A 56544-nucleotide genomic window follows, 5' to 3' on the forward strand; every position below is an offset into this window, starting at 1 on the left:
GCGCTCAGGCTGCTCGTGCCCCCCTCCCTACCTCCCCCCTGAAGGGGGGAGGAGTGAGACCGAGCGCCTTCGTTAGCCAACCCCTTCCCCCTTCAGGGGGAAGGTCGGGATGGGGGTACGTGCAGCGGTGATGCCACAAAGAAAAAGCGCGCTGGAAGATCCAGCGCGCTCATACCGAAATCGAGCTGAGTTGGGATCAAGCCACCTTGGCGCTGGCTTCGATCGCCTGGCCGATGGTCTTCTCCAGGATGTCGAAGCCGGCTTCCAGCTGCTTCTCCGGGATGGTGAGCGGCATCAGGAAGCGGAGCACGTTGGCGTTGACGCCGCAGGAGAGCAGGACCAACCCGTTCTCCGCCGCCTTCGAGACCACCGCCTTGGTGAGGTCTGCGTCCGGCGCGCCGTCGCTTTTCACCATGTCGCAGGCGACCATGGCGCCGAGGCCCCGGATATCGCCGATCCGGTTGCCGAAGCTGTTCTTGCGCTTCATCTCGTTCAAGCGCTCCAGCATGCGCTTGCCGATCACATTGGCGCGCTCGACCAGGTTCTCTTCTTCCATCACGTCGATGACCGCGTTGGCCGCGGCGCAGCCGATCGGCGAGCCGGCATAGGTGCCGCCCAAGCCGCCCGGCGCCGGCGCGTCCATGATCTCGGCCTTGCCGCAGACCGCAGAGATCGGGAAACCGCCGGCCATCGACTTCGCCATGGTGACGAGGTCGGGCTCGATGCCGGAATGCTCGACCGCGAACATCTTGCCGGTGCGCGCGAACCCGGACTGGATCTCATCGACGATGAAGACGATCCCGTGCTTGGTGCAGATATCGCGGAGCGCCTTCATGAACTCGAACGGGACGATGTTGAAGCCGCCTTCGCCCTGCACCGGCTCGATGATGATGGCGGCGACGTTGTCCGGGCCGATATCGGCCTTGAAGATCGTCTCCAGATGCTTCAGCGCTGCGGCCCCGCCGTCCTTCAGGGTCGGGTCGGGGAAGGGCACGTGATAGACGTCGGTCGGGAAGGGGCCGAAGCCGATCTTGTAGGGCGCATATTTGCCGGTCAGTGCCATGCCCATGAGCGTCCGGCCGTGGAACGCGCCCGAGAAGGCGATGACACCGGCGCGCTTGGTATAGGCACGGGCGATCTTCACCGCGTTCTCGACGGCTTCCGCGCCGGTGGTCAAGAAGATGGTCTTCTTCGGCGTGCTGCCCGGGACCATCTTGTTGATGCGCTCGGCGAGGCGGATATAGGGCTCGTAGGGAGTGACCTGGAAGCAGGCATGGGTCAGCTGCTCGACCTGGGCCTTCACCGCGGCGATCACCTTGGGGTGGCAATGGCCGGTGTTCACGACCGCGATGCCGCCGGCGAAGTCGATGTATTTCTTGCCCTCTTCGTCGACGATCTCGGAATTGTTGGCGGACTTCGCATAGACCGCGAAGGCGTTCCCGACGCCGCGCGGCACGGCGGCGCCGCGCCGCTGATGCAGGCTGGCATTGGCTGACATGATGGATGGCCTCGTCTTGCTGTTGGGGTTGGAAGGGCGGGGGCTGCGGCCCCTTCTGCTCGGCGGCGACTATAGCAGCTTGGACCTGGGCTGCCATGGGGCCAGCCCGAAAAGCAAAGGGCCGCCCGGAGGTCAGCCCATCGACCTTTTTTCCCTCCGCAACACCGGAAGGTCACCGAGACCTTACATCATTGTGTGATTAATATCAAGTGGGCGCCAAGTCCCTGTAATTCTTGCGCCTGTTGAGCGAGCCGGGTCCTCGCTGCGCTGCAGCGATTCTTCTCGACCTTGCCCCATCGCCTTGATTGATTATATTTCCGATAAATAATCGATTGGATCGATCGCCATGTTTCTGCCCACCCTGAAGCAGCTGCGCTATCTGACCGCGCTCGACGAGCACAAGCATTTCGGCCGGGCAGCGGCCGCCTGCTTCGTCTCGCAATCGACCCTCTCCGCCGGCCTGCAGGAGTTGGAAACCCTGCTCGGCGCCAGCCTGGTCGAGCGCAGCAACCGCTCGGTGGTGTTCACCGCGCTCGGCCGCGACATCGCCGCCCGGGCGCGGATCGTGCTGCGCGAGGCCCAGGAACTGGCCGAGCTCGCCGCCGCCGCCAAGGAGCCGCTCTCGGGCGCGCTCCGGCTCGGTGTTATCCCGACCGTCAGCCCCTTCCTGCTGCCGAAGGTGCTGCCAAAGCTGCGCAAGATGCATCCGAAGCTGAAGCTCTATTTGACCGAGGACATGACCCAGCGGCTGGTCGACGACCTCCATGCCGGTGCGCTGGATTGCGTGCTGCTGGCGCTGCCGGTCGAAACCGGCGAGACCGAGGAGATGGTGCTGTTCGACGACCCGTTCGAGCTGGTCTGCCGCAAGGACGATCCCTTGGCGGCGAAGGCCAAGCTCACCACCGCAGACATCCAGCAGGCCCCGCTGCTGCTGCTGACCGACGGCCACTGCCTGCGCGACCACGCGCTCGATGCCTGCCACCTCGGGCGCCGCCCCGCCGGCACCGACGTCACCGCCACCAGCCTGCACACGCTGGTCGAAATGGCCGCCAACGGGCTGGGCGTGACCTTGCTGCCGGAGATGGCGCTGCAGGCCAAGCTCTTGAAAGGCTCAGAGCTGGTCGCGCGCCCCTTCGCCGGCGGCAAGCCCGGCCGCCGCATCGGCCTCATCTGGCGCAAGACCAGCGCCCGCGAGAAGGAGTTCCGCCTGCTCGGCCAGACGGTGAAGGACGCCTACCTGGCGGCGACGAAATGACGGCTTTGGCCGTCCCCCGTCGGCTCCGTCCGCGGCTTGTCAGCGAAATGACAGGTCGCACGGCTCTATTCGAGCGGCGGACGCTGTTGCTGCGGGAGGTAGTTGAGCGAGACAAATGGATCTCATCCGCGATCCGTTGCGCGCGATACAGGCGATCCTAATCACCTTGGTGCCGCTTACTTTCGTAGCTTTCATGGTCCTGGTCGCTGCGGCGCCTTTCAAGGACCACTGGGTGAACAATGTCTCCGGCGCAGTGGCGATGATAGGCTCGGCATTGGCGCATTGCCGCTTCTGGTCCAGCGGCACCAATCAACGGGCCGGCCTTTTCTGGCTTGCCGCGACGATTGGTTTCGCGGTTCTCGCGATCTCGCAATGGTATGAGTGGCGGATCGAGGCGGTCGAGCATGCCCTGCACATCGAGGACTTGGATGACGTCCTCCTCCTACTCATGATGCCGCCCACCATTCTGATCGGCCTTCGTGCCAAAGGGGTCGGGCTTATCGTCAAGGCGCTTCTCGTCATCGGGTTTGCCGCTCATGTGGTCTCAACCGGGATGGATATCCTCGACGATTGGGCAGCGTCCTATCTGCAGGGCGGGAGCCGGACGATGGAGATCGCCGTCGATTATTCGGAGCTGGCCTTCCTGCAGCTCTATCTCGCCGCGTTGACCTTGTTCGCGGCAACCGAGGTATTCAGCACCGGCTCAAGACCCGCGGATTCAAGGCCGCCGACCATAAGTGAAGCCAACTGACCCGAAACCTCTAACTGTGTCTCCGGAGCGATCAAGATCATGTACGTAGGGAATCTTCGCTGGGGCGTACCGTGCTTTCTCGGCGCCGCGATGCTCACGGCGCTCTACCTCGTGTTGAGCCCGGGCACGATGAAAGACTGGGTGCTGGATCCGCTGACCGGGCTGGTTTCCCTGGTGACGGTCCTGGCGGCCTGCTCGCAGGTGGCAAACGCAGCCTATGACCGCCGATCCAATCGAATCTGGCAGGCCGTCGTTTCGATCCTCCTCCTGATTGTCATCGCGCAGTTCTTCGATGTCCTCAGTGATACGCTGCAGAGGTTCGTGGGCACGGACGATTGCGACGACCTTCTGATTTTGGGCATTGCACCGCTCATGCTGGCGGTCACCGGCCGATTCAACCCGGCGCTCAGGCGCGCCAGGGCGGCGGTTTGGGCCGGCTTCCTCGTCCAGGTCGTGTCTGCAAGCGTCGATCTGTCGGGCGCTGACACGGACGGCGTCAGCAACACGGTCTTGGGTTGGGCCGTTCTGACCGACTTCACCGAGTTCGTCTCGGTGTCCTTCTATCTCATAGCGATCTCTCTCATTGTCATCGACACCGGTCGTGCGATCGGCGCGATCGAGATCTCGGCCGAGACGAAAGCCGCCGGAACCTACGCAGAGGGCCGGTCGATCAAGGCGCACGCCTACCCGCCGCCGTTTGTCTTCGGATGGTCGTTGCCGCCTGCGGACACCGCTGCGGGTCGTATCCATCGCCTTTGCAACCAGGCGCTCTGGCCCGCGGGAGACATGGTGGCCAGTGCCCGAAACCTTTGGCTGATCGTCACCTGGCCCGTGGTGGCGCTGGCGCGAGCGCTGAAGGAGACGAGCAAGCAGGGCGGCGAGATCGCCCTCAGGCATGGGAAGTCGACCCGGCAGCAGTTCTTCGAACAACTCGGGCTCGCACTGCGGCACCGCATTTCGCCCGGAAGCTATTACACCAACGAGTTGTTCCGCCCGGCACGCCAGCGTGATGCCGCGCACTATCTGCTGTGCTGGGAAGCGAATGAGGCCGTCTACAAGCTGCTTTCCCCGACTGGCGGCGACGTTCGAAGTGAGCCGGCGCCGCTCGGCAACAAGGTCGACTTCGCGAGACATTGCGAACGGCACAGGTTGCGCCATGTTCCGGTTCTGGCGATCTTCGAAGACGGATCATGCGTCGCGGGCGCCGAGCAGCTTCCTCCGCAAAGCCTGCTCCTGGAGGCCGTGGGGGGCGAGGCCGGCAACGGCAGCGAGCGGTGGCGCTACGCCGGCAATCATCGATATGTGAGCGATGACGCTATCGAAATGAGCGCGGACCAACTCCTTGAATACGTCAAGATGTTGTCGCACTCGATTCCCTATCTCGTGCGGCTGCTGCAGCACAATCACATTCTGATCAGCAGCATCTCCGCCTCGCCGCTGGCGACGATCCGCATCCTCACGGCGCGCACCGAGTCTGGCGGGTTCGAAGTGACCAATGCGGTCTTCCGCATGCCCGTCACGCCGGGGTCTGAGATCGACAATCGCCGCGTCGGCGACATCACGGCCTTGATCGATGTGCAGACCGGTCGGCTCGGCCCTGCGGCAGATCTTAGCGGGAACAGCGTGGCGATCTGGCACCTAGAACATCCCCTCGCCGGTGGGCGCATTGAAGGCTATCAACTGCCGATGTGGCCGGAGGCAAGAGATCTGGTGCTGCGGGCGCATCGCACCTACGGCGATCAGGCACTTATCGGGTGGGACGTCGCCCTGCTGCCGCAAGGGCCGACCCTGATCGCTGCAACCCGCGGGCCCGACGTCGACATCATCCAGCAGGCGAGCCGCACCGCGCTGGGCAAGACCAAACTCGGCGATCTCCTCGCGCATAACCTGGAGCGGCGCCTTCGCACCGGCCGTTAGTCCGACAGCAGCGCCCCCTTGCGATGCGCGAGGCTTTCCTTGCCGGCGATCATGGTGATGCCTTCGCCGGGCGCCACCAGCTTCTTCGAGCAGCGCGAGACCACGAGACCGTCGGCGACCGAGCGCATCTCGGTGCGGGCCTTGGCCTGGTCCTCGGCCAGGGGATCGATGATCTCGGCGATGAGGTCGCCCTTGCGCACCATGTCGCCGAGCTTCACGTGGTAGGCCAGGATGCCGGCCTTCGGCGCCCGCATGTAGTCGGCGCCGTCGAGCGGCGTCCCCTCGCAGAGCATCGTCGGCATCGGCCCGGGGTCGCCGGCGACGATCTTGCGGCGCTGCAGGAAGCGGTAAAGCGCCTTGCCGTCATGGGCGCCGAGGTCGTCGAACACGTCGAACTGGCCGCGGAACTCGACGGTGGAGGTGAGGACCGCGATCGGGATCGGGAATTTGTCGCCGAACTGGACCCGCAGCTTGTGGAAGGCGAGGTAGATCTGCTCCTCGAAGCTCTGGCCGCCGGAATCGGTCGCCAGGAACACCGCGCGCGAGCCGGTCTCGGCCGCGAGATCCTTGGCGCCCGGCCAATAGTCGTTGGTGGTGTAGATATGCATCAGCGCTTCGTCGTCGCAATGCATGTCGAGGATAATGTCGGCGTCGAAAGCCAGCCGGTAGAGCTCCAGCCGGAGCTTCGAGAACTCGGCTTCGGCCCGCATGTTGGCGAGGCGCCGGCCCATGGCTTCGCGGATCACCGCGACATTGCGGTCGGCGTCGCTGCCGAGCTTCGATTCCACCGCCTCGGTCAGCCCGTCGAACATGTCGGGCCAGTTGCGATTGAAGTTGCCGCCGCCGCGCAGCTCGGAGCGGCCGATATGGGTGCCGGCCACGTTCTGCGCCAGGCCGATCGGGTTGGCGACCGGCACGACGATGATTTCGCCGGTGATCTCGCCACGCTTCTCGGCTTCGTCGAGCAGGCGGATGAGGTGATGCGCCGCCATCATCGCCGGGATCTCGTCGGCATGGATCGAGGCCTGCAGATAGGCCTTGGGCCGAGCGCCGATCTTGCCGTAGCGGTGCACCAGGAGATGGCGTTCGGTGCCCGGGCTCATCGAGCCCAGGGAAATGCGTTCGATCTTCTTGGCCATCTTAACCCTGACAACAGTGTTCTTGTTTCGCGCCCAGCCCCGCGGCAGGCCGCATTTCACCGTGCGAAATATCGGAATTTCGGGATGCCGGAGGGAGCCGAAGTAGAGCCGAAGCGCGCTTTTGCTGTCAAGCCGAGCCGGGTGGCGCCAGCGGTGTTTGAGGGCGGCGGTGCACGCTGCTATAAGGCCCGGAATGAGCGATAGCAACGACTCCACCGAATCTTCCGCACCCTACCTGACCGGCTTGAACGCGCCGCAGCGCGACGCGGTGCTGACGACCGAGGGTCCCGTCCTCGTGCTCTCCGGCGCCGGCACCGGCAAGACCCGGGTCCTGACCACGCGGCTCTCGCACATCCTGATGACGCGCCTCGCCTGGCCGAGCCAGATCCTCGCCGTCACCTTCACCAACAAGGCGGCGAACGAGATGAAGGGCCGCATCAGTGCCATCCTCGGCCGTCCGGTCGAAGGCTGGTGGCTCGGCACCTTCCATTCGCTCGCCGCACGTATCCTGCGCATCCATGCCGAGCAGGTGGGCTTGAAGTCGAACTTCACCATCCTCGACACCGACGACCAGCTCCGCCTGGTGAAGCAGCTCATCCAGGCCGAGAATCTCGACAGCCAGAAATGGCCCTCGCGCGTGGTGCTCGGCATCATCGAGCGCTGGAAGGACCGTGGCCTCACCCCCGAGCGCGTGACGCGGGCCGAGCAGGCGGAGGTGGCGTCCGGCCGGATCCTCGACATCTATCGCGACTACCAGGCCCGGCTGGCGACCCTGAACGCCTGCGATTTCGGCGACCTGCTGCTGCACAACATCGAGCTCTTTCAGAAGCACCCTGAAGTGCTGGAGAAATATCAGCAGCAGTTCAAATACATCCTGGTCGACGAATACCAGGACACCAACGTCGCGCAGTATCTCTGGCTGCGCCTGCTGGCGCAGGGCCACCGCAATCTCTGCGTGGTTGGCGACGACGACCAGTCGGTCTATGGCTGGCGCGGCGCCGAGGTCGAGAACATCCTGAAGTTCGAACAGGACTTTGCGGGCGCCAAGGTGATCCGGCTCGAGCAGAACTACCGCTCGACCCCGCATATCCTCGCCGCCGCCTCCGGCCTCATCGCCAAGAACGCCGGGCGGCTCGGCAAGACGCTCTGGACCGAGCGCGCCGAGGGCGAGAAGGTGCGCCTCACCTCCGCCTGGGACGGCGAGGAGGAGGCGCGGCAGATCGGCGAGGAGATCGAGGCGCTGCAGCGTAAGGGCCACAGCCTGCGCGAGGTCGCGATCCTGGTCCGTGCCGGCTTCCAGACCCGCGAGTTCGAGGAGCGCTTCATCACCCTCGGCATTCCCTACCGGGTGATCGGCGGCCCGCGCTTCTACGAGCGGCTGGAGATCCGCGATGCGCTCGCCTATCTGCGCATCGTGAACCAGCCGGATGACGGCCTTGCCTTCGAGCGCATCGTCAACACGCCGCGCCGCGGCATCGGCGACAGCACCGTGCGCCGGCTGCACGACCTCGCCCGCGCGCAGAACATCTCGATCACCGAAGCCGCGCGCCGCATCGTCGAGACGGACGAGCTCAAGCCCGCGGCGCGCCGGTCGCTGGCCGGGCTGATGCAGGACCTCGCGCGCTGGCGCGGCCTCGCCGAGACCATGGACCACGGCGAGCTGGCCGAGATCGTGCTCGATGAATCCGGCTATACCGAGATGTGGAAACAGGACAAGTCGATCGAGGCGCCGGGCCGGCTCGAGAACCTCAAAGAGCTGATCCACGCCATGGAGGAGTTCGAGAATCTGGGCGGCTTCCTGGAGCATGTCTCGCTGGTGATGGAGAATGTGGAAGCGGGAGACCGCGACCAGCTCACCATCATGACCTTGCACGGCGCCAAGGGCCTGGAGTTCGACATCGTGTTTCTTCCCGGCTGGGAGGAGGGGCTGTTTCCCTCACAGCGGACGCTGGACGAGAACGGTCTCAAAGGGCTGGAGGAGGAGCGCCGTCTTGCCTATGTCGGCCTGACGCGGGCGCGCAAGATCGCCTATGTGAGCTTTGCCGCGAACCGCCGGGTGCATAATCAGTGGCAGAACGCCTTGCCCTCGCGCTTCCTCGCCGAGCTGCCGCCGGAGCATATCGAGCGCCGCGAGGACCAGACCTTCCACCGCGGCCAGAGCCGGATGTTCAGCACCGGCCTCTCCGAGGGCCGCTGGAGCGGCGCCTCCTACATGCAGCGCGCGGCGCGACGCGCGCCGCCGACCATCGAAGGCACGGCGGTGGTCGCCGCCGAAAGCCCCGGCCGCTATGCGAGCGGCGCCAAGGTGTTTCACCAGAAGTTCGGCTACGGCGCCGTGGTCAGCGCCGAGGGCGACAAGCTGGAGATCGACTTCGACAAGGCCGGCCGCAAGAAAGTCATGGCCGGCTTCGTCGTGCCCGCCCACGAGGCGGGATAAGAAACTCTCTCCCGTCTTCGGGGGAGTCGCCCTATCTAATCCCTCCCCCGTCTTCGGGGGAGGGTTGGGGAGGGGGTGCCGCAGACCGGCTGCCTTCCGATCCTAGAGTTCAATCTTCGGCGCCTTCGGCGCCCGCACGATCGTCTCCAGGACGCCATCGATATTGTCGAAGACTGCGTTGTTCCAAAAGCGGAGTACCCGGTAACCGTTCGCTTCAAGCCAAGCGCGGCGCTTCAGTTCGTACTCCGTGATTTCGGCATGCTGGCCGCCATCGAGTTCGATGACGAGACGTTCCTTCAGGCAGCAGAAGTCAGCGATGTATGATTTAAGCTCGACCTGCTTGCGGAACTGATGCTCGGAGAGCTGGCGGCGACGGATGCGGTACCAGAGGCGCTTCTCGGCCTCGGTCATGTTCTTGCGGAGGCGTCGCGCCGCTTCGCGCGTCGCCGGGCCGGTTCTTATCTGGAAAGGCTTGTCTTGCCTCACGTGTGTCTCCCACCGAGTCTGGGGCACCCCCACCCCAACCCTCCCCCGAAGACGGGGGAGGGAGTAGTCTAGCGGCGTCACATCGACTCAATCAAATCGGGAAGAATGAAGCTACGCTCCTTCGAGAAGATCTTCGAGCTTGCTGCCGAACGCAAGGGCGGCGCCGCGAGCCTCAGCCGCATCCTGGCCGAGACCAGGCCCCGCCCGCCGCGCGCCGTTGCCGGGCTCGGCGACGACCGCGTGCTCGCGGCGATGACCCGCACGGTCTTTGCCGGCGGGTTCGGCTGGCACATCATCGACGGCAAATGGCCGGGCTTCGAGGCGGCGTTCGGTGGTTTCGACCCGCATACCTGCGCCTTCCTGAACGACGATCAGCTCGACGCCCTGATGCGCGACCGCCGCATCATCCGCAGCCCGCAGAAGATCACCGGCGTGCCGAAGAACGCACGCTTCGTGCTCGACCTCGCCGCCGAGCATGGCAGCGCGGCGCGCTTTTTCGCGCCCTGGCCCGACGAGAGCGTGATCGATCTCATCGCCATCATCCGCCAGCGCGGGGTCGGCTTCGGCTTCGAGAATGCGGCGCGCTTCCTGCGCGCGATCGGCAAGCCCGCCTTCATCAACTCGCCCGACGTGCTGGCGGCGCTGGTGCGCGAAGGCGTGCTGGAGCGGCCCTCATCCGGCAAGAAAGCGCTGGCGCAGATCCAGGCCGCGCTCAACCACTGGTCGAGGGAGAGCGGCCACGACCTCACCACGCTGAGCCGTGTGCTGGCGATGAGCGGCGGCCGCTTGCCGCCGCCGCAGCGCGGCTACTTGAGCAGGATGTAGACCTTGCGCACGGTCTCCTGGATGTCCCAGATGCCCATGCTCATGGCCGGGAAGTAGAGCGTGTCGCCGGCCGCGATCTCGATGCGCTGGCCGTCGTCGGCGGTGAAGGTGCAGCGGCCGGCGAGGATATGGGTGAACTCGGCCTCCTTGACCTGCCGCCGCCAGCGCCCGGGCGAGCATTCCCAGATGCCGCAATCCGGCTCGCCTTCGCGGGTGCCGGCCTTGCCGCGCAGCCTGGCGATCACCTCGCCGAAGGGCTCCTTCACCGGCCCCCAGTCTTCGAGATTGGCGGACGGAATCTGCGCCGGCTGCTTGATGTGATGGATCATGATGCTCAGAACTCGGGAACGGGATCGACGGGATCGACGGGATCGGCGGGCGGCACGACGGGCGGCGGGATGGGCGATGGTTCCACCTGCGTCGGCGCGGCCGACGGCGTGGTCGCCGGCATCGTGGTCGTGGGCAGCTTCGGCTTCGTCGCTGTCGGCAAGGTCGAAGTCGGGGTGGTCGTCGCCGGCAGGGTCGTCACCGGCCGGGGTGCCGCCGGCAGGGAGGGTTGCAGCTCCATTTCCGGCAGTTTCGGCGCGCTGCTCGCCGGCGCCGTGGTGACCGGCGGGCTGGTTGGTGGCGCCGTCATCAGCGGCACCGAAGTGATCGGCGCGGTGTCCGGCGGGACGTTCTGCAGCGGATCTACCGCGTCGGTCGATGCCGGCGCGGTGATCGAGACGCTGTCCGGCAGGTGATCGATCGATTCCGCCTCGTTGGGCTGCACCGACGCGCTCTCCGGCTGCAGCAGCAGGCTCTCGGCCTTGGCGAAGGCGATGTCGTCCTTGGTCAGCGTCTTTCCGATCTCGTCGCGGACCTGCTTCACCTTTGCCAGGGCCTGCTTGTCGCTCATGTACTGGGCGGCGAGGTTCAGCCAGACGAAGGCCTCGCGCCGGTCCTTGGCGACGCCCTGGCCGCCGAGATACATGACCGAGAGTCCGACCATGGAATCCGCGTAGCCCTGCCGCGCCGAGGCGCGATACCACTTCAACGCCTTGGCGTAGTCGTTCGCGCCGACATAGCCGTAGTGATAAAAGCCGGCCAATTCGTATTGGGCTTGCGGGTCGCCCTCGGTGGCGAGCGGGATCAGGATCTTCAGCGCGTCGAACTGCCGGTCTTCGGCGACCAGCTTCTTCACCGTGTTCATGTCCGGCGGCGGGTCCGAAGAGCAGGCGGCGAGGTTGAAGGCGAGGAGCAGCGCCGCCAGAACCGGCAGGCATCTGCCGAGGCGGGAGCTCGCTGGAAGCGGGAGCGATCGAATCATATGACGCCGAATCCGTTGCGCGACTGCAAAAGCCCACCGATCCCCGGATCCGCTGGGAATCCCGGGTCGCGACAGGTCGCGCACTATCCCCTTGCCCACCCCGCGGCGTCAATCCACGGTGGGCCTGAAATCCAGAAAAGCGTTAGAAATCAGACAGGTCGGTGAGACCGGTCACGATCTCAGTTCTTCTGGTCCCGGAAATTGAACTCGCCGTTCCGAACGCTCTTGGCGAGGTCGTCGACGAACTCCGCGGTGGTATCCGCGCCGTGTTTGCGGACCAGGGCGAACAGGGCGGCCGAAATCGACATCGTGCCGACCACGTCGAACTCGATGCCGCGGCTGCCCGCGTCTTCCCAGAACTTGTTGAACATGTCGAAGCACAGCTTGCGCTGCTCTTCGTTGCTGAGCGGCTCATCCTCGATGTCGAGCCGCCGCGCGAGGGCGGTGTCCATAGCCATCTCCTTCGGTTCTTTGGCCATGTATCCCTCCGCAATGCCCGTGCCAGCGCCGACCCACTACGGATGGGGGCGTGACTCGGATTCAGCGCCCGAAAAGGTAAAATTCAGTTAAGGAGTCCGGCGCTTTTGGCCGCGGCAAACTGTCAGTCGGAATCTTTTGCCGCCTCAGCCACCAACCTCAGGCCAGAAAGGCCGAATCCTCGCGCACCTCGATCAGGGTCGGGCCCTTGGCGATGAAAGCCTCGCGCAGGACCGCCTCGACCCCCTTGAGGCTGTCCGGCCGGACATGGCCGATGCCATAGGCTCGGGCGAGGGTCTGGAAATCCGGGTTCTTCTGCTTCACCGCGATCTCGGGAATGCCGACATCGCGCATGTTCTGGGCGATCTGGCCGAAGGCATCGTTGTTCCAGATCAGGATCGGCAGCGGCAGGCCGAGTTCCGCGGCGGTGCCGAGCTCCTGCACCGTGAACAGGAAGCCGCCGTCGCCGCAGACCGCGACCACGGCGCGGTCGGGGCAGGCGATCTTGGCGCCGATCGCCGCCGGCATGGCATAGCCCAATGTGCCGAAGCCGCAGGGGTGGAACCAGCAACGCGGTTCCTCGCAGGCGAAATAGGGATTGGCGGTATAGGCGATCTGGGTCATGTCGCTGACCACGATGCCGTCCTTGGGCAGCGCGGCGCGCAAGGCGGCCAGCACCTTCATATGCTTGCGCTGGAGTGGCGTCAGGCCGTCCTGCACCGCCCGGCGCACGGCGGCGATCCTGTCGCTGTCTGGCTTGCGGCCCGGCTTGATCAGGCCGGTCAGCGCTTCCAGCGTCGCGCCGGCATCGGCCTCGATGGCGACGGTGGGCTTATAGTCGCGGGTCAGGGTGAAGGGGTCGAGATCGATGCGGATGATCTTCCCCGGGATCTCCAGGCGATCGACCCAACTGTCGGTCTCGGAAAGCTCGGTGCCGACCGCGACCACGACATCCGCCTCCTTCAGTACCTGCTGGACCGGCTCGGCCAGCAAGGCGGAGGGCAAGGCCTGCGGATGCGAGGCGGCGATGACGCCCTTACCCGCGGTCGTGGTGACTCCCAGGGCACCGGACTTCTCCAGGAAGGCGCGCACCGCCGGCGCGCAATCGACCGTGCCGCCACCGACCAGCAGCAGCGGCTGCGTGGCACCGTCGATCAGCTTGGCGGCGGCTGCGAGATCGGCCGGCTTCGCTTGCGGCCGCGGCGCCCGCACCCGCTGTGGATGGCCGACATCGGCCGGGGCGCTCAGCACGTCCAGTGGAAATTCCAGCACCACCGGGCGCGGCCGCTTGGCGTCGAAGACCGCGAAGGCATCGGCGACCGCCTTGGCCATCTCCTGGTCGGTCATGACCGTGCGGGTGAAGGCGGTCATTGGCGCGATCGCGGCGCGCTGGTCGGTGATCTCGTGCAGCCGTCCGCGGCCCTTGCCGAGGTCGGGCTTGGCGTTGACGCTGCAGAGCACCAGGACCGGCACGGAATCCGAGAAGGCCTGGCCAAGCGGGGTCGCCGCGTTCAGCAGGCCGGGCCCGGTGATCAGGCAGCAGACCCCGGGCTTGCCGGAGGCGCGGGCATAGCCGTCGGCGATGAACCCGGCGCCCTGCTCATGGCGCACGCCGACATGGCGCATCCGCCGGTCGGCGATGCCGCGGTAGAACTCCAGCGTATGGACGCCGGGGATGCCGAACACGGTATCGACGCCGTAGGTCTCCAGCAGGCTGATGATGGCGTGGCCGCCCAGCTGGTTGACCAGGGTGTGTTGTGCAGTCATGTGCGATTTCCAACCCGAAGATTCTTGTTGCGGCGCCCGAAAAAGCGCGCGATTTGAGGCTGCATCTTAGCCCGGCCGGTTCAGCCCGGGCAAGGCGAGGGGGAATGCTCGGACAGCTTGCCGCGGTCATCCTGCCGGTCGTGGTCATTGCCGGGATCGGCTACACCTGGTCGCGGCTGAAGCGGCCGTTCGACAATGCGCTGGTGACCCAGCTGGTCTCGATGATCGGCTCGCCCTGCCTGGTAGCGAGTTCGCTCACCAGCCTGCATGTCGAGCCGGAATCCCTCGGCATCATGGCGCTGGCGACGATCCTGGTCTTCTCCGGCATGTTCGTGCTGGGCTTCGCCGTGCTGCGGTACATGAACCTGCCCATGCATTCCTATCTGCCGGCGGTGGTCTTCTCCAATGCCGGCAACATGGGACTGCCGCTCGCGCTGTTCGCCTTCGGGGATTCCGGCCTGGCGCTGGCGGTGGTCTACTTCGCCTTCTCCGCCACCCTGCAATTCACCGCGGGGATGTCGATCGCCGCCGGCACCGCGAGCGTCAAGCACCTGGTGAAGATGCCGGTGATCTATGCCGTCGGCGCATCCTTCCTGGTGATCGTGACCGGGATCCAGGTGCCGGACTTCATCGCCAACACCCTCGAGATCCTGGGCGGGCTCACCATTCCGCTGATGCTGCTGGCACTCGGCGTCTCGTTGGGCAGCCTCCGGGTGCGCTCGCTGCCGCGCAACCTCTTCCTTTCGCTGGTGCGCATGCTCGGCGGCTTCGCCATCTCCTTCCTGGTCGCCTGGGCGCTCGATCTTTCACCGATGGCGCGCGGCGTGCTGCTGATCCAGGCCTCGATGCCGGTCGCGGTGTTCAACTATCTCTTCGCGCAGTATTACAACCGCCGGCCCGAGGACGTGGCGGCGATGGTGATCATCTCGACCTTGCTGTCATTCGGAACGCTGCCGTTCCTGATCTACTACGTGCTCGCGACGGCGCACTAACTATTGCGGCTCAGTTTTTAAGGCTGGGCCGGCGTCACCGTCTTGCCGACAGCGCCGATCAGGGCGCCGATCATCTCGTTGCCGGCCTGGGTGACATCGAGATTGGGGTCGCTGCGCATCGCCGAGCCGCGCCAGACATAGAGCCCGGTGCTGCGGTCGTAGATCGAAATATTGATCCGGTAGGCGCGGTCGGCGGAGCCGATCGGCTGTTGCGGATTGAGGAGGCTGTTCTGGCTGGTCGAGAACAGCCGGGCGCGAACCTCGGCCTCGTCGTTGTCGGCATGAACCTGCCCGAAGGGATCGTCCTGCTTCTGGCCGCGGATCAGGTCGCTTTCGATCACCATCACCAGCGAGGCCTGGTCCTGCGCGGCGTAACCCTGGTTGGCAAGTTCGGACCGCACGCGCTCGATCGCATCTTGGCTGAGCTCGTCATCGGCCTGCAGCTCGAAGGTCGAGCCGGCGGGAATAGGCGCGTAGTCCACCGCCTGGATGCTCGGGCCGGGCTCGGGCTGAGATGCCGCGGCCTGCGCCCAGGCCTGGCTTGCGGCGAGGCTGAGACCGGCGGCGAGCGCCAGGGCGCCGGCGCTGCGAAAACGGCGTTGTATCAGGATCATGGAATAATCCGGGGAGCGCGACATGGGCCACCTACGCATTTCGCGATGACCGCGGGTTCAGCGGACGCTACAGTGATCAATATGGAGTGGCGGCGGCGGTTCCACAACGGCCCTTTCGGCCACCATACCATTGTATAGGGAGTCCGACATGGCGGATTCAACGCTTCTCGAGCGCGACACGGCCACGCGACCGGCCCAAGACGGACCTTTGGGTGATGGTTTGCTGGTCAATCGTCAAAACCTTCCCTTCACGATGGATAAGGGCATCGCGCATCGCGCCGCGATCGGTGCGATCGTGCTGGCGACGGACCAGACCATCGAGCATGAGTTTCGCAAGATCTTCCAGATCGACGGCGTCGCGCTCTATCAGAGCCGCATCGCCAATGCCAAGGAGATCAACCCGACCACCCTCGCCGAGATGGAAGCCGGCATCGCCGGCGCTGCGGCGGTGATCCGCCCGGGCGTGCCGATGGATGTCGTCGGCTACGGCTGCACCTCGGGCACCGTGGTGATCGGCGAGGAGAATGTCTTCCGACGCATCCACGAAGCCTGGCCGCAGGCCAAATGCACCACGCCGATCACCGGCGCCATCGCCGGCTTCAAGGCGATGGGCGTGAAGCGCATCGCCTTGCTCACGCCCTATATCGATTCGGTCAACCGCCTGTTCCGCAAGTTCGTGCAGGATCGCGGCATTGAAGTGCCGGTGATCGGCTCGTTCAATCACGAGAACGACAACGAGGTGGCCAGGATCAGCGGCGATTCCATCCGCCGCGCCGCGCTGGAGCTGGGCCGGCATCCTTCGGTCGATGCGGTCTTCGTCTCCTGCACCAGCATCCGCCTGGCCGAGACCGCGCGGGAGCTGGAAGCCGAGCTCGGCAAGCCGGTGACCTCGTCCAACCACGCCATGGCCTGGCATTCCTTGCGCCTCGCCGGAATCAGCGAGCCGATGCCGCAATGGGGCCGGCTCTACACGGTCTAGTACCGCGACAGCAGGAACGGGGTGTCGTCGATCTCGGGCTGCTTGCCGAGCATGCGGTCGACCACCAGGCGGCTGGAGCCGCAGGCCATGGTCCAGCCGATATGGCCATGGCCGGTGTTGAGCCAGAGATTGGCGATACCGCTCGGCCCCATGATCGGCGGGCCGTCGGGTGTCATCGGCCGCAAGCAGGCCCAGTAGTCCGGACGGTCGAAGGCGGCGGCGCGCGGGAAGAGCTCGCGGGCGACCTTCAACATGTGGACGAAATCGCCCGGGCCGAAGCTGGTGTCGTAGCCGGCGAAATCCGCGGTCGCGGTCAGGCGCAGCCGATCGCCAAGCCGCGCGAAGGCGACGAGGTTGGCTTCATCGACACCGAAATGCGCCGGCGCGCTCTCGGGATCGGCGATCGGCAGGGTGACGGAATAGCCCTTCACCGGGTAGATCGGCATCTTCAAGCCGATGGGTTTGGTGAGCAGCGGGCTGTAGCTGCCGAGCGCCAGCACGTAGGCATCGCCGGTGATCCGGCCGTGATCGGTCTCGACCCCGGTGATGCGGTCGCCCTTGCGCTCGATCTTGGTGATGGCCGCGCCGAGCTTGAAGACGACGCCGCGCTTCTTGCAGGACTCGGCGAGGGCGACGGTGAATTTGCGCGCATCGCCGGATTCGTCGTAGGGCGTGTGGATGGCGCCGGCGAAGCGGCCCTTCACATGCGCCAGCGACGGCTCGAAGCCCGTCAGCTCCTCGGCCTCTAGCGTTTTCGCCTCGACCCCTTCATCGGCCAGCAGCTTGAAGTTCGCCTTGCCGGCGCGGAAGTGATCGGGATCGCGGTAGAGATAGAGCGCACCGGATTGCGAGCGGTCCCAGGCGATGCCGGTCTCCGCCGTCACCGCGGCGGTCTCGGCCAGGCTGTAGGAGCAAAGCCGGACCTTGATCACGGTGTTGGCGCGGTTCTTCTCCGCCCTGCAGTTGGCCAGGAACTTCAGGCCCCAGGCCCACATGCCGGGATCGAATTTGAGCCGCCAGCGGAGCGCAGTGTCGCTGCGCCAGAGCGACTTCAGCAGGATCATCGGCGCCCGCGGGCTGGCCCAGGCATAGGCATGGCCCGGCGTCAGCAGGCCGGCATTGGCGAAAGAGGTCTCGCGGGCCGGCTCCTTCTGCCGGTCGATCACCGTGACCTGATGGCCTTCGCGCGCGAGGTAATGGGCGGTGGTGACGCCGAGCAGGCCGGCACCGAGGACGACGACATGCATGCTGAGACCTTGGGGGACTTCCGGGAACCAATGGACTTGTTGACGGCTTCATAAGCTTGCCATAATTCGGGGCGATTGAATATGCGGGGCAGGCCATTGGAGCGTTCGACGATGAACATGAAACTTCCGACTGCAACCGCGATTCTGCTGGCGACGCTGTTCCTATCGGGCGAGGCGGCGCTGGCGCAGTCCGCGAGCACGCCGCTCTCGGTGCCGGAGATCCAGCAATGCCTCTGCCTGCAGCCCAAGCTGCAGCCGTTGCAGGATGCATGGCTGGAGAAGCAGCGTGCCTATGACGAGCAGCAGGCGCAGCTCGCCACGGTGGACAAGGAGGTGCTCGCCCAGCGCCAGAAGCTCGACCCCAACGACCTGGTCGGGCAGCAGGTCTTGAAGGATCTGCTGGCCCAGCAGCAAGGGCTGCGCGATGCGATCAGCGCGCGCTATCTGCCGGAGGTCAACCAGGCGCGCGGGGCCTATAACGCGGCGGTGTCGCAGTATAATGGGCTCTGCACCCGGCCGCGCTACTCCGGCGATGAAGCCGCGGCGCGGGCGACGCCCTTGGCCTGCCCGGCGCCGTAGTTCAGGCCTCTTTAGACCACTGGCATTTGAGGTTCATCTGGCCGGCGGTGTTCGCCACCGTGGCGAGGCAGGCCTCGGCCTTCTCTGCCGGCACGAAGATCGCCATGCGCAGCAGGAAGCGGGCGCCGCTGGCACCCTCGAGGCTCTCGGAATTGAGCCAGACGATGTTGGCGCCGAAGCCCGAGAATGCTTCCGAGAGGCGCGCAATCAAACCGGGACTGTCGTCGCCGGTGATCTCGATGCGATGGGTGATCCGGGCGCGCTCGTCATGGCTGCCGCGATAGCCGAACGGCGTCACGGTGAGCTTCGCGTCCTTCAGCTCGGGCAGCGACTTCAATTCGCGCTCGAGCTCCGCCAGCGACAGCCGGTCCGGCAGCTTTGCCAGCAAGGTGAGCTCCGCGCCGCCGCCCAGCACCGCGAAGGCGGTGTCGCCGAGATTGATCTCCAGGTCGTAGAGACGGCCGGTGACGCCGGCGACCAAACCCGGCCGGTCCTCGCAATGGATCGAGATCAGCGCGATCGACAAGGACGATGCGACCTTATGCTCAGACGACATTGGCTTCCTTGATCAGCGCGCCGTTGAGCACGCGATTGTAGGAAAGCCGGCTCAAGTCCAGCGTCCGGTACTGGCCGAACACGATCAGCTCGCTCAACGCGCGGCCGATCGCCGGGCTCTGCTGCAACCCATGCCCGGAAAAGCCGTTGGCGAAGAAGAAGTTCGGGACCTGCGGCGCCGGCCCGATCAGCACGTTCTGATCGAGCACGTTGTAGTCATAATGTCCGGCCCAGGCCCGGATCAGCTTGATCGCCTCGAACATCGGGACTCTGTGCGCAAGCGTCGGCCAGATCAATTCTTCAAAAGGACGATAATCGAGCTCGAAATCCAGGCAATCCGGGTCGTCCCAGTCCTCCGGCGAGACGCCGCAGATGAAGTTCGAGCCCTCGGGGCGGAACCAGACGCCGGAAGGATCGATGGTCAGCGGCATGGTCTCGTTCTCGACCTCTTCGCGGCAGTCGAAGACATAGACGTAACGCTTCCTGGGATGCACCGGCAGGTCGATCCCGGCATATCCGGCGATGGTGCGGGCATGGTAGCCGGCGGCGTTTACCACGGCGGCGCAGTCGATCCGGCCGCCTTCCTTCAGCTTCACCGCGGTGATCTTGGCGCCGGAGAAATCGAAGCCGACCGCCTCGTCCTGGATATAGGTGACGTCGAGCGACCGGGCTTTGCGCTTGAAAGCCTGCAGCAGCGAGTAGGGATCGATCCAGCCCTCGTTGGACGGGCCGAAGGTGGCGCCGGCGAGGTCGGCGGTGTTTATCCAGGGGAAGCGGCTCTCCAGCTCCTTCGGGGTCCAGAGCAGGGTGCCGGCGCCCTGCTCGTGCTGCAGGCGGTGGTTTGCGACCAGGGTCTTCAACCCGGCATGGGTCGCCAGGAACAGATAGCCGTTCTCATGGAAATTGATCGCCGGCTTGTCGTTGCCGACCGCGAGATGCTGCTCGATCGACTTGTAGAAAGAAGCGGCGAAGGCGGAGATCTGCACGTTCTCCGGGGTGGAGAATTGCTGGCGCACGCCGCCGGCCGAACGCGGCGTCGCCGCGTCGGTATAGGTGGAATCCTTCTCGATGACCGCGATCCTGCCGTCGAAGTCCGGCTGGCTCGCCAGGAAATAGGCGGTCGAGGATCCGATCACGCCGCCGCCGACGATGACGACGTCAAATGTGCCTTCAGTCATGGTCTAACCGTTATACTCCGCATCGAGCAGGCCTTTGACGCCCGGCTCGCAGACAAACAGGCTGCCCGAGAGCGGGGCCTCGCGCAGGACGTCCTCCGAGAGGCCGTCGCTGGCGCTGGTGATGAACAGCTGGTCCATGCGCGGGCCGCCGAAGCAGACCGAGGTCGGCCGCGGCACCGGCACCTTCAGCACCCGGTCGATGTCGCCGTTCTGGGCATAGCGCGTGACGCTCCAGCCATCCCAGTTGCAGCACCAGAGATAGCCCTCGGAATCGACCGTCATGCCGTCGGGGTATCCCGCATCCGGGCTGCAGCGCACGAAGCTCTTGCGCTCGCCGATCAGGCCGGTGTCGAGGTCGACGTTGTAGCAGTAAATCTCCTGGGCGAAGCTGTCGGTGAAGTAGGCGGTGCGCCCGTCGGGCGAGAAGGCGGGCCCGTTGGAGCAGATGATGCCGCTGTCGATCCGGCGGATCCGGCGCTGGCCCTGGCCCTCGATCACATAGAGGCTGCCGCTCTGGCGGGTCTCGCCGATATCCGCGGTGCCGCTCCAGAGCCGGCCCTTGGGATCGCATTTCGCATCGTTGAAAGCGTTGCCGGCATCCGATTCCGGCTGGACCAGCAGGTTGCGGTGCCCTGTGTTGCTGAGGTCATGCACGCCCTCGGCATCCACCACGATCATGCGGCCGTCTCTCGCGAACACCATGCCGCCGATGGTCTTGCCGAGCGCCGCCGGGACCTGCCGGTTTTGTCGGGTGATGACGTCGAAGCAGTAGATCGCCGGCGCCTTCAGATCGATCCAATAGAGGGAGTTCTCCCGCGGCCGCCAGATCGGCCCCTCGCCCAGGACCGCCCGCTTCTCCAATAGACATCGCACTTCGGTCATGGGAGCCCCCTCCGTCCCCGAAAAAATGATGCCTTTTCAAGGATTTGGTCTCGGGCGGATAACCTTTGACCTTGTCCTGGAATAAGGCAACTCTAAATAACAGAGGGAGGGAGTGAGCAGGATGAGCAGAGCTTTCGTCAAGGAAAACGAAGATCAGGTCCCGGAATTGCCGGAGCGGCCGCAAAGCCCGCATCCGAACTTCGTGACCCCCCGCGGCTTGGCGCTGCTGAAACAGCAGCTGGCCGAGCTCGAGGATTCCAAGCATCGCCACCAGACCGAGCGGGACCTGCTCGACAAGGAGGCGCTGCAGGTGATCGAGCGCGACCTGCGTTATGTACAGGAGCGCCTGACCCGCGCCATTCCCGTCGACTACGACCAGCAGCCGAAGGACCAGGTCGATTTCGGCGCCATCGTCGAGACCGAGGACGAGAACGGCAAGAAGCGCAAGTTCGAGATCGTCGGCGAGGACGAGGCCGATCCCACGGTCGGGAAGCTCTCCTGGGTCTCGCCGCTCGCCTTGGCGCTCAAGGACGCCAAGACCGGCGACAGCGTGATCTGGAAACGCCCGGCCGGCGACCTGGAGTTGGAGATTCTCTCGATTCGCTATCCGGCCGGATAGTCGCGACACCCGGAGCGTCGGTACGGCGCAACCCGACGGCGCCGGTCGGATTGATGCCGAGTGTGAATCGCCACAAACTGCAGCCATGGCGAAGGCCCAGAAGAAAACCAAGGTGAAGAAGGCCGGTTCGGCCAGGAAGAAGGTTGCGAAGCGGCCGGTCGCGCGCGGCGCGGCTGCGCGCCTGCCGCGACATCGCCAATACGGCGCCCTGGCGCTGCGCGTCGGCTCGCGGGACCAGCTCGAGGTGCTGCTGCTGACCTCGCGCGGGACCGGACGATGGGTCATCCCGAAGGGCTGGCCGATGCGCAACCGCACCCCGGCCGGCACCGCGCGGCGCGAAGCCTTCGAGGAAGCCGGCGTCAAGGGCGAGCTCTGGTCCAAGAAGCCGATCGGCAGCTTCCGCTACATGAAGCGCGACGAGAATTTCACCGGCGAGATCCTGGTCCAGGTCTTCGTGCTGGGGGTCGAGCAGCAGAAGAAGAACTGGCCGGAGAAGGACCAGCGGCGAGCCCGCTGGTATTCGCTCCGGCAAGCGGCGGCGCTGGTCAAGGAGCGCGAGCTGGCGCGGTTGCTGCGGAACATCCCCAGGCTGCTGTTCGGCCCGAAGGCGGTGCGCGCCCGCCGGAAGAAGTGACGCCCGCCAATTTCCAGGTTGTGAACCACTCGCCAATAGCGGTATGGTTTTGGCCTGGAAATGGTTCCGCCAAGGGGTTGCCCCAGTGACGGTTCTGCTGCCGAAACCACGCTTCCGCGAGCCTGGACTGCCGCGCCTCGATCCCGGCGTGGAACGCTATCGCCTGGCCGGGCTGGGCGGGCTGATCCTGCATCTTGCCGCCGGCGACCGGGTCGAGATCGTCGATCGCGAGGGCCGCCAAAGTTGTGCCATCGCCGCCTTCGGAACCGGCGGACGAGCCGATCCGGCGGCGCTCGGGCTGAAGGCCGACGGCGATGCGGCGGGCATCAACCGGCTGCTCCAGGGTCAGGGCGAGAACGGCGCGGAGATCGCGCGCGCCCTGCGCGCACGCGGCATCCCGCGCGGTGTCGACAAGGCGGCGGTCCTGCTCGGCGGCGGTCGGCCCGGCGACAGCGCTTCGCTCAAGGCTGAGCGCGATGTCGACGTCGTGCTGCATGCGCCGGGGCCGGAACGGCTGGGCGAGGGCGAGCTGCCGGCGACCGATCTTTCTATCATCGTGCATCGCGCCCGCATCCTCGGCAGCGGCGACCTGCCGCTGCCGGAGCCTCTGGGTGACGTCGTCGCCGAGTTCAGGGTCAACCGTTGCACCGCGCTCTCCTACGAGGTCAAGGAAGGCCAGTTCATCCAGGTGATCGACGTCGCCGGACGGCAATGCTCGGATTTCCTGGCCTTCGATGCGCGGCGGCTGCAGCAGGGCCAAGAGCGCGGCCTCGACATGACGACGACGCGCACCTTACTGGGCATGATCTATCCGGGCCCGGGCCTCGCCTCGAAATTCTTCGATGTCGACATGCAGCCGCTGGTCGAGGTGGTGCGCGACACCGTCGGGCGGCATGACACCTTCGGCCTCGCCTGCACCAGCCGCTTCTACGAGGATGCCGGCTATCCGGGCCATCCCAGCTGCTCCGACAACTTCAACAAGGTGCTGGAAGGCTACGGCCTCGCGACGCGGCCGGGCTGGCAGGCGGTCAACCTCTTCTACAACACCGGCATCAGCGCGCAGAACGCGATTTTCCTGGACGATCCCTGGTCGCGGCCCGGCGACTACGTGCTGATGAAGGCGATGAAGGACCTGGTCTGCGGCTCCTCGGCCTGTCCCGACGACATCGACGCGACCAATGCCTGGAATCCGACCGACATCCATGTCCGCATCTACGCGGCGACCAACAGCTTCTCAAGAGCGGTGGCCTTTCGCATGACACCCGATGCCGAACCGAGACTGACGCGCGAGAGCGGCTTCTACCCGCGCATGTCGGAACTCACCCGCAACTTCACCGAATACCGCGGTTTCTGGCTGCCGAACCGCTTCAACAACGCCGGACCGGTCGCCGAATACTGGGCCGCGCGCGAGAAAGCCGCGGTGATGGATCTTTCTCCATTGAGAAAGTTCGAGGTGCTGGGCGCCGATGCCGAGGACCTGCTGCAAGCCGCCTGCACCCGCAACATCCGCAAGCTCTCCGACGGCCAGGTGGTCTACACCGCGATGTGCTACGACCATGGCGGCATGCTGGACGATGCGACGGTGTTCCGTTTGGGCACCGACCGCTATCGCCTGATCGGCGGCGACGAATATGACGGCGTCTGGCTGCGCGAGCTGGCGGAGCGCCGCGGCCTGAAACAGGTCTGGGTCAAGTCCTCGACCGACCAGCTGCACAACATCGCGGTCCAGGGCCCGAAGAGCCGCGACATCCTGAAGGAGATCATCTGGACTCCGCCTGCGAGAGCGCGGGTCGATGAGATCCAGTGGTTCAACTTCACCGTGGGGCGGATCGGCGATTACAACGGCGTCGCCGTCGTGGTCTCGCGCACCGGCTACTCCGGCGAACTCGGCTACGAGATCTTCTGCCATCCGAAGGACGCGACGGCGGTCTGGGACGCGGTGATGAAGGCGGGGGAGCCGCATGGCCTGCAGCCGCTCGGTCTCGAAGCCCTCGACATGCTGCGGATCGAGGCCGGCCTGGTCTTCGCCAACTACGAGTTCAACGACCAGGTCGATCCCTTCGAAGCCGGCATCGGCTTCACCGTGGCCTTGAAGGGCAACGAAGACTTCGTCGGCCGCGAGGCGCTGCTGAAGCGCAAGGAGCATCCGCAGCGGCAATTGGTCGGCCTGGAGATCGAGGGCAAGGAGCCGGTCGGCCATGGCGCCTGCGTGCACCAGGGCCGGGCGCAGGTCGGCGTCGTCACCAGCGGCTGCCGCTCGCCGCTGCTGCAGAAGAACATCGCGCTCTGTCGGATGGATATCAGCGCCGCCGCGATCGGCACCGAGGTCGAGATCGGCAAGATCGACGGCCAGCAGAAGCGGTTGCCCGCCAGGGTCGTGCGCTTCCCCTTCTACGACCCGGACAAGCTGAAGCCGCGCAGCTGACCCGAACCCGGATGGGTTCTACGCCGCGCGCACCGTACGCGCCGCATTCGGTCAAGGTTGCGACGCGACCCGATCCGATCCGCGCACCTTTACGGCCTCGGCGCTTTTCGAGCTGCGAAAACCGAGTTAAGCCTCTGGCGATGCATGCCTTTGTCCATCAGAGAGCGCGAACTCATTCTTCGCCCCGTAAAGGCTGGGTAAAGGTTGCGGTGCGGCAGAGCGGCGCGGTCTCGATCTGGCGCCGCTTTCTGCATGAGATTCACGATGTCAAACAGCAAGGCGATCATATCACAACCATCGCGCGCCGTCCCGTCCGGCATCAGGAATTGGTGCATTGTCGCGCAGGCGTCGATCTGGAACAGCGACCAGAATTCCGCCGTGACGACCTTATTCCATAACGGCGCCCGCCTTGGCGGGGTCGAAGCCGTCGGGCCAACGGGCGAGCAATGCGCAGCTGAACGGCATGGCGGTCCCAGTGAGTGTGTCTGCCGGTTAACCCTGGGACGCGGCTTTGAAAGGCAGGCAGGCGTTACTTCTCCCGCGGCTCTTTGAGATCGGTGTATTCCGATGGCGCCGTCGTGCGGGCGCGTTGTGCGTCGCGCGCCAAGGCGCGGGCGGCGATCTCGACCTCCTGCTGGATCGCGCGGTCCCGGTCGAGCTCGCCGTGGTTGGTGGCGTAAGGCTGCCAATAGCCGATATAGCGCTCGAGATGCGCCACGTCGCGCGCCCGCATCAGCTCCATCGAGCTCAGCCAGTCGGAGAGCGCGCGCCGCACCTCGGTGACACCCTCGGCGTCGCCGTGCACGATCACCGAGTAGACCCGGCCGGCCAGATGGCGCGGGTAGTCCCAGCCTGCGAGCTCGATCTTCTTCGCGGCCGCCGCATCCTTGCCGTGGGTCCGGGTCGGGTCGGCATTGCCGCCATCGGCGCAGACCAGGCGATCGATCATCAACTTCAGGGCGGAGGAGGCGTGGTACCAGTTGACCGGCGTCACGATCATGACGCCGTGCGCCGCGACCCACATCGGGTAGATCGCGTTCATCCAGTCCTGGGTCTGGCCGAGTGCGTGATTCGGATAACAGGAGCAGGGCCAGTGGCAGAGCGGCGCCGCGGTCGAGAAGCAGGTCTTGCAGGGGTAGATCTTGCGCCCGTATTCCGAGGAAAGGCGCGAGAGGTCGAGGAGCTCGACTTCGGTTCCCTCGGCTACGGCCGCCGCAGAGGCGATCTCGACCAGACGCCAGGTCTTCGACATCTCGCCGGGGCACGTATGCTCGCTGCGCGAGGCGCCGTTGATCACCAGCAGCCGGGTCTGCGCGGCGGGATCGTCATGCCGGGCCTGCGCCGCGGCGATCGCGTCGCGCGCATCGAGCCAGTCCTGGGCGAGATCGTATTCGGGATCGGCGAAGGCCGGGCCCGCCTTGCGCGTGATCGGCGCCTTGCGTCCCTGGTGATAGGCCTCCCAGGCGACGGCGGCGACCTCGTCCAGCGCGCCGTCCAGGCGGCGGAAGGCCGGGTCGCGAAACTGCGTCAGGAAGCGTTGGGTGAACTCATCCCGGCCCAGTTTCGGGTCAGGCATGCCTTTGCGGGGTTGGGTGTCTCGTTCCGCCATCGGTCCTCCCGGGATAGCCCCTCGTCGGAGCAACCGGGGAGACGCAGCGCCGTTCCGTCTAGTGCGAGCGCTGGGATTGCAGCCATTGCAGCGCGCGGAGCGCGCTGGAGAACTGGCGGTGCTGGGTCCGCGGGAACAGGATCGATGTCACCTTCATCATCGCGGAGAACCAGGCGCTCTTTGTGACATAGGCGACCCGCGAGGCGCGCCCCGGCTCGCTGCCCCAGGGCGCCAGCTCCACGATCGCGTGGATGGTGGACCATTCGAAGCGGCCGGCGAAATCCGAGAGATCGACCAGGACCAGCATGTTCGGCCGGATCACGCCCTGGGCCAAGGCGTCCTGGAAGCAGCCGACGATGCCTTCATCCAGGGCGTCGCCGGCGACCTCGATGCGCAGGATCTCGCCCTCGACGTGGAGCGTCACGCGGCTGACGGCGTTGCCGCAGGAAAAAACGCGGACCGGCGCGGCCGCCTGCGGCGCGATTTCACCTTCGCTCTGCAAATTGATGGCTCCGCCCCTGACCAGCGAACACGGCTCGAATATAGGATTATGCCGTTCGGCGAGTGTGAACCGGCGTGGACTCCGCCGCAACCGGTTATTTCTTCTTCGCGACTTCCAGGGTCGTCTGCAAGTCTCTGGTCAGATGGGTGATCTTCTCGGCGCTCTCGCCGGTCGTGGCGGCCAGCGTCTTGATCTCCTGCGCGACCACGGCGAAGCCGCGGCCCATGTCACCGGCGCGGGTCGCCTCGATCCGGGCGTTCAGGGCCAGCATCTTCAGGGCGCCCAGCACCTTCAGGATGTTGCCGGTGCTGACGACGATCTGCTTGCTGACTTCGCCCAAGTGGTCGACCACTTGCCGGTTCTGCACTTCGAGCCCCTTGCGGTCGGCGATCGAGACGATGCAGCCTTCGAGGAACCTGAGCTCGCCGTTCTCGTCGAATACGCCGCCGCCGATCTCGTTGATCCAGACCGGCTTGCCGGCCCGGCTGACCAGGCGATAGTCGATGTCCCAGTTGGTCTTGCTCTCGAGTGCCGCGCCCACGGCCTTGTCCACCACCGAGAGATCGTCGGGATGGCAGATCGAGGTGAAGGCGCGCACGCGGTTGCCGATGAAGTCGCCGGCCGGATACTCGGTCAGCGGCGTGATGCCGTCGGTCATGTAGAGCATGGTGTAGGAGGCGTCGTTCTGGCAGCGGTACAGGAAGCCGTTCATGCGCCGCGTGATCGAGAGCAGCGCACCGAGTTCCGCTTCCGCCTGCGAGGTCTCCACGGCCGTTTCCGGTGAGACAAAATTCATAGGCCCAACGCCTCCGCTGAATGCGTACCCAGCCGCCTGTGCAGCCCAATGGCTTGAAACCAGCGTGAATCTAGAGAGGCTCGATTAATAAAACCTTGAGGCGCATCACGCCGGAGATCACGTTCCGGCGGTTGCAGGCGGCGCCAGCCGCCTGCTTCCGTCATTTCACAGATGTCACTTCGCGGCCGTCATCTTGCCGGCGGGCGTCCCGGATTCGTTCAGATAGCTCTCGAGCGAGTCATCCATCGCCTTCAGCCAGGGCGTGTGGTGCTTGGGCGACATCCGCCCGGTCATGATCGACTTATAGGCATTGTCGCGGAAGCCCATGATGTTCTCGGCCTTGTGGTGCTCCCATTCCATGAAGGTCTTGTTCACCGCCTCGACGTCGAAGCTCGGATAGTCGGTGAGGTCGATCAGCTCCTTCACATAGTCGCCCTGGAACCAGATGCAGGCCTCGGCATCGGCGAGCGTCTCCTCGCGGGCGCGCCAGGCGGCGCTGTTCTTCTGCATCTCAGCGAGGGCCGGCAGCTTCTGGCGGCCCAGGATCACGTCGCGCGCGTACCAGGCCTGGGCGTCGAACATGTTGAAGGTATAGAACTGGTCCTGCATGCCGATGTAATGCAGCTTCGGGTTCGCCTCCCACACGACGCCGCGATAGAGATCGAGCGGCCACATCCGGTTCGCGGTCTTCAGCCGGAGCGAGTCCGGCAGGAACGGGAAGTGGTGCAGGTAGCCGGTGCACAGGATGATCGCATCGACCTCTTTCGACGTGCCGTCCTTGAAATAGGCGGTCTTGTTCTCGACCCGCTGCAGGAGGGGCTTCTCCTCCCAGTTGGCCGGCCATTTGAAACCCATCGGCTTCGAGCGATAGGAGCTGGTGATCGACTTCGCGCCGTATTTGTAGCATTGCGAGCCGACGTCCTCGGCCGAGTAGCTGCGGCCGATGATCAGGATGTCCTTGCCCTTGAACTCGACCGCGTCGCGGAAGTCGTGGCTGTGCAGGATGCGGCCGTTGAAGGTCTTGAAGCCGGGGAACTCCGGCACGTTGGGCACCGAGAAATGCCCGCTCGCGACCACGACATGGTCGAACTCTTCCGAAGTCAGCTTGTCGTTCTGCAGGTCATGGGCGGTGACGGTGAAGCGGCCGGTCTTCTCGCTGTAGTCGACCTCGCGCACCGGGGTGCGGAAGCGGACCCAGCCGCGCACGCCCGCCTTCTCGACCCGGCCCTTGATGTAGTCCCAGAGCACGGCGCGCGGCGGATAGGAGGCGATCGGCCGGCCGAAATGCTCGTCGAAGGTATAGTCCGCGAACTCCAGGCACTCCTTCGGCCCGTTGGACCAGAGATAGCGATACATGGAGCAGTGGACCGGCTCGCCGAACTCGTCGAGCCCGGTGCGCCAGGAGTAGTTCCAGAGGCCGCCCCAATCATCCTGCTTCTCGAAACAGACGACCTCCGGGATCTCCGCGCCCTTTGCGGCGGCGGAGGCGAAGGCACGCAGGACGGCGGTGCCCGATGGACCGGCACCGATGACGGCAACTCGCTTCTTCATGACGGCTCTCCCTGTATGCGTTCGTGACCGAAACGATACCGACCGGTTTCGTTGGCCCTCTGGAACTGCCCCTGGGCGGGAGAGGGCGACCGCTCTGGCGGCGCTCGGCCTAAGCCTTGAAAAAACAGTATCGGAGCAAAGCCGCGTTGTCCATGCGGATAAGGCCCAAAGCTGGGCAATTTCCGACCAATTCTCTACCGATTAGCAGACTACGGGTGCACTTTGCCGTAGTTGCCGCGGAAGTAGAGCAGCGGCTGGCCGGCGGGGTCGTGGATGAAACGGAGCACCCGCCCCACGAAGATCAGGTGATCGCCGCCGTCATGGACCGCATGGGTCGCGCAGTCGAACACGGCGAGCGCATGCGAGAAGATCGGGGCGCCGCTTTCCCAGGTCTCGAAGGCGAGGCCTTGCCACTTGTCGGTCACGGCCTGGGCGAAGACCTGGGAAATATCCTGCTGGTCGTCGCGCAGCACGTTGATCGCGAAGTTGCCGGCTTCTTCGAAGGAACGCAGGCTGTAGGCCTGGCGGTTCAGGCTGAACAACACCAGCGGCGGGTCGAGCGAGACCGAGTTGAAGGAGTTGGCGGTGAGGCCGAGCGGCTCTCCCGATCGGCTGCGCGCGGTCACGATGGTGACGCCGGTAGCGAAATTACCGAGGGCGTTGCGGAACTCGCGGGAGTCGAAGGCCATTCACCGGCTCTGCTGGGCGTCGATCAATCGGGTGGAATCGGCGGCGATGTTAGCCGGTTCGCCGCCAGAGCGCCAAGCATGATGGACTTGCGACACAGACTAGCGGCGCTTGCCGTGCTTAACGGCAAACGCCGCTTCAAGCTGTGACAGGATCAGTGATCGTCGCGGTGCGAGCCGTGATCGCGGCGCGGGCCGCCACCACCGCCCCCGAAGGGCCGGCGGTTGGTTGCGCGCGGCGTCGCCGTGCTGGTGTCCAGCGTGATCACTCTCAGAACCTGGATCCCCTTGCGACCCTGCCCGACCTGGCAATGGATCGTGGAGCCTTCCGGCGCGTCCTGAAGGCCGGCCTCCTTCAGCGCGGAGATGTGCAGGAACACATCAGGTGCGCCGTCCGCCGGCGAAACAAAGCCAAAGCCCTTTTCCGGATTGAACCATTTGATCCGCCCCCGGAGCTCAGTACCACCCTGTTGGTCGTTCATTGTATTCACTCTACTCCCTGTCGATCCTCAGGCGCCTTCAGCATTGGCCCGATTTTTGTTCCGTTCGCCGAATGTGGAGTTGCCACAGGTCAGCATGGGCGTCGATCCGCGGAAAAGCAAGGGTCGGTTGACTTACGCAAATGGAACCCGACGCGCTTACACCCGGAGTTCAGTGCCGGCTGCGCAGAACCTGCGGCCTATCGATAGTCCGGATAACACTCAATAGTTTGATGTGGAAACCAGCGCAGCGAACCAGGGCTAGTAGGAGGCGCGTCCAGCGTTGATCCGGAATGATGCTAAGATCGCGGCGGGGCATTTAACTTTCCGCCGGACCAGGGCATGGCAAAGACGCAGGACTTCGAACGCCGCCGCGCCTCCTCCCAAAGGAGGTGGGGCCAAAGGAGGTTGGCAGCCATGGTCTTTGCCGGCCTGGCCGGCCTGCTGCTGACGCCGACGGCCGCGGCCGAGGAAAGCCAGTACCAGAAGGCGCGCCGCGAGCATCCGGACTTGTTCAAGCTCTATTACGATGAAACCGTGATGGCCTATTGCGGCCTGCTGACCCCGGAATCCGAGGCCGGGTTCCGGCTGGAGCGCGATGCGCTGCTGCTGGCGGATCCCGTGGAGGCGGAGGCGCTGCGCACGCTCCGCGTTGCCAGCGACATGGCCGCCGACTATGCCTATCAGGACTACGGGCTCAACGGGCAGAAGCGCTGGTGCAAGAGCGAAGGGCTGGAAGCCTATAATCGCTTCGTCGGCCGCTATCGCGCGCAGGCACCCCAACCCGGACCTGAGATCCAGAGCGAATAGAAGACCATGTGGACCGCGTTTCTCATCGTCGTCATCGGCCTCTATCTCGGCCTGCTGCTGCTGCTCTTCGTGAAGCAGCGCGGCATCGTGTTCCGGCCGGATCCGACCCTGGCCGATCTCGCCGAGGCCGGGCTGGGGGAGCAGATGCGCGAGGTCGCGATCACGACGCGCGACGGGCTGACGCTCACCTCCTGGTGGGCGCCGCCGCTCCGCCCCGATCGCCGGGTCATCGTCTATCTGCACGGCAATGCCGGGCATCGCGGCGGGCGGGCCGACCGGGTCCGCGACTATCTCGCCGCGGGCTATGGCGTGCTGCTGGTCGGCTATCGCGGCTATGGCGGCAACCCCGGCCAGCCGACCGAGGCCGGGCTCTACGCGGACGCGCGCGCCAATCTCGCCTTCCTCGCGCAAGAGAAGGTGCGCCCCGAACAGACGGTGCTGCTCGGCGAATCTCTCGGCACCGCGGTCGCGATCCAGATGGCGACCGAGTTTCCGGTCCTGGCGCTGGTCCTCGAAGCGCCCCTGGCCTCAGTGCTGCATTCGGCGCGGGCGCGCTATCCGCTGTTTGCCTTCGACTTCCTGGTGCGCGACAAATTCAACTCGGTCGCCAAGATCGGCAAGGTGAAGGTGCCGCTGCTGCTGATCCACGGCGAGAAGGACAAGACCACGGCGGTGCGCTTCGGCCGCATGGTCTACGACGCCGCCAACGAGCCCAAGCGCGCGCATTTCATCGCCGAGGCCGGGCATACCGACCTGATGGACCACGGTTTCGCGAAAGCGGTGACGGATTTTCTCGACGAACTGCAGGCGGGCGATCAGACTGTATCCCTCGTGAAAGCTTCTTGAGGGCGGATGGTCAGATGATCAGGACAGCCTTGTCGCTTGCTTTTGCAATCTTGGTTGTCGAGATCCCTGTGGCTTCGGCGGACACATATCCGGATTCCTTCGCCGACTATCTCAATGCACGCGGCCTCTATTTCGCCTTCCTTTCTCGCGCGGAAGAGACCTACTGGGTCAGAACGTCGGCCGGCGACATCGTCCTCAGAATGCCGCACGCCGTCGCTCCGAAGATTTCGGTCGTCCCTGCTGAAGGGCAGCCATCGGATTCCGAGGTTGCGGGAATTCGGTCCAACGTGGAATTGGCGCTGTCCTCTGCCCTCGACCGCCTCGGTGTGCGCCGATGTTCGAGCGATCAGGCATCATGCATTCCCTTCGCCTTGCAGATCGGATTCTCGATCCGGCATGACGACGTCATCTACATGCCGAATCTGCGCGACTCAACTGGGCGCCAGATAGCCAGCTTTGCTACGAGACTCTTGGGAAGTGAGGATCGGTCCTACCGTATGGGATGTGGCTCCAATGCCGAGATATCGGCGAGGGGCGACGTCGTGCACCTGGATGCTGCGTTCACATTCGAAGTTGCTGCGTCCGATACGCCTCCGTCGAACGTATCTTTGACGCATCTGATGACGCCGCTGACCTTTGCGATGGAGGAATGCATGCTCGAGTTGCTGGGCGTCCCAATTCCGGAGGATCTTCCGAGACAGGATATCGCATACTACGTCGCTCGCAGCCTCGAGACTTTGTATAAGGCGGAATCCCATTTGACGCAGGACCAGACAGCCACCGACGTTCCCGGGCTGGTCATGACCATGCGCTGCGGAAGGCGCTCGGCAAGGAGCCGGTCATCGGCAGTGAGTGATGCCGCGGTTTATTCCGCGCTGCGCGCCTTGACGGCTTCGCCGGCGATGCTGGACATCACCTGATCGGCGGTCAGCGGCCGGGCGAAGCGGTAGCCCTGGCCGTAGATGCAGTGCAGCGCCCGCAAAGCTTCCGCCTGTTCCTTGGTCTCGATGCCTTCGGCGACCACCTTCAGATCCAAACCTTCGGCCAGGCCGACGATCGCCTTCACCACCGCCATGCTGCGGTGGTCGATGATCATGGTCTCGACGAAGCTCTTGTCGATCTTGAGCTCGTCCACGGGAAGGCGGTGCAGGTAGCCGAGGCTGGAATAGCCGGTGCCGAAATCGTCGATCGAGACCCGGAAGCCCAGCTGCTTGCAGCGTTTGATCCAGATGATGGCGCCTTCGGTGTCGTCGATCAGCACGCTTTCGGTGAGCTCGATCTTGATCTGCTTCGGCTTCAGTCCGTAGGCCTCGGCGCCGGCGGCGAGATCGTCGAGGAACTGCGGGTCGTGCAGGTAATGCTTGGTGACGTTGACCGCGACGAAGAGATCGCGCGCCGGGCCGAAGGCGCGCTGGAAGGTGGCGAAGTTCTTGACCGCGGCGCCGACTACCCAATGGCCGATCGCGACCATCAAGCCGGCCTCCTCGGCGAGCTTCAGGAACTGGTCGGGGCCGACCGCGCCGCGCAGCGGGCTGTTCCAGCGGATCAGCGCCTCGAAGCCGGCCAGGGTCTCGTCGGCGAGATAGACCAGCGGCTGGAAATAGAGCTCGAACTCGTCCTTCGCCAAAGCCTGCTTCAACTCGTTCTCGAGCCGGAGCTTGGCGACCGCGCGGCTGTGGCTGTCTGGGCCGGTGGCAAAGACGTCCAGCGACGGCATGCCGGTGTCGCTCCAGCCGGTGATGTTGCGCGCGTCGCCGCGATAGGAGCGCAGCACCGAGCGCAGCAGCAGCGCCACGATCTCGTCGCCGGAATTGACCCGGTGGCGGATCTGCTCCTGGCTGATCAGGATCAGCTCGCATTCGGTGACGGCGATGGCATTGGCCGAGCGGGCGAAGCCGTCGAGCGCCGCCAGCTCGCCGAACAGCTCGCCGGGGCCGAGCACCGCGATGGGCACGCGCTGCTCGCCGCTGCCGGAGGAAATCTCGACCTGGCCGCGCTCGATGATGAAGGCGTAGTCGCCGAGCTCACCTTCATGGAAGATCTGGGCGCCGGCCGGATAGACGCGGCGGAAGACGCCTTCGGTCATGGCGCCGCCGCCGGTTTCGGAGATTGTCCACTCATGCCCCGGACTATAGGCCGCCCGCGGGGATCTGCGCCATCAAAAGGCCGCGTCCAGGGCCTTGCCCAGGGCCTCGAAGGGCAGCAGCACGCAATCCCGCCGGCTTTTCGCGGCATGGACCGGGGTGAACACCCGCAAGCCCGCGAACCGCTCGGGCACCGCGGTGCCGTCCTTCATCAGGGCCTTGGCCGCCAGGGCCATCTCCCGCAGCTCGGCCGGGCTCCGGTTCTGGCCGAAGGCGGCGATGGTCGCGGCCGCGGCGGCGCAGAGCAGGCAGCCCTTCACCTCGTGACCGATCGCCTTGACCTTGCCGTCGCTCTTCTCGAGATCCAGCGTCACCCGGTCGCCGCAGAGCGGGTTATCGACCGTGATGCTGGCCGCCGCCGCGGCGATGCGGCCCTCGCCGAAGGCCTCGCGCGCCCGCGCGACCAACTCGGTGTGGTAGAGATCGGAATTCATGACACGGCTTTCGCCAGCAGCTGGTCGTAAGCTTCCGGCGTGTCGACATCGGTGAAGACCGCGGCGTCATCGACGCTGAGCTCGGCGACCTGGTCGTCATGCGCGCCGATCAGGTGCCGCGCGCCGACATCGCCTTCCAGCGCCAGCATCTCCTCGAAATAGCGGCGGTCGAACAGCACCGGATTGCCGCGCTTGCCTTCGACCGTGGGGACCACGATGCTGCGGCCTTCCAGCGGATTGTAGGCGGCGACCAGGCGCCGGATCAACGGCGCCGAGACCTGCGGCATGTCGCCGAGCATCACCAGCGCCGCCTCGGTCTTCGGCCCGAGCGCGCGGATGCCGGCCTTCAAGGAGGCACTCATGCCGAGCTTGTGCTCGCGCGCCTCCACCACCTTGACCGCACGGTCGCCCAGCGCCTCGCGCACCTTGGCCGCCTGATGGCCGCTCACCACCACGATCTCGCTCAAGCCGGCGCCGAGCGCCTGGTCGACCGCATGGCAGAGGATCGGTTTGCCCTCGAGGTCGAGCAGCAGCTTGTTGCGGCCCATGCGGCTGGAGCGGCCGGCGGCGAGAATGACCGCGGCGACGTTCGGCTTGCCGGGCACGGCAGTCTCTTCCGGGCGCTTGTCGCGCGGCTGCGGCCGGCTCGGGATCTCGCCCAAGAGGCCGCCGACGCCCATGGCGGCGATGTCCGCATTGCCGACCGGGATGTCGGCCAGCAGGCGCTGCAGCACCCAGTCGAAGCCGTTGATCTTCGGCGAGCGGGCGCAGCCGGGCAGGCCGATGATCGGCTTGCCGTTCCGTTCGCCGAGCACCAGCAGGTTGCCGGGATCGACCGGCATGCCGAAGCGGGTGATCGTGCCGTCCGAAGCCTCGATCGCCGCCGGGATCACGTCATGGCGGTCGGCGATCGCCGAGGCGCCCATGACCAGGACCAGATCGGCATCCTCAGTCGCGTTGATCGCCGCGGTCAGCGCCGCGCTGTCATGCGGGACGCGGCTGTCGGTGACCGGGGGATTGCCGAAAGCGGCGAGCCGCTCGTTCATCACGCCCACGGCCTTGTCGAACAGGCTCGGCTTCATGCCGGGCAGCTGGGTCTGGATCAGCGCCACGCGCCGCGCGCGATAGGGCGAGAGGCGCAAGCTGTGGTTCTGCCGCGCCAGGGCGACGCAGCGTTCCAGGTCCGCGCGCTTCACCGCGAACGGGATGATCTTCACCGTCGCCACCATCTGCCCCGCGGTGACGGGTGAATAGGGCGCCAGGGTGGCGAGGGTGATGTCCTCGCTCACCTGGTTGATGCGATCGACCTGGGCGACATCGGGCAGGAACAGGCCGTCCGCCTCGGCGTAGAGATTGGCGCGGCCGGTGAAGGAGGGATCGAGCCGCAGATTCGCCGCGACCAGGGCCGTCGCCAGCTCGGCCGCGGCGCGGTCCTCCGGCACGTCGTCGGCTTCCAGCCGAACCACGGTGAGCCTGGTCAAGCCGGCGGCCTCAAGCCGTGCCACATCCTCAGCGTTCAACCGGCGGCCTTTCTTGAAGGCCTCGCCGTTGAAGCGCTGGGTATGCACCAGGATCGTGCCGGCGCAATCCGCAACGGGCAGGTCGTCGAAGATCATGCTCTTTGGCTTTGCCGGTTGCGGCGGGCGGCGGTCAATTGCGCGAGGACCGAGACCGCGATCTCCGCCGGCGACTTCGCACCGATGTCGAGGCCGGCCGGTCCGTGGATGCGCCCGAGATCGGCCTCGGTGAAGCCGGCCTTGGTCAGGCGGCCGAGCCTGGCGCCATGCGTCTTCTTGCTGCCGAGCGCGCCGATATAGAAGGCGGGCGATTTCAACGCAGCGCTCAAGGCCGGATCGTCCAGCTTCGGGTCATGGGTCAGGGTGACGACGGCGGTGCGCACATCGGGGCTGAGCTTCGCCATCGCCTCATCCGGCCATTCGCCGCTCAAGGTCACGCCGGGAAAGCGGTCCTCGGTCGCGAAGGCGCGGCGCGGATCGACCACGGTCACCGCATAGCCGGCCATCGCCGCCATCGGCGCCAGCGCCTGGGAGATGTGCACGGCGCCGATGATGATCAGGCGCGGCGCGGGGTTATGGACCTGGATGAAGCATTTCCGGCCGTCGAGCTCGGCCTCGGCATTGCGGTCCTCGCGGATCGCCAGCGCCACCTGCCCGGCGGCGGCCGGCGAGAGATTGAGCACCGGCGCCGGATGGCCTTCGGTGAAGAGATCCTGCGCGCCGCTCGAAAGATCGGTGACCAGCGCCACCTGCTGCTTACGCGCTTTCAGATCGAGCAGCTTCTCGACGGTCTCGATCTTCATGCTGCCTCAGTCCACCTTCTCGACGAAGACCTGCAGCTTGCCGCCGCAGGCCAGGCCCACTTCCCAGGCCTGTTCGTTGGTGATGCCGAAATCGAGCAGGCGCGGCTTGCCGTCGGCGATCACCTCCTGCGCCTCCTTGAACACCGCGCCCTCGATGCAGCCGCCGGAGACCGAGCCCAGCATCTTGCCGTCGGTCGAAACCACCAGCTGCGATCCCGCCGGGCGCGGCGAGGAGCCCCAAGTCGCGGTCACGGTGGCGAGGGCGACCCCCTTGCCTTCGCGGCGCCAAAGTGCGGCGGCTTCCAGCACTTCCTGTTCGTCCATCATGCTGCCCTCGTCTCTTTTGCGTTCGGCCGATCGCTGCGCATGGTCGCCTGGCCCAGCGCATCGGCCAGGCTCTGCATGCTGTCGAGATTATGGATCGCGCGGAAATCGTCAACGTGGCGGATCATCGCCTTGGCGCCCTGGCTCTGCGGCCGATAGGCGTCGTAGCGCAGCAGCGGGTTGAGCCAGATCAGCCGCCGGCAGGATTTCTGCAGCCGGATCATCTCGTCCTCCAGGCCCTCGACGCCTTCCCGGTCCAATCCGTCGGTGATCAGCAGCACCACCGCGCCCTGGCCCAGCACCCGCCGCGCCCATTTCACGTTGAAGTCGTGCAGGCAATGCCCGATCCGGGTGCCGCCCGACCAGTCCTTCACATGGGATCCCACCCGGTCCAGGGCAATGTCCACGTCGCGGTGCCGGAGATCGCGGGTGATGTTGGTCAGCCGGGTCCCGAACAGGAAGGTATGGACCCGGTCGCGGTCGTTGGTGATCGCATGCACGAAATGCAGCGCCATGCGCGAATAACGGCTCATCGAGCCCGAAATGTCGCAGAGGATCACCAGCGGCGGATGCCGGTATTTCGGCGATTTCAGCTTCAACGGAATGGCGCCGGCATTCCGGAGGCTGGCGCGCAAGGTGGCGCGCATGTCCACGCGCCGGCCGCGGGAATCCGCCGCAAAACGCCGGGTCGGCACCTCCATGATCGGCAGCCGGAGGCTAGCGATCGCCTTCTTGGTCTCGGCCAGCTCGGCGTTGGTCATCTTCTCGAAGTCCATCGCCTGCAGCATCTCGCGGTCGGAGAAGGTCATCGCCGCGTCGATCTCGACCTCCTCCTCGTCGGCCGGCATGTCGTCCATGCTGCCGGCGCGGTCGCCCTGCAGGGCCTCGGCGAGGCGGGCGGCGAGCTCCTCGCGCTCCTCCGCTTCGCCGGACTTGTCGTACTGGAATTGCGGCAGCAGCAGCGACATCATCCGCTGCAGGAATTGCGGATTCTTCCAGAAGATATGGAAAGCCTGGTCGAAGATGTCGCGCTGCTCGCGGCGCTGCACGAAGACCGCATGCAGGGTCCAGTAGAAATCGTCGCGCGTGCCGATGCCGGCGGCCTTCACCGCCTCGACGGCGTCGATCACCTTGCCCGGCCCGATCGGCAGGCCGGCGGCGCGTAAGGTCCGGGCGAACAGCAGGATGTTCTGGGCGAGCTTGCTGCGCCGAGGCGTTTCAGCGCTCATCAGTGCTGCAGCAGCTTGGCCGCCTTCTCGGCGGCGAGATCGGCGCGCACCTGTTCCAGGATCGCCGCGGCCTCGGTGCCGCGGATCCGCGCGATGTCGTCCTGGTATTTGAGCAGCGCGCCGAGGCTGCTGTCGATCGCCGGGCTGGTGAGCGCCACCTGGTCCAACTGCACCAGCGCATCGGTCCAGTCGATGGTCTCGGCGACACCCGGCAGCTTGAAGAGATCGCGCTTCCTGAGCTTCTGCACGAAGGCGACGACCTCCTGCGAGAGGTCGAGGCCGGCGCCCGGCACCTTGGTGCGCAGAATCGCCAGCTCGCGCTCGGCATCCGGATAGTCGACCCAGTAATAGAAGCAGCGCCGCTTCAGCGCGTCGTGGATCTCGCGGGTCCGGTTCGAGGTGATGACCACGATCGGTTTGGCGGCGGCTTTGACCGCGCCGATTTCCGGGATCGTCACCTGGAAGTCGGACAGCAGTTCGAGCAGGAAGGCCTCGAACGGCTCGTCGGTGCGGTCGAGCTCGTCGATCAGCAGCACCGGCGGGCCCTTGGGATCGGGCTCCAGGGCCTGCAGCAGCGGCCGCTTGATCAGGAAGCGCTCGGAGAAGATGTCTTCGGTGATCTTCTGCTTGTCGCCCTCATGCGCCGCTTCGGCGAGGCGGATCTCGATCATCTGCCGGGCGTAGTTCCATTCATAGACCGCGGAGGCGATGTCGAGGCCCTCATAGCACTGCAGCCGCACCAGGTTGCGGCCGAGGGTCTCGGCGAGGACCTTGGCGATCTCGGTCTTGCCGACGCCGGCCTCGCCTTCGAGGAACAGCGGGCGGCCGAGCTTCAGGGAAAGGAACACGGCCGTCGCCAGGCTGCGGTCGGCGACGTAGTTTCCGGCCTTCAGCAGGTCCTGGGCTTCATCGATGGAAGCGGGGATGGAGCCGGGCAGGGCGGCCATCTCAATTGCCTCGAATGCGGAAGGCTACTTCTGCACCCACTGGCCGGAGTTATCCATGTAGAACATACCCGGCTTCAGCTTCCGGATGGTAACTTCCGCGACGACAGCGCCGGCGGCCTCCACCGGAACGCCTCGCTCGCCGGCGATCTTCATATAGGACTTGCGGCGCTCGGCGTTGATGTCGGTGATCAACTGCTGGATATCGGGCGTTGGGTTCGGCGTGACGCTTGCGACATATCCGTCCGGCAATTCGCCGATCAAGCCGGCCGCGCGGGCTTGTTCGAGGCCATCGGCCTGAACACTCGCGAGAGGGAGTGCCAGGCACATCACCAAGACGGCGATCCCGGACTTGAGCCAAGTTGTCAGCGCGCTAAGGTTCCGCATTTGAGCCATCGATTCCGTCAACTCTGTCAGAACAGATCAGGGTTATTGTTCACCAGGTCTTCCGCGTCCTTCTCGACCTTGACCCGGACTTCCTGCTCAATCTTGACGTTGAGGTTGATCACGATCGGTTTATCGGGCGCCTCGACCTTCACGGTCGGGTTACAGGCCGAAAGCCCGGCGACGAACGACGCCAGAACCATGCCGGTCGCGATCCGAGAGGCGCTTTGCGCCGGTTTGCGAGAGGTTGGCACCCTAAGGCCCTTTATTGGTTTAACTGCTGCAGCCTCTCACGGATCATATCCGGCACTTGGTAGCCGGCCAAGCCCTTGCGCAGGGCCTCGTCCAGCCGGCCGGCGACCGAGAGATTAAACTCCACCGGGTAACCATTGTAAAAGCTGGGATTGCGCCCGGCGATGTGCAAGCCCAGTTCGGTATCGCCGGTCGCCTTGCGGTCCAAGTCGATCTCCAGCTTGTCGTAACGGAAGTCGGACAGGGCGGAGAGTGCCATCTTCACGCTGTCCCCGGCATTGGCCAAGGCCGCCGGCGCCTGTTCCTGGTTGTACTTGAGGGTGCCCGGCCCCCCGGCGGTCAACTTTGCATGATCAATAGCAAGACCGGCCGGGAACAGGGTGACCGGGATCTTGCCGGAGAGGACGCCCTCGCCGGTCAGGCCGGCGACGGCGAAGAGCTCGAACATGCTTCCGAGCGCGATCTTGTCCACGTTGAGCATGATCTGCTGGGCCGGCGCACCCAGCTTCAAGGTGACCGGGTCCAGGGTCACCTTGCCGCTCATCATCTCCAGTTCGCTTTGCTTGAGACTGAGGGTCTCACCGCCATCGATCTTGAAACGCACCAGCCCGTTGGTGAGCGGCAGGCCGACATCGGCAAGCTCGATCGAGACTTCCTGGTCGGCGGCGGTGGTGAGCGGCCAGGGTTTCTCGATCTCCACGACCGAGTTGAGGTTGCGCAGGGCGATCGGCCCGAGTTTTCCGGAGAGGTTCTTCAGTGTCACCGCCACCTTGGAGGTTACGCCGTTCTTGTCGATCAGGACCGGACCCTTGGCCGCGATCGTGCCGGCGATGTCGTCGGTGGTATGGGCGAGATCGGCCATCAGGTCCTTCGGCTGCAGCCCGCCCGGCGCGAAAGTGACTTCCGGCAGGTCGATGTCGAACTTGCCCTTGCCGGAGCCGAGATCGTAATTGCCCTTGGCGGTCATCGTCGCCTTTGCCGTCGGGATCCCGACCTTGGCGACGGCGGTGAGGTTGTTGCCGTCGAGCGTGGCCTTGCCGTCCAGATTGCCCGGGCCGATGCCGGACGGCCCGGTCCAGCTTGCGGCATTGAGGGTGATGTCGATCTTCCCGCCCTGGCTCTTCAGCGACGCGCTGACGTTCTTGGCATTGAGCGGCGGCTGGCTCGCGGTGACAGTGCCATTCTTGAGGTCGAGGCTGAATTTCGGCAGCCCATCAGGCCCTACAGTGAAGCCGAGCGTGCCGTTCGGCATGGCGACCTGCAGCGGCGCCGCCAGCGCCGGCGTGGTCAGCTCGAGCGCGGTCAGGCCAAGCGCCGCCGAGGCCGCGATCGGCGCCGTCTCGGTCGGATGGAAGGGCAGGGTGAACACGGTCTGGTCGTTCTTCCTGACCGTGATGGTCATCGGCTTGGTCAGCTTGGCCGAGGCGCCGAGCGCCGCCTGCGCGAACTTGATCGTACCGTCGCGGCTCAGCCGCACCTGCAGCGCGTCATCCGAGTATTGAATCTGCAGGCCGACATCGAGCGCCGGCGATTTCAGTTGCACCGCGTTGAGGTTCGCGGATTTGGTCTGCGCCTTCACGTCGAGCGTCGTTTGCACCAAGCCGTGCTCCGGATCGAGATTGGCCAGGCTCGAGCCTTGCAGCTGCAAGGCCAGGTCCTGCGACCAGCCGCCATTCGCCTTCATGGTGAAGCTGGGGATCTCGAGCCGGCGCTCCAGCAGCACCGCGCGGCCGCTGCCGTCGATGTTCATCGGCGCCGGCTGGGCGGGGAAGGAAAGGCCGCTGCCGTTGAAGGTCCAGTCGGCGGCCAGGAACAGCGCCCCTGTCGCGATGCGGATGCCGCTGGAATTTGGGTCGCCCGGCGGCGCTTTCAGCTGCGCGTTGAATTGCAGGGTGCCGGTGGTCGGCTGCGGCAGGCCGAGCAGGACCCAGATCGCCGATTCCGCGGTGAGATCGACGGTGACCTTACCCTTGGGCTGCGGCGCCTGGTCGCTCAGCGCCGCGTTCAGATCGACCCGCACCGCCGAGCGCTTGTAGGCTTCGGTCAGGGCGAACTGGCTGTAGATGATGCCCTGGTCGATGGTCGCCATGCCGTCGCCCGAAAGACTGCCCATCGGCGTCTCGAGGTTGAGAACGATCTTGTGGATGACGATCGAGGGCAACGGCGTCGGCGCGGCGCCGTCTTGCTTGGGCGCGGTCAATTCCCGCAGCATGGGATCAAGCTCGCCCAGCGTCAGCGTATGGCCGTCGTAGCGGGCGTTGATTTCGATCCGGCCGATCTCGACCCGCTGCAGCTGCATCGCCAGCGGCGCGTATTGCAGGCTGATGTCGGTTGCCTTGACCTCGCTGCCGCCGCCGAGGGCGAGCGAGCCGATCTGTGCCAGATCGCTGTCGAGGCGGTTGACGGCGAGCGCGCTGGAGACGCCGAATTTGATCTCCAGGAGCTTGGTCGCGGCCCAGGCCGCCAGATGGGTTCGCGAGAAGAAGCCGATCGCGATCAGCAGGACCAGAACCAGGACGACGAAAGCCGGCCATCGCCGGCGCCGCTTCCTCCGTTCCGGTTCCGGCTCAGCCATCGCTTGCCCTCATCCCGCCCACCGGCAGCCACCCGGTCGGTCCCCATCAATTCGATCCAGATCAATTCGATCCAGCAAGGGCCCGCGCGGCGATCGAGCCGCCGCGCGGTCGGTCCGCTACTCGATCAGCCGGCGCCACCATCCCCGCCGGCGCGACGGATCGCCGTTCTCCTCCGGCGCGACGGTGCGCACGCTCTGGTCGGAAGAATCACCGATCTCGATCACCGTCATCCGGGAAGATGCCGTTTCGGTCGCTTCGACCGGCTCGGAAGCCGGCGCCGCGGCCGCGGGCAACGTCGCGGGCTCCGGGGTGTAGGCCGGTGCGACATGCTCGGTGGCGGGTGCCGAAGGCTGGCGCCATTGCGGCGGCAGCGCGTCGGAATCCTCGGGCAGGGAAGGCTGCTCGCTTTGGCTTTCAGGCCGATCGGACTCCGCCGGGGATCCAGCTTGTCCTTCCGCCTGCGCTGCGCCCCGCGCTTCATCCGGGCCGCGCCGCGAGCGACGGCGACCGCCGCGACGGCCGCGACGACGACGACGGCGGCTGTCGCCGTCGCCGGATTCTTCGCCGCCCTCAGCCTCCTCGCCGTCATCGGCGGCTTCGGCTTCGCCGGCTTCCGCGGCGATCGGCGCTGCACCGGCGGGTTCTTCGCCCGGGGTTGCACCCTCGCTCTGCGCCGGCGCCTCGCCGCCGCTGCGTTCCGCGGATTCGGTGAACTCGTCGGCACTGAAGCGGTTGCCGCGGCCACGCCGCCGGCGACGGCGACGACCACGACCGCGACCGCCTTGTTCCTCTTCGCCGGCGCTGGAAGTGCCGGTCTCGGCCGTATCGGCCTCGCCTTCGGCTTCCGCCGCGCCTTCGGTCTCGACCTCATCCTCGGCCTCCTCGACGACATCGTCCTCGAGGTCGATCTCGGCATCGGTCGGCAGCGGGATCGGGGCCGGGGCGGGCGGCAGTTCCTCGCCCGGCGCCAGCTGCTTGATCCGCTCCAGGCGGAAGTCCGGCGGGGTCAGGCTGTCGTCGCCGTTGACGTAGACGCGGACACCGCGCCGCATTTCGAGCTGCGACAGCGCGGTGCGCTTCTGGTTCAGGATATAGAGCGCGACCGCGGTCGGCGCGTAGACGCTGACGCCCGGGCTGAACGCCTTGGTGATCTCTTCCTCGACCAGGCGCAGCACGTGCAGCGCGGTCGAATCCACCGAGCGGATGCGGCCCGAGCCGCGGCAATGCGGGCAGATATCGGTCGAGGCTTCCTGCAGGCTGGGGTGCAGGCGCTGGCGCGACATCTCCAAGAGGCCGAAGGAGCTGATGCGGCCGATCTGGATCCGCGCCCGGTCGTTGCGGAGCGCATCCTTCAGGCGACGCTCGACCGCGTTGTTGTTGCGGCCTTCCTCCATGTCGATGAAGTCGATGACGATGAGACCCGCGAGGTCGCGCAGCCGGAGCTGGCGGGCGATTTCCTCGGCCGCTTCCGAGTTGGTCTTGGTCGCCGTCTCCTCGATGTTGCGCTCTTTCGTGGCGCGGCCCGAGTTGACGTCGATGGCGACCAGCGCCTCGGTCTGGTTGATGACGATGTATCCGCCCGAGCGCAGGTGGACCGTCGGGTTGTGGATCGCCGCGAGCTGCGATTCCACCTGGTAGCGCTGGAACAGCGGGATCGACGGGTCGCGGTAGAGCTGGACGCGCTTGGCATGGCTCGGCGTCAGCATCCGCATGAAGGACTTGGCCTGGGTGTAGCCGTCCACGCCGGCGACCACGATGTCGCCCATCTCGCGGGTGTAGACGTCGCGGATCGAGCGCTTGATCAGGCTGGCTTCCTCGTAGATCAGCGCCGGCGCCGAGGATTTCAGCGTGGTCTCGCGGATCTCGTCCCAGAGCCGCATCAGATATTCGAAGTCGCGCTTGACCTCGGCCCGGCTGCGCTCGCTGCCGGCGGTGCGCACGATGACCGCCATGCCTTCCGGCACGTCGAGATCCTCGACGATCGACTTCAGGCGCTTGCGGTCGTTCAGGCTGGTGATGCGCCGGGAAATGCCGCCGCCGCGATCGGTGTTCGGCATCAGGACAGAGTAGCGCCCGGCCAGCGAGAGATAAGTGGTCAGCGCCGCACCCTTGTTGCCGCGCTCCTCCTTGGTCACCTGCACCAGCAGGATCTGCCGGCGCTTGATGACTTCCTGGATCTTGTAGCGGCGCAGCGCGCGTTGACGCCGACGCCGCGCGTTCTCTTCATCGACTTCCGGGTCGTCGTCGCGCGCGGGCTCGCTGCCGCCGACCGTGTCGAACACTTCCTCGGAGACCGGGACCTCGACCAGCTCGCCCTGCGACGGCGGCGGCAGGTCGGCATCGCCGGCGGCAGCCGGGGCGTCTTCGCCGCTCTCGAGCGGCGCGACTTCGCCCTGGGATTCCGCCGGGCTGTCGTTCAGCTCCTGGCGCAGGATGTCGTGATGCGCGAGCAGCGGCATCGCCGCCTCGCCGGCTTCCGGCGCATCAGCGTGCTGGTGGTCTTCCGCGGCGCCTTCGAGATGATCGTCGGCCTCGGCGGCGTCGGACATCGGCTCGCTCGGCGCCTCGAAGAAGGAATCGTTCTCGCCGTGGTCGTCGTGATCGTGGTCGTGATCGTGGTCGTGATCGTGGTCGTGATCGCCCTGGGCGAGATCCGCCACGGCGTGATCGTCGTGATGCTCCTCGCCCTCGGCATGCTCATGCTCGGGATGCGGCGCAGTCTCGCTGCTGGCGGCTTCCGAACGCCGTCCGCCGCGGTTGCGACGGCCGCGGCGCGGCTTCTCCCGTTCCTCCGGCTCGCCTTCGAGGGCGGCCTGGGTCTCGCGGATCAGCGCTTCGCGATCCGCGATCGGGATGCGGTAATAGTCGGGATGGATTTCGCTGAAGGCGAGGAAGCCGTGGCGGTTGCCGCCATATTCGACGAAACAGGCCTGCAGCGAGGGTTCTACGCGGGTGACCTTGGCGAGGTAGATGTTGCCTTTGAGCGGGCGGCGGCCCGCTATTTCGACGTCAAATTCCTCAAGCTTCTTTCCATCGACCACCGCGACCCGCGTCTCTTCCGGGTGGGTGGCGTCGATCAACATTGTTTTGGCCATGCGGGAAATACTCCGGCGCGCGCCAGGCTCCGCCAAAGGCGGTGGAAGCCGGCGTCTGCGCAAATTGGGTTGGTGAATTCCAGGTGTTGGTCATGTTTACCTGTGACGAACAGCGTCGCTCTGCGTATTCCCGGCGGGCACAAGTCCCGCCGCGGGTCGCATCTGCGACGCCAAAGCAACCGGTTCGGATCGGGATCGCTCGGGCCATTACGCGCCGCTTGAGCAGATGCCCTGATGGCCGGACCGGCCAAGACCTGACGGCGATTGGGGCGGCCCCCTTTTCTTCGGCCCTTACGGAGCCAGCGGGACGTCGTTAATCCTTCGTCAAGTCGCAGGCAGAATAGTGACCAAGGCCAACCAAGACAATGCCAATCCGCCCGGCTGTTCCGGGCCTAGCGGGTGGGCCGGATTGAATCACTGAATTGTGTTGATTCACAGGTAGTTACCTGGTTATACTTTGACTCCTTTCTCGGGAGTTCGGACTAAATGCGCGATCTGAGGCGGGTTTTCGCTTGGACGGCAAGGATCGTTTTCCTTGTCGCGATCGCTTTTGCGATCCCGGCGGCCCTTGCCATTCCCGCCTCTGCCAAGCCCGCGGTCACCGGCGCCACGCTCGGCATCGAGCCGAACCTGACCCGCGTCGAGCTCGCCTTGAGCGGGGCCGCGGAATACCGGGTCTTCACGCTGGCCGATCCCAACCGCGTCGTCATCGACATGAGCGAGATCGCCTGGAAGGTGAAGGAGGGCAAAAAGCTGCAGGGCCGGGGCCTGGTGGCCGCCTTGCGCTATGGCCTGTTCAAGGCCGGCACCTCGCGGATCGTGCTCGACCTGACCGGTCCGGCGGCGGTGGCCGATGCCCGGATCCTGCCGGCCAGCGGCAACCTGCCGGTACGCCTGGCGCTCGACCTGCGCCCGACCGATTCGGCGGCCTTCAAGGCGGCCGCCCAGACCATTCTCTTCGCCTCGTCCGGGGCTTCGGCACCCGGCGGGCCGGCGACACCCGCCGAGGTCGCGCCCAAGGATGCCCCCAAGGCCGCTGGGACGCCGAAACTGGCCGAGGCGAAGATTCCCGGCGCCCAGACGATTACCAAGGGGACCGTGGATAAAGGCGGCACCGTGACCCTGCAGGTTGCACCCAAGGTCGAGGTGATTCCGGCGCCGGAACCGGCGCCGAAGCCGCTGATCGTGATCGATCCCGGCCATGGCGGCATCGATCCCGGCGCGCTCGGCTCAAATGCGATGGAGAAGAACATCACCCTGGCGGTGGCCAAGCAGCTCCGCCAGCAGCTGCTGGCGACCGGCCGGTTCCGGGTGGTGCTGACCCGCGACAAGGACGTCTTCGTCGTCCTGCGCGACCGCTTCAAGATCGCCCGGGACAAGAACGCCGACCTCTTCATTTCGCTGCATGCCGATTCCAACCCGAGCAACCAGGCGCGCGGCGCCTCGGTCTACACGCTCTCGGACAAGGCCTCCGACGCCGAGGCCGAGGCCCTGGCCGCCAAGGAGAACAAGTCCGACGTGATCGCCGGCGTGGATCTGACCAAGGAGAACCAGACCGTCACCGGCATCCTGATCGACCTGGCCCAACGCGAGACCACCAACATGTCGTCCCGCTTCGCCTCGATCCTGGTGAACGATCTCAGGAACGACACCCTGATGCTGAACAACAGCCACCGCTTCGCCGGGTTCGCGGTGTTGAAGGCGCCGGATGTCCCTTCGGTCCTGCTGGAAATGGGCTATGTCTCCAGCTCGGCGGACGAGCAGTTGCTGACCAGCACCAAGCACCAGAAGAAGCTGGCGTCCTCGATCACCCGTTCGATCGAAAACTATTTCGACTGGCGGGACATGATCCGCCACACCGAGGTCACGGATACCGAGGTGTCCGCGACCGAGGTCGCCAAGCTGCCCTGACCCCCGGTCGCCCTCGAGACTCTAGCTTGGGCTCTTCCGACGCCGTTCCTGGGCGATGATTCGCGATGACGGCAGGAACACGGTGACCGTGGTCCCCTTGTCAGGCGCGCTCTCCACCGCAAGCCGTCCGCCGTGCAGGCTGACCATGTGCTGGGCCAGCGGCAAGCCGAGGCCGGTTCCCTCGTAGCGCTTGGTGCGGCTGCTCTCGGTCTGACCGAACGGCGTCAGGGCGAGGTCGATCTCCTCGGGCCTCATGCCGATCCCGTGGTCGCTGACGCAGAAGGCGAAGCCCTCGCGCCCGGCGCCGCGCCAGGAGATCGTGACATGGCCGCCGCGCGACGAGAACTTGACCGCATTGGAGAGCAGGTTCACCAGCACCTGGACCATCGCCTGGCGATCGAGCTTCAGCAGCGGGGCGGGAAGCGCGCCGCAAGGCGCGATCGCGACGCCGGCATCCCGGGCCAGCCCCCCGACCAGGCGGATCGCCTCTTCGACCAACTGGTCGGCGGCGACCGTCACCTCGATGAGATCGAAGCGGCCGGCCTCGATCCGCGCCAAGTCGAGAATGCCGTTGATGATGTTGAGCAGATGGCGGCCGGCCTGGTGGACGTCCTTGAGATAGCCCTGCTGCTGCGGCGAGAGCGCGCCGAAATAGCCGAGCGCCAGCGCCTCGGTGATCCCAAGGATACCGTTCAGCGGCGTGCGCAATTCGTGACTCATGTTGGCGAGGAAATTCGACTTCGAGCGGCTGGCGTCCTCGGCGCGCTTCATGGCGTCGCGCAACTGCGCGGCCGCATGCTCGTTCGCCGTGATGTCGCGATAGGTGGCGATCGAGCGGCCGTCGGACATCGCGCGATGCAGCACCCGCAGGATCCGGCCGTTGGCGAGCCGCAGCGTCATCTTGTTGTCGCCCGCGGAGCGGGAGAGCGCCAGGCGCTGCTCGCGTATCGCCGGCGCGTCTCCGGCGGCGACGATGCCGAGACCGACGATGAGATCGATCAGCTCCGCGAGATCCATGCCCGGCGCGACGACGTTCGCCGGCAGGTCCAGCAAGGCGAGATAGCGCGGATTGCAGCAGATCAGCTTGCCGGCATCGTCATAGAGGCAAACGCCTTCCTCGATATTGGCAAGGATCGCGTCCAGGATCGCCACCTGGTTGCCGAGCCGGTCGCTGAGCGAGAGCAGGGCGGATTCCCGCGCCTTGCGCTCGGTCACGTCGCGCATGCTGCCGATGAAGCAGGTCTCGCCGTTCAGGCAGATCGGCACCACCCGCAGGTCGATCGGCAAAAACCGCCCGTCCTTGGTCCGGCCGGTCACCTCGCGGGTGCGACCGATGATGTGCGGCACCGCGGTCTGCAGATAGCGCGCAACGTAGTGATCGTGCTCGGCCGCCTCGCGCGGCGGCATGATCTTGTGGACGTTGCGACCGAGCATCTCCTGCGCGCTGTAGCCGAACAGCGCGCTCGCCGCCCGCGAGAAGTAGAGCACGGTCGACTTGCGGTCGATGATCACGATCGCCTCGGTCAGGCTGTCGAACGCCTCGCGGGAGAAATCGGTCGGCAGCGGCACGGCTTCCAGCGTCGCGGCCCGGTCGCCGGGAAAGGGCGTGACCTTGCTCACGCCTGTCGTGCGCCTTCCAGGAAGCGCTCGATCCCGGTGTGGATCATGCTGCCGATCCGGTTCAATTCCTCGAAGGTGCGCGCCAGCTCCTCGGCGGCGACGCTGGTCTCGCTGGCCGAGCGCTCGACGATCGCGATGTTCTGCGAGACGCGGTCGGTGCCGGTCGCCGCTTCCTGCACGTTGCGCGCGATCTCGGCGGTCGCCGCGGTCTGCTGCTCGACGGCGGCGGCGACACTGCTGGCGATCTCGCGCAGCTGGCCGATCGTCTGCGCAATCGCCTGCATCAGGCCGACGCATTGTCCGGTCGCGTCCTGCATCGACTGGATCTGGCTGGCGATGTCGCCGGTGGCGCGGCCGGTCTGCCCGGCCAGGCCCTTCACTTCCGAGGCGACGACGGCGAAGCCCTTGCCGGCCTCGCCGGCGCGCGCCGCCTCGATCGTGGCGTTGAGCGCCAGCAGGTTGGTCTGGTTGGCGATCTCGTTGATCAGCTGGACCACGGCGCCGATCCGGCCGGCGGCCTCGGAGAGCGACTGCGCCATCCGGTCCGAGGATTGAGCCGCCGTCGCCGCCTGCTCGGTGATCTCGCTCGACTGCGACACCCGGCGGCTGATCTCCTGGATCGAGGCGGAGAGCTGCTCGGCCGCGGTCGCGACCATCTGCACGTTGCCCGCGGCCTGCATCGAGGCGCTGGCGACGTTGCCCGACTGATCCTTGGAGGTCTGCGCGCTCTCGATGACCACCGCCGCCGACTGGCGGATCTGGGTCGAGACTGCGGCCAGGTTCTGCAGCGCCGTCTTCATCTCGATGTCGAAGCCGCGGATCTGCTCTTCCAGCCGGCTCTGCCGCGCCAGGCGCTCCTCGATCACCGCCTGCTGATAGGCGAGGATGGCGACGCCGGCATCCAGCATCACCGCGCCCACCACCGCGGAGACCGCTGCCCGGCTGCCACGCCGGCCCCAGCCGCCGCCGCGCAAGGCCTTGTGCTGCAACAGGTGGCTGAGCACGTGGCTGTAGCCCGCGAGATACCACAGCGGGTCCAGCCCGATCCGGTTATGGGTCATCCCGACCCGGTGCGCGCTTTGGAGATAGACCTGGTCGAAGCCGCCCTGGAACAGCCGCCGCCAATGCTCGATCTGCGCCTGCTTCAGCCGGGTTTCCTGGCCCGCGACCTTGCCGGCCAGGGCCGGGGTGGAGCCGAGCCGCGCATAGAAGTCGTCCAGGATCGCGGGCAGAGATGGCGCGATCGCCTCCCAGACCTGCCGCAAGTGCTGCGGTGCCGGCCCGGCGAGGCCGAGCAGGGCGATCCGCTCGGCAAAATCGGTCAGCGTTTCCAAGATTTTCCCCTTTCTCTTGGTTGGGCTGGTCCTCCCGCGGCACCCGTCGCCACTTCCCCCGAAGCGGCGACGTCTGGTCGCAGTGAATAAAATGCTAGGCCGTGCTGGATTCTGGGTCGAGGTCTATTGCCGATCTAATATGTTGGAATACATAGATTTATCTTTCGGACATAAAGCCTAAAGCCATAGACCGGTGTACACCTAGACCAATCGTGGGTTTTGACCTCCGTCGCGCGCCGCGATAGTGACTGCCCTCTGTTGGTGAACTCGAGAGTTCAAACGTGCCCGGCACCGCCCATCCGAAGCCTGCCGCTGCTGCTGCCGGCCCGTGGATCCTCCACCTCGCCCCGCCGTCGATCGAGCAGCAGGCGCTGGGCGATGCGCTGCGCGCGGGGGTCGCCGGCCTCAACCTCACCTGGATCGAACATCCTTCCGACGCACTGGGCCTGGTGTCGCGCGGGGCGCGGCCGGACCTCCTGCTGTTTCTGGACTCCGCCCTGCACGGCGAGGGGCTGGCGCTCATCGCCAACCTCCGGCGCCTGCATCCCAGGCTGCGGATCGCGGTCTACGGCGCGCTCGGCCGGATCGACTGCGTGCGCTGGCTCGATGCCGGCTGCGACGGGTTGCTGGCCCGCGACGTGTCCCCGCTGCGCTTCATAGAGGCCCTGCGCTTCGTGCTCGCGGGCAACGCCTATGTGACGCCGCAGCTGGTCGCCGCCGCGCCCGACGCGGTCAACGGCTGCGCCTTCCTCGGCACCTGCGGCCTTGGCAGCCCGATATTCGACCAGATCCCGGCGCCGGTCGTGGTCATGCAGGCCGATCGCTATCTGCTGGTGAATGACGCGGCCGCCTGGCTGATCGGCTATGACCGGTCCGAGCTGCTGCTGAAGCGCCCGGACGAGATCGTGGTGGAAGCGCATCGCGGCTTCATCCTCGATGCGCTGCAAGGCTGGCAGCGCGGCGTCCCGGTCGATCATGAGTTCGTCGTCGCGCTCAATCACCGCGACGGCGGGTTGGTCTGGATCGCCTCGTATCACCGGCTGATCAACATCGGCGGGCGGCCCGCGGTGCTGCTGGTCGCGACCGATCTCACTGCGCGGCTCGGCGGGCATGACCAGGCCCGGCTGCTGGCGAAGACGCCGCGCGAACTGGCCGCCGACCTGACCCTTGCCGACCGCGCCGCCTCCGCCGGCCGCGCGACGTCCTGGCCGGCCGAGCACGGCGGCCAGCCGGACCTGACCACCCGGCAGCGCCAGGTCCTGGAATTGCTGTCCGGCGGCGCCTCCAACAAGCGGATTGCCGGCCAGCTCGGGATCAGCGAGGCGACCGCCAAGCTGCATGTCCACCGGCTCTTGCGCGCCCTCGGCGCGCGCGACCGGGCCCAGGCGGTCGGCTACGGCCGGAAGCTCGGCCTGATCACGGCGTGATCTGCGACATAGAAGTCCTGGAATCAGCAACCAAAGTCGCAAATTTGCCTTGATCCGGCAGTAGGTTCCGCACTTATTCGTGACCGAACGGGACCCCAACGCTGGACCCTGGTTTTCCAGGACCGGGCAGGCTAGACAAAGCACCATGAGCAACGAATTTCCGCCCCTGCGCGCCGTGCGGCTGGATGACGACGCAGCCGATCCCCTGCCGCCTTCGCCGCTGCCGCTGGAAGAGGATCGGCCGAAGAAGAAGCGCCGTCGAGCCGCGAAGAACACGGAGAACGCCAAGAAGAAGCGCCGCGGCGGCTTCCGCCTGCCCTGGGTGATCTCCTTCCTGCTGAGCGTGATCTTCGTCGGCGGCACCGTCGCCGCGATCGGCGGCTGGGTTGCCTGGATGCATTATTCCGAGGGCCTGCCGGATTACTATCAGCTGGCCTCCTACGACCCGCCGGTGGTCAGCCGGGTCTATGCCGGCGACGGCCGCCTGCTCGCTGAATACGCGGTGGAGAACCGGGTCTTCGTGCCGATCACCGCGATCCCGAAGCGCGTGATCAACGCCTTCCTCTCCGCCGAGGACAAGACCTTCTACACCCATCCCGGCATCGACGTGCCGAGCCTGCTGAAGGCCGCCTGGATCAATGTGCTGAACTACGGCCGTGACCGCCGGCCGATCGGCGCCTCGACCATCACCCAGCAGGTCACCAAGAACTTCCTGCTCTCGAACGAGGTCTCCTATGGCCGCAAGGTCAAGGAAGCGATCCTGGCACTCCGGATCGAGAAGGCCTTCTCCAAGGACCGCATCCTCGAGCTCTATCTCAACCAGATCTATCTCGGCTCTGGCAATTACGGCGTCGCCGCCGCCTCGATCAACTACTTCAACAAGTCGCTGAACGAGCTGACCATCGGCGAGGCGGCCTATCTCGCCTCGCTGCCCAAAGCGCCGAATAACTACAACATCAAGCGCAACCACGAGGCCGCACTCGATCGCCGCAACTGGGTGATCGACCGCATGTTGGAGAACGGCGCGATCAACGCCGAGGAAGCGGCGGCCGCCAAAGCCGAGCCGCTGGAACAGCGTGCCCGCGCCGAGACCGAGCGCGTCACCGCCGACTACTTCGCCGAGGAAGTCCGCCGCGAGCTGGCGCAGCGCTTCGGCCAGGACGCGCTCTACAAGAAGGGGCTCACCGTCCGCGCCACGGTCAATCCGGGGCTGCAGATCGACGCCGACAATGCGCTCCGCAAGGCGCTCACCTCCTATGACCGCACCCGCGGCTATCGCGGCCCGTTGAAGCATATCGAGGTCACCGAAACCTGGAAGGACGAGCTCGGCAAGCTCGAGCCGATGCCCTGGCTCTACCAGTGGCAGGAAGCGGTCGTGCTTGGGGTCGAGAAGCAGGCCGCCAAGATCGGGCTCAAGGACGGGACCGAAGGCAGCATTCCCCTGGCGGAGCTGATCTGGGCCAGGAAGCAGCAGCCTGACTTCAGCCGCGGCCCGCAGATCAAGTCGGCCGAGGACGTGCTCAAGGTCGGCGACATCATCGCGGTCGAGCCGGTCGAAAAGGACAAGGACGACAAACCCTATCCGGCCGGGAGCTATGCGCTTCGGCAGGTGCCGGAAGTCTCCGGCGCCTTCGTGGCGATGGACCCGCATACCGGCCGCGTGCTCGCCATGAGCGGCGGCTGGAACTACCAGCAGAGCGAGTTCAACCGCGCGACCCAGGCGATGCGCCAGCCGGGCTCGTCGTTCAAGCCGATCGTCTATCTGGCGGCGCTGGAATCCGGCTTCACGCCCTCGACCGTCATCCTCGACGCGCCGATGATGATCAGCCAGGGCCCCGGCCTGCCGATGTGGCAGCCGGAGAACTTCAAGCAGGAATATTTCGGCCCGGCGACATTGCGCGTCGGCCTGGAGAACTCGCGCAACCTGATGACCATCCGCGTCGCCCAGACCATCGGCATGGCCAAGGTCGCGGAGATGGCCGGGCGGCTCGGCGTCATGGACAACATGCAGCAGACCCTGGCGATGTCGATCGGCGCCGGCGAGACCACCGTGCTCCGCATGGTCTCGGCTTATTCGATGATCGTGAACGGCGGCAAGAAGATCGAGCCGACCTTCATCGACCGCGTGCAGGACGGCCAGGGCTGGACCATCTACCGCCACGACCAGCGCAAATGCGATAGCTGCGCCGGCATCGCCTATGACGGCCAGCCGCCGCCCGACCTGCCGGATGATCGCCCGCAGGTCCTGGACCCGATGGTCGCCTACCAGATGGTCTCGCTGATGGAAGGCGTGGTGCGCCGCGGCACCGGCTCGGCGGTCAGCAAGGTCGGCAAGCCGCTGGCCGGCAAGACCGGCACCACCAATGACGGCCGCGACGTCTGGTTCGTCGGCTTCTCGCCGGATCTCGCGGCCGGCGTCTATGTCGGTTTCGACCAGCCGCGCACCCTGGGCGAGAAGGCGACCGGCGGCACGCTCTCGGCGCCGATCTTCCGCGACTTCATGCTGGCGGCGCTGAAGGACAAGCCGGCCACCCCGTTCCGCGTCCCGCCGGGCATCCGCCTGGTCCGCGTCAACTACAAGACTGGCCAGCGGGTGCAGCCGGGCGAGGAGGGGCGGATCATCTGGGAAGCCTTCCGCCCCGGCACCGAACCCAACGGCGCGCCGATGCAGATCGTCGAAGGCGACAGCAGCTACAGCCAGGACGCCGGCTATGGCAGCGTCATTCCGCTGGAGAGTCAGATGCCGCAGCAGGCGACGGATTCGCTGCCGCAGGACACCGCGACCAGCATCCTCGACATGCCGACCCAGACGCCGCAGGTGACCTACACCCAGCCGCTCTACGGTCCGGGCGAGAGCTCGAACCCGGCCGACTATCACCCGACCAACGTCGCCCCGCCGGGTGTCGGTGTCACCCAGCCCGCGGCGGACGCGACGACCACGACGGCCCCGGCGCCGGTCGATGGCGAGGTTGCGCCGAACCAGGTCGGCGAGGTCGGCAGCGCCGCGCCGCCGCTGCCGAACTCGGTGGACCAGCTCGACAGCCAGACGCCGGCCCCGACCATGCCGCTCTCGAACGAGGACCTCACCCGTCCGCTCGATCCGGATCTCGGCGGCACGCCGCCGCCGGCCGCGCCGGCGCAGGCTCCGGCCCCGGCCGATTCCTCGGGCGGCCTCTACTAGCGAAACCACGGGAAGTTGACGCGGCGGCCGGATTCCCCCATGGTCCGGCCGCTTTTTCTTGAAGAATGGAAATTTGGCCATGCGCGCTGAGATCGAGCAGGCGGCGACGGAGATCAGATCCTCGCTCTCCCTGCTGAGGAGGCATCTTTGACTGGGACAACGCTCTGCGTCGTCTCGACGAACTGAACGCGCTCGCCGAAGACCCGACGCTCTGGGACAAGCCTGAAAAAGCGCAGAAGATCATGCGCGAGCGCACGCATCTCTCCGATGCGATCGGCGCCTTCCGCGCGTTGGAACGCGAGCTCGACGACGCCTTGACCTTGGCCGAACTGGGTGAGGCTGAAGGCGACAGTGCCTCGGTCGACGAAGCGCAGCGCAACCTCGCCGTCCTGAAGGAACACGCCGCCAAGCGCGAGCTGGAATCGCTGCTCAGCGGCGAAGCCGACATGAACGACTGCTTCCTCGAAGTCCATGCCGGGGCCGGCGGCACCGAGGCCCAGGACTGGGCGCAGATGCTGATGCGGATGTATGTGCGCTGGGCCGAGCAGCACGGCTACAAGGTCGAGTGGCTGGAAGAGAGCGCCGGCGAAGAGGCCGGGCTGAAATCCGCCACCATCGAGATTAAGGGCCCCAATGCCTATGGCTGGCTTAAGTCGGAATCCGGCATTCACCGCCTGGTCCGCATCTCGCCGTTCGATTCCAATGCGCGGCGCCACACCTCCTTTTCGTCGGTCTGGGTCTATCCGGTGATCGACGACGACATCAACATCGAGGTCCTGGACAAGGACCTGAAGGTCGACACCTTCCGCGCCTCGGGCGCCGGCGGCCAGCACATCAACAAGACCGATTCCGCGATCCGCATCACCCATATGCCCACCGGGATCGTGGTCTCCTGCCAGGCCGACCGCTCGCAGCACCGCAACCGCGCCATGGCGATGGACATGCTCAAAGCCCGTCTCTACGAGGCCGAGCTCAGGAAGCGCGAAGAGGCCAGCGCCGCGATCGAGGCGCAGAAGACCGACATCGGCTGGGGGCATCAGCTCCGGTCTTATGTGCTGCAGCCCTACCAGATGGTGAAAGACCTCCGCACCGAGGTCGAAACCAGCGACACCCAGGGCGTGCTCGACGGCGACATCGACCGGTTCTTGTCAGCGGCGCTGGCCGCGAAGATCCAGGGCGGACCGGGCGCGGCGGAGAAGGCGTAGCGTTCTCGCGCGGATAGAATCTTCGACCCCTCACCCTGGCCCTCTTCCGCAAGGGGAGAGGGGGATTTTCTCCGCGCTCCGCGCGTAAGATTGAGACTGTCTCGAGCAACAGCGAATAGAAACCCCCTCTCCCCTTGCGGAAGAGGGCGGGGTGAGGGGTCGCTCGATCTCTCCGGCTACAATTTGAGCAGCTCGCGCGCCGCTGCTCAATTTCGCATCATCGCCGCATATGCCCCGCGCGGTTTCCCGCCGGAATCCCGCTGGCACCCTTCTTGCTCTTTCGTCCGCAATCGCACGCCGGTGAACGGCGGCGGTTGACA

49 protein-coding genes are annotated in these 56544 nt (G+C 66.0%); 18 read left to right on the forward strand and 31 right to left on the reverse strand.

Annotated features, from left to right (window positions below; translation table 11 throughout):
• Positions 1-196: 196 nt before the first annotated feature.
• Complete coding sequence (gene gabT / locus ACH2CY_RS19825) at positions 197-1498, reverse strand: 4-aminobutyrate--2-oxoglutarate transaminase (protein WP_395021120.1); 1302 nt, start codon at positions 1496-1498, stop codon at positions 197-199.
• 346 nt (positions 1499-1844) lie between these two features.
• Between gabT and ACH2CY_RS19830 the strand changes: the two genes are divergently transcribed.
• From ACH2CY_RS19830 to ACH2CY_RS19840, 3 genes are all read left to right on the forward strand, one after another.
• Positions 1845-2753, forward strand: a complete 909-nt coding sequence (locus ACH2CY_RS19830) for a hydrogen peroxide-inducible genes activator (protein ID WP_395021121.1) — start codon at positions 1845-1847, stop codon at positions 2751-2753.
• Between the two features lie 115 nt (positions 2754-2868).
• Positions 2869-3504: a hypothetical protein gene (locus ACH2CY_RS19835; RefSeq protein WP_395021122.1), complete on the forward strand. Its 636-nt coding sequence runs from the start codon at positions 2869-2871 to the stop codon at positions 3502-3504.
• A gap of 39 nt (positions 3505-3543) precedes the next feature.
• Positions 3544-5421 carry a sugar-transfer associated ATP-grasp domain-containing protein gene (locus tag ACH2CY_RS19840; protein ID WP_395021123.1) on the forward strand — a complete coding sequence of 626 codons (1878 nt, stop codon included), beginning with the start codon at positions 3544-3546 and terminating at the stop codon, positions 5419-5421.
• Here the strand turns inward: ACH2CY_RS19840 and ACH2CY_RS19845 are convergent.
• Positions 5418-6560: a succinylglutamate desuccinylase/aspartoacylase family protein gene (locus ACH2CY_RS19845; protein ID WP_395021125.1), complete on the reverse strand. Its 1143-nt coding sequence runs from the start codon at positions 6558-6560 to the stop codon at positions 5418-5420. The two genes, ACH2CY_RS19840 and ACH2CY_RS19845, sit on opposite strands and share 4 nt — an antisense overlap.
• 193 nt (positions 6561-6753) lie before the next feature.
• Here ACH2CY_RS19845 and ACH2CY_RS19850 point away from each other — a divergent pair, with 193 nt between their 5' ends.
• Entirely contained in the window at positions 6754-8997 is a 2244-nt protein-coding gene (locus ACH2CY_RS19850) for an ATP-dependent helicase (RefSeq protein ID WP_395021126.1), read from the forward strand.
• Positions 8998-9099: 102 nt separating this feature from the next.
• Here the strand turns inward: ACH2CY_RS19850 and ACH2CY_RS19855 are convergent, their stop codons facing one another.
• On the reverse strand, positions 9100-9483 hold the full coding sequence (locus ACH2CY_RS19855; protein WP_395021127.1) for an endonuclease domain-containing protein: 384 nt from the start codon (positions 9481-9483) through the stop codon (positions 9100-9102).
• Between the two features lie 105 nt (positions 9484-9588).
• On the opposite strand from ACH2CY_RS19855, the gene ACH2CY_RS19860 reads away from it, so the two are divergent.
• A complete protein-coding gene (locus ACH2CY_RS19860) occupies positions 9589-10308 on the forward strand; it encodes a DNA-3-methyladenine glycosylase I (RefSeq protein WP_395021129.1) in 720 nt (239 codons plus the stop codon).
• On the opposite strand, the gene ACH2CY_RS19865 is transcribed toward ACH2CY_RS19860, so the two are convergent.
• The 4 genes from ACH2CY_RS19865 to ACH2CY_RS19880 form a co-directional block, all read right to left on the reverse strand.
• A complete protein-coding gene (locus ACH2CY_RS19865; RefSeq protein ID WP_395021130.1) occupies positions 10290-10637 on the reverse strand; it encodes a cupin domain-containing protein in 348 nt (115 codons plus the stop codon). The genes ACH2CY_RS19860 and ACH2CY_RS19865 overlap by 19 nt on opposite strands.
• Before the next feature lie 5 nt (positions 10638-10642).
• A complete protein-coding gene (locus ACH2CY_RS19870; RefSeq protein ID WP_395021132.1) occupies positions 10643-11617 on the reverse strand; it encodes a tetratricopeptide repeat protein in 975 nt (324 codons plus the stop codon).
• A gap of 179 nt (positions 11618-11796) precedes the next feature.
• Entirely contained in the window at positions 11797-12096 is a 300-nt protein-coding gene (locus ACH2CY_RS19875) for a hypothetical protein (protein ID WP_395021133.1), read from the reverse strand.
• Positions 12097-12253: 157 nt separating this feature from the next.
• Positions 12254-13861, reverse strand: a complete 1608-nt coding sequence (locus ACH2CY_RS19880; protein WP_395021134.1) for a 5-guanidino-2-oxopentanoate decarboxylase — start codon at positions 13859-13861, stop codon at positions 12254-12256.
• Positions 13862-13965: 104 nt separating this feature from the next.
• Here ACH2CY_RS19880 and ACH2CY_RS19885 point away from each other — a divergent pair, with 104 nt between their 5' ends.
• Positions 13966-14853: an AEC family transporter gene (locus ACH2CY_RS19885; RefSeq protein ID WP_395021135.1), complete on the forward strand. Its 888-nt coding sequence runs from the start codon at positions 13966-13968 to the stop codon at positions 14851-14853.
• A gap of 17 nt (positions 14854-14870) precedes the next feature.
• Here ACH2CY_RS19885 and ACH2CY_RS19890 read toward each other — a convergent pair whose 3' ends face one another.
• Entirely contained in the window at positions 14871-15467 is a 597-nt protein-coding gene (locus tag ACH2CY_RS19890; protein ID WP_395021136.1) for a hypothetical protein, read from the reverse strand.
• 148 nt (positions 15468-15615) lie between these two features.
• On the opposite strand from ACH2CY_RS19890, the gene ACH2CY_RS19895 reads away from it, so the two are divergent.
• Positions 15616-16446, forward strand: coding sequence for an Asp/Glu racemase (locus tag ACH2CY_RS19895; RefSeq protein ID WP_395021137.1), 831 nt, complete (start codon positions 15616-15618; stop codon positions 16444-16446).
• Here the strand turns inward: ACH2CY_RS19895 and ACH2CY_RS19900 are convergent.
• Positions 16443-17693 carry a D-amino acid dehydrogenase gene (locus tag ACH2CY_RS19900; protein ID WP_395021139.1) on the reverse strand — a complete coding sequence of 417 codons (1251 nt, stop codon included), beginning with the start codon at positions 17691-17693 and terminating at the stop codon, positions 16443-16445. The genes ACH2CY_RS19895 and ACH2CY_RS19900 overlap by 4 nt on opposite strands.
• A gap of 111 nt (positions 17694-17804) precedes the next feature.
• Between ACH2CY_RS19900 and ACH2CY_RS19905 the strand changes: the two genes are divergently transcribed.
• Positions 17805-18272: a hypothetical protein gene (locus tag ACH2CY_RS19905; protein WP_395021140.1), complete on the forward strand. Its 468-nt coding sequence runs from the start codon at positions 17805-17807 to the stop codon at positions 18270-18272.
• 1 nt (position 18273) lies between these two features.
• Here ACH2CY_RS19905 and ACH2CY_RS19910 read toward each other — a convergent pair whose 3' ends face one another.
• From ACH2CY_RS19910 to ACH2CY_RS19920, 3 genes are read right to left on the reverse strand one after another with little or no spacing between them, the layout of a single operon-like run.
• On the reverse strand, positions 18274-18828 hold the full coding sequence (locus ACH2CY_RS19910) for a glycine cleavage system protein R (protein ID WP_395021142.1): 555 nt from the start codon (positions 18826-18828) through the stop codon (positions 18274-18276).
• Positions 18818-20005: an NAD(P)/FAD-dependent oxidoreductase gene (locus tag ACH2CY_RS19915; protein ID WP_395021143.1), complete on the reverse strand. Its 1188-nt coding sequence runs from the start codon at positions 20003-20005 to the stop codon at positions 18818-18820. Before ACH2CY_RS19915 ends, ACH2CY_RS19910 begins: the two co-directional genes overlap by 11 nt.
• A 3-nt stretch (positions 20006-20008) precedes the next feature.
• Positions 20009-20887 (reverse strand): SMP-30/gluconolactonase/LRE family protein, encoded by an 879-nt coding sequence (locus ACH2CY_RS19920; RefSeq protein WP_395021145.1) that lies wholly within the window; start codon positions 20885-20887, stop codon positions 20009-20011.
• A gap of 121 nt (positions 20888-21008) precedes the next feature.
• Here ACH2CY_RS19920 and ACH2CY_RS19925 point away from each other — a divergent pair, with 121 nt between their 5' ends.
• The 3 genes from ACH2CY_RS19925 to ACH2CY_RS19935 all read left to right on the forward strand — a co-directional run bounded on the left by ACH2CY_RS19925 (position 21009) and on the right by ACH2CY_RS19935 (position 24565).
• On the forward strand, positions 21009-21506 hold the full coding sequence (locus ACH2CY_RS19925) for a GreA/GreB family elongation factor (RefSeq protein ID WP_395021147.1): 498 nt from the start codon (positions 21009-21011) through the stop codon (positions 21504-21506).
• A gap of 85 nt (positions 21507-21591) precedes the next feature.
• Positions 21592-22140 (forward strand): NUDIX hydrolase, encoded by a 549-nt coding sequence (locus ACH2CY_RS19930; RefSeq protein ID WP_395021149.1) that lies wholly within the window; start codon positions 21592-21594, stop codon positions 22138-22140.
• An 85-nt stretch (positions 22141-22225) separates the two neighbouring features.
• On the forward strand, positions 22226-24565 hold the full coding sequence (locus tag ACH2CY_RS19935; protein ID WP_395021151.1) for a DUF1989 domain-containing protein: 2340 nt from the start codon (positions 22226-22228) through the stop codon (positions 24563-24565).
• A 529-nt stretch (positions 24566-25094) separates the two neighbouring features.
• Here ACH2CY_RS19935 and ACH2CY_RS19940 read toward each other — a convergent pair.
• From ACH2CY_RS19940 to ACH2CY_RS19965, 6 genes are all read right to left on the reverse strand, one after another.
• Complete coding sequence (locus tag ACH2CY_RS19940; protein ID WP_395021152.1) at positions 25095-26174, reverse strand: flavodoxin family protein; 1080 nt, start codon at positions 26172-26174, stop codon at positions 25095-25097.
• A gap of 58 nt (positions 26175-26232) precedes the next feature.
• Positions 26233-26676 (reverse strand): STAS/SEC14 domain-containing protein, encoded by a 444-nt coding sequence (locus tag ACH2CY_RS19945; protein WP_395021153.1) that lies wholly within the window; start codon positions 26674-26676, stop codon positions 26233-26235.
• A gap of 94 nt (positions 26677-26770) precedes the next feature.
• On the reverse strand, positions 26771-27445 hold the full coding sequence (locus ACH2CY_RS19950; RefSeq protein WP_395021154.1) for a methyl-accepting chemotaxis protein: 675 nt from the start codon (positions 27443-27445) through the stop codon (positions 26771-26773).
• A 201-nt stretch (positions 27446-27646) separates the two neighbouring features.
• Positions 27647-29023, reverse strand: coding sequence for an NAD(P)-binding domain-containing protein (locus ACH2CY_RS19955; RefSeq protein ID WP_395021156.1), 1377 nt, complete (start codon positions 29021-29023; stop codon positions 27647-27649).
• Between the two features lie 209 nt (positions 29024-29232).
• A complete protein-coding gene (locus ACH2CY_RS19960) occupies positions 29233-29712 on the reverse strand; it encodes a flavin reductase family protein (protein WP_395021157.1) in 480 nt (159 codons plus the stop codon).
• A gap of 152 nt (positions 29713-29864) precedes the next feature.
• Positions 29865-30191, reverse strand: coding sequence for a cold-shock protein (locus ACH2CY_RS19965; RefSeq protein ID WP_395021159.1), 327 nt, complete (start codon positions 30189-30191; stop codon positions 29865-29867).
• 414 nt (positions 30192-30605) lie between these two features.
• Here ACH2CY_RS19965 and ACH2CY_RS19970 point away from each other — a divergent pair, with 414 nt between their 5' ends.
• Genes ACH2CY_RS19970 through ACH2CY_RS19980 form a run of 3 tightly spaced genes read left to right on the forward strand, consistent with a single transcriptional unit; the run spans position 30606 to position 32764 of the window.
• Positions 30606-30998 (forward strand): hypothetical protein, encoded by a 393-nt coding sequence (locus ACH2CY_RS19970; protein WP_395021160.1) that lies wholly within the window; start codon positions 30606-30608, stop codon positions 30996-30998.
• Between the two features lie 6 nt (positions 30999-31004).
• On the forward strand, positions 31005-31844 hold the full coding sequence (locus ACH2CY_RS19975) for an alpha/beta hydrolase (RefSeq protein ID WP_395021162.1): 840 nt from the start codon (positions 31005-31007) through the stop codon (positions 31842-31844).
• A 14-nt stretch (positions 31845-31858) separates the two neighbouring features.
• Positions 31859-32764, forward strand: coding sequence for a hypothetical protein (locus ACH2CY_RS19980; RefSeq protein ID WP_395021163.1), 906 nt, complete (start codon positions 31859-31861; stop codon positions 32762-32764).
• Here ACH2CY_RS19980 and ACH2CY_RS19985 read toward each other — a convergent pair.
• The 11 genes from ACH2CY_RS19985 to ACH2CY_RS20035 form a co-directional block, all read right to left on the reverse strand.
• Entirely contained in the window at positions 32710-33930 is a 1221-nt protein-coding gene (locus ACH2CY_RS19985) for an EAL domain-containing protein (protein ID WP_395021164.1), read from the reverse strand. The two genes, ACH2CY_RS19980 and ACH2CY_RS19985, sit on opposite strands and share 55 nt — an antisense overlap.
• A 72-nt stretch (positions 33931-34002) precedes the next feature.
• Positions 34003-34422 (reverse strand): iron-sulfur cluster assembly scaffold protein, encoded by a 420-nt coding sequence (locus ACH2CY_RS19990; RefSeq protein WP_395021165.1) that lies wholly within the window; start codon positions 34420-34422, stop codon positions 34003-34005.
• Positions 34419-36038 (reverse strand): NTP transferase domain-containing protein, encoded by a 1620-nt coding sequence (locus tag ACH2CY_RS19995; protein ID WP_395021167.1) that lies wholly within the window; start codon positions 36036-36038, stop codon positions 34419-34421. Before ACH2CY_RS19995 ends, ACH2CY_RS19990 begins: the two co-directional genes overlap by 4 nt.
• The gene (locus ACH2CY_RS20000; protein ID WP_395021168.1) at positions 36035-36742 is read right to left on the reverse strand and encodes an XdhC family protein; all 708 of its coding nucleotides are present in this window, start codon (positions 36740-36742) and stop codon (positions 36035-36037) included. Before ACH2CY_RS20000 ends, ACH2CY_RS19995 begins: the two co-directional genes overlap by 4 nt.
• 6 nt (positions 36743-36748) lie before the next feature.
• Complete coding sequence (locus ACH2CY_RS20005; RefSeq protein WP_395021170.1) at positions 36749-37069, reverse strand: XdhC family protein; 321 nt, start codon at positions 37067-37069, stop codon at positions 36749-36751.
• Positions 37066-38295, reverse strand: a complete 1230-nt coding sequence (locus ACH2CY_RS20010; protein ID WP_395021172.1) for a VWA domain-containing protein — start codon at positions 38293-38295, stop codon at positions 37066-37068. Before ACH2CY_RS20010 ends, ACH2CY_RS20005 begins: the two co-directional genes overlap by 4 nt.
• Positions 38295-39242, reverse strand: coding sequence for an AAA family ATPase (locus ACH2CY_RS20015; protein ID WP_395021173.1), 948 nt, complete (start codon positions 39240-39242; stop codon positions 38295-38297). The genes ACH2CY_RS20010 and ACH2CY_RS20015 overlap by 1 nt, the downstream gene beginning before the upstream one ends.
• 24 nt (positions 39243-39266) lie before the next feature.
• Complete coding sequence (locus tag ACH2CY_RS20020) at positions 39267-39626, reverse strand: YdbL family protein (RefSeq protein WP_395021175.1); 360 nt, start codon at positions 39624-39626, stop codon at positions 39267-39269.
• Between the two features lie 26 nt (positions 39627-39652).
• Positions 39653-39826 (reverse strand): YnbE family lipoprotein, encoded by a 174-nt coding sequence (locus ACH2CY_RS20025; protein ID WP_395021176.1) that lies wholly within the window; start codon positions 39824-39826, stop codon positions 39653-39655.
• Between the two features lie 62 nt (positions 39827-39888).
• Entirely contained in the window at positions 39889-42450 is a 2562-nt protein-coding gene (locus ACH2CY_RS20030; protein ID WP_395021178.1) for a YdbH domain-containing protein, read from the reverse strand.
• 117 nt (positions 42451-42567) lie between these two features.
• Positions 42568-45546 (reverse strand): Rne/Rng family ribonuclease, encoded by a 2979-nt coding sequence (locus ACH2CY_RS20035; RefSeq protein WP_395021179.1) that lies wholly within the window; start codon positions 45544-45546, stop codon positions 42568-42570.
• A 486-nt stretch (positions 45547-46032) separates the two neighbouring features.
• Between ACH2CY_RS20035 and ACH2CY_RS20040 the strand changes: the two genes are divergently transcribed.
• Positions 46033-47457 carry an N-acetylmuramoyl-L-alanine amidase gene (locus tag ACH2CY_RS20040; RefSeq protein WP_395021181.1) on the forward strand — a complete coding sequence of 475 codons (1425 nt, stop codon included), beginning with the start codon at positions 46033-46035 and terminating at the stop codon, positions 47455-47457.
• Between the two features lie 21 nt (positions 47458-47478).
• Here ACH2CY_RS20040 and ACH2CY_RS20045 read toward each other — a convergent pair whose 3' ends face one another.
• Together ACH2CY_RS20045 and ACH2CY_RS20050 are read right to left on the reverse strand one after the other, a co-directional pair.
• A complete protein-coding gene (locus ACH2CY_RS20045) occupies positions 47479-49077 on the reverse strand; it encodes a PAS domain-containing sensor histidine kinase (protein ID WP_395021183.1) in 1599 nt (532 codons plus the stop codon).
• A complete protein-coding gene (locus tag ACH2CY_RS20050; RefSeq protein WP_395021184.1) occupies positions 49074-50411 on the reverse strand; it encodes a methyl-accepting chemotaxis protein in 1338 nt (445 codons plus the stop codon). The genes ACH2CY_RS20045 and ACH2CY_RS20050 overlap by 4 nt, the downstream gene beginning before the upstream one ends.
• A gap of 281 nt (positions 50412-50692) precedes the next feature.
• Between ACH2CY_RS20050 and ACH2CY_RS20055 the strand changes: the two genes are divergently transcribed.
• From ACH2CY_RS20055 to prfB, 3 genes are all read left to right on the forward strand, one after another.
• Positions 50693-51838 carry a LuxR C-terminal-related transcriptional regulator gene (locus tag ACH2CY_RS20055; protein WP_395021186.1) on the forward strand — a complete coding sequence of 382 codons (1146 nt, stop codon included), beginning with the start codon at positions 50693-50695 and terminating at the stop codon, positions 51836-51838.
• A 145-nt stretch (positions 51839-51983) separates the two neighbouring features.
• On the forward strand, positions 51984-55019 hold the full coding sequence (locus ACH2CY_RS20060; protein ID WP_395021187.1) for a penicillin-binding protein 1A: 3036 nt from the start codon (positions 51984-51986) through the stop codon (positions 55017-55019).
• 79 nt (positions 55020-55098) lie between these two features.
• Positions 55099-56224, forward strand: a protein-coding gene (prfB, locus tag ACH2CY_RS20065) for a peptide chain release factor 2 (RefSeq protein WP_395021188.1) whose coding sequence is annotated in 2 segments (ribosomal slippage) — positions 55099-55167 and positions 55169-56224 — 1125 coding nt in all. Because the reading frame shifts where the segments join, the coding sequence is not laid out codon by codon here.
• Positions 56225-56544: the final 320 nt, after the last annotated feature.

This window comes from Dongia sp., from assembly GCF_041905885.1.
Taxonomy (GTDB): domain Bacteria; phylum Pseudomonadota; class Alphaproteobacteria; order Dongiales; family Dongiaceae; genus Dongia.

Bases quoted from the DNA above. Each gene is read 5' to 3' on its own strand.
- ACH2CY_RS19990 (WP_395021165.1), bottom strand. From the start codon at position 34,422: ATGAATTCCGATCTCTACCACACCGAGTTGGTCGCGCGGGCGCGCGAG.
- gabT (WP_395021120.1), bottom strand. From the start codon at position 1,498: ATGTCAGCCAATGCCAGCCTGCATCAGCGGCGCGGCGCCGCCGTGCCG.
- ACH2CY_RS19895 (WP_395021137.1), top strand. From the start codon at position 15,616: ATGGCGGATTCAACGCTTCTCGAGCGCGACACGGCCACGCGACCGGCC.
- ACH2CY_RS19915 (WP_395021143.1), bottom strand. From the start codon at position 20,005: ATGACTGAAGGCACATTTGACGTCGTCATCGTCGGCGGCGGCGTGATC.
- ACH2CY_RS19850 (WP_395021126.1), top strand. From the start codon at position 6,754: ATGAGCGATAGCAACGACTCCACCGAATCTTCCGCACCCTACCTGACC.
- ACH2CY_RS19940 (WP_395021152.1), bottom strand. From the start codon at position 26,174: ATGGCGGAACGAGACACCCAACCCCGCAAAGGCATGCCTGACCCGAAA.
- ACH2CY_RS19970 (WP_395021160.1), top strand. From the start codon at position 30,606: ATGGTCTTTGCCGGCCTGGCCGGCCTGCTGCTGACGCCGACGGCCGCG.
- ACH2CY_RS19930 (WP_395021149.1), top strand. From the start codon at position 21,592: ATGGCGAAGGCCCAGAAGAAAACCAAGGTGAAGAAGGCCGGTTCGGCC.
- ACH2CY_RS19975 (WP_395021162.1), top strand. From the start codon at position 31,005: ATGTGGACCGCGTTTCTCATCGTCGTCATCGGCCTCTATCTCGGCCTG.
- ACH2CY_RS19980 (WP_395021163.1), top strand. From the start codon at position 31,859: ATGATCAGGACAGCCTTGTCGCTTGCTTTTGCAATCTTGGTTGTCGAG.
- ACH2CY_RS19885 (WP_395021135.1), top strand. From the start codon at position 13,966: ATGCTCGGACAGCTTGCCGCGGTCATCCTGCCGGTCGTGGTCATTGCC.
- ACH2CY_RS20035 (WP_395021179.1), bottom strand. From the start codon at position 45,546: ATGGCCAAAACAATGTTGATCGACGCCACCCACCCGGAAGAGACGCGG.
- ACH2CY_RS19875 (WP_395021133.1), bottom strand. From the start codon at position 12,096: ATGGCCAAAGAACCGAAGGAGATGGCTATGGACACCGCCCTCGCGCGG.
- ACH2CY_RS19960 (WP_395021157.1), bottom strand. From the start codon at position 29,712: ATGGCCTTCGACTCCCGCGAGTTCCGCAACGCCCTCGGTAATTTCGCT.
- ACH2CY_RS19845 (WP_395021125.1), bottom strand. From the start codon at position 6,560: ATGGCCAAGAAGATCGAACGCATTTCCCTGGGCTCGATGAGCCCGGGC.
- ACH2CY_RS20000 (WP_395021168.1), bottom strand. From the start codon at position 36,742: ATGAAGATCGAGACCGTCGAGAAGCTGCTCGATCTGAAAGCGCGTAAG.
- ACH2CY_RS19865 (WP_395021130.1), bottom strand. From the start codon at position 10,637: ATGATCCATCACATCAAGCAGCCGGCGCAGATTCCGTCCGCCAATCTC.
- ACH2CY_RS19925 (WP_395021147.1), top strand. From the start codon at position 21,009: ATGAGCAGAGCTTTCGTCAAGGAAAACGAAGATCAGGTCCCGGAATTG.
- ACH2CY_RS20025 (WP_395021176.1), bottom strand. From the start codon at position 39,826: ATGGTTCTGGCGTCGTTCGTCGCCGGGCTTTCGGCCTGTAACCCGACC.
- ACH2CY_RS19840 (WP_395021123.1), top strand. From the start codon at position 3,544: ATGTACGTAGGGAATCTTCGCTGGGGCGTACCGTGCTTTCTCGGCGCC.
- ACH2CY_RS19880 (WP_395021134.1), bottom strand. From the start codon at position 13,861: ATGACTGCACAACACACCCTGGTCAACCAGCTGGGCGGCCACGCCATC.
- ACH2CY_RS19965 (WP_395021159.1), bottom strand. From the start codon at position 30,191: ATGAACGACCAACAGGGTGGTACTGAGCTCCGGGGGCGGATCAAATGG.
- ACH2CY_RS19870 (WP_395021132.1), bottom strand. From the start codon at position 11,617: ATGATTCGATCGCTCCCGCTTCCAGCGAGCTCCCGCCTCGGCAGATGC.
- ACH2CY_RS19900 (WP_395021139.1), bottom strand. From the start codon at position 17,693: ATGCATGTCGTCGTCCTCGGTGCCGGCCTGCTCGGCGTCACCACCGCC.
- ACH2CY_RS20010 (WP_395021172.1), bottom strand. From the start codon at position 38,295: ATGAGCGCTGAAACGCCTCGGCGCAGCAAGCTCGCCCAGAACATCCTG.
- ACH2CY_RS20005 (WP_395021170.1), bottom strand. From the start codon at position 37,069: ATGATGGACGAACAGGAAGTGCTGGAAGCCGCCGCACTTTGGCGCCGC.
- ACH2CY_RS20040 (WP_395021181.1), top strand. From the start codon at position 46,033: ATGCGCGATCTGAGGCGGGTTTTCGCTTGGACGGCAAGGATCGTTTTC.
- ACH2CY_RS20015 (WP_395021173.1), bottom strand. From the start codon at position 39,242: ATGGCCGCCCTGCCCGGCTCCATCCCCGCTTCCATCGATGAAGCCCAG.
- ACH2CY_RS19995 (WP_395021167.1), bottom strand. From the start codon at position 36,038: ATGATCTTCGACGACCTGCCCGTTGCGGATTGCGCCGGCACGATCCTG.
- ACH2CY_RS19920 (WP_395021145.1), bottom strand. From the start codon at position 20,887: ATGACCGAAGTGCGATGTCTATTGGAGAAGCGGGCGGTCCTGGGCGAG.
- ACH2CY_RS19955 (WP_395021156.1), bottom strand. From the start codon at position 29,023: ATGAAGAAGCGAGTTGCCGTCATCGGTGCCGGTCCATCGGGCACCGCC.
- ACH2CY_RS19835 (WP_395021122.1), top strand. From the start codon at position 2,869: ATGGATCTCATCCGCGATCCGTTGCGCGCGATACAGGCGATCCTAATC.
- ACH2CY_RS19910 (WP_395021142.1), bottom strand. From the start codon at position 18,828: ATGTCGTCTGAGCATAAGGTCGCATCGTCCTTGTCGATCGCGCTGATC.
- ACH2CY_RS19905 (WP_395021140.1), top strand. From the start codon at position 17,805: ATGAACATGAAACTTCCGACTGCAACCGCGATTCTGCTGGCGACGCTG.
- ACH2CY_RS20020 (WP_395021175.1), bottom strand. From the start codon at position 39,626: ATGCGGAACCTTAGCGCGCTGACAACTTGGCTCAAGTCCGGGATCGCC.
- ACH2CY_RS19890 (WP_395021136.1), bottom strand. From the start codon at position 15,467: ATGATCCTGATACAACGCCGTTTTCGCAGCGCCGGCGCCCTGGCGCTC.
- ACH2CY_RS19860 (WP_395021129.1), top strand. From the start codon at position 9,589: ATGAAGCTACGCTCCTTCGAGAAGATCTTCGAGCTTGCTGCCGAACGC.
- ACH2CY_RS20060 (WP_395021187.1), top strand. From the start codon at position 51,984: ATGAGCAACGAATTTCCGCCCCTGCGCGCCGTGCGGCTGGATGACGAC.
- ACH2CY_RS20030 (WP_395021178.1), bottom strand. From the start codon at position 42,450: ATGGCTGAGCCGGAACCGGAACGGAGGAAGCGGCGCCGGCGATGGCCG.
- ACH2CY_RS19830 (WP_395021121.1), top strand. From the start codon at position 1,845: ATGTTTCTGCCCACCCTGAAGCAGCTGCGCTATCTGACCGCGCTCGAC.
- ACH2CY_RS19985 (WP_395021164.1), bottom strand. From the start codon at position 33,930: ATGACCGAAGGCGTCTTCCGCCGCGTCTATCCGGCCGGCGCCCAGATC.